This is a genomic window from Georgenia sp. Z2081, from assembly GCF_055326445.1.
On the sequence record NZ_JBUZNK010000013.1, the window covers coordinates 57,672 to 104,356 of the forward strand.

The 46,685-nt window shown below is 72.0% G+C and carries 40 protein-coding genes and 1 pseudogene (1 of these 41 only partly in view); 18 read left to right on the top strand and 23 right to left on the bottom strand.

Annotated features, from left to right (window positions below; genetic code table 11):
• Positions 1-549, bottom strand: the 5' portion of a protein-coding gene (locus tag ACZLKG_RS14805; protein ID WP_463649138.1) for an NAD(P)H-binding protein. Its footprint begins 318 nt before the window's first position; 549 of the gene's 867 nt are visible here — the first part of the coding sequence; the start codon lies at positions 547-549; its stop codon lies off the left edge, out of view.
• 161 nt (positions 550-710) lie between these two features.
• Here ACZLKG_RS14805 and ACZLKG_RS14810 point away from each other — a divergent pair, with 161 nt between their 5' ends.
• Positions 711-1,673, top strand: coding sequence for an AraC family transcriptional regulator (locus ACZLKG_RS14810; protein ID WP_463649139.1), 963 nt, complete (start codon positions 711-713; stop codon positions 1,671-1,673).
• Positions 1,674-1,707: 34 nt separating this feature from the next.
• Here the strand turns inward: ACZLKG_RS14810 and ACZLKG_RS14815 are convergent, their stop codons facing one another.
• Positions 1,708-2,847 carry an acyltransferase family protein gene (locus ACZLKG_RS14815; RefSeq protein WP_463649140.1) on the bottom strand — a complete coding sequence of 380 codons (1,140 nt, stop codon included), beginning with the start codon at positions 2,845-2,847 and terminating at the stop codon, positions 1,708-1,710.
• Positions 2,848-3,215: 368 nt separating this feature from the next.
• Between ACZLKG_RS14815 and ACZLKG_RS14820 the strand changes: the two genes are divergently transcribed.
• The gene (locus ACZLKG_RS14820) at positions 3,216-4,025 is read left to right on the top strand and encodes a hypothetical protein (protein WP_463649141.1); all 810 of its coding nucleotides are present in this window, start codon (positions 3,216-3,218) and stop codon (positions 4,023-4,025) included.
• A 107-nt stretch (positions 4,026-4,132) separates the two neighbouring features.
• Here the strand turns inward: ACZLKG_RS14820 and gcl are convergent, their stop codons facing one another.
• The 5 genes from gcl to ACZLKG_RS14845 all read right to left on the bottom strand — a co-directional run bounded on the left by gcl (position 4,133) and on the right by ACZLKG_RS14845 (position 9,790).
• The gene (gcl, locus tag ACZLKG_RS14825; protein WP_463649142.1) at positions 4,133-5,908 is read right to left on the bottom strand and encodes a glyoxylate carboligase; all 1,776 of its coding nucleotides are present in this window, start codon (positions 5,906-5,908) and stop codon (positions 4,133-4,135) included.
• Positions 5,909-5,933: 25 nt separating this feature from the next.
• Complete coding sequence (locus tag ACZLKG_RS14830) at positions 5,934-6,812, bottom strand: 2-hydroxy-3-oxopropionate reductase (RefSeq protein ID WP_463649143.1); 879 nt, start codon at positions 6,810-6,812, stop codon at positions 5,934-5,936.
• Between the two features lie 32 nt (positions 6,813-6,844).
• Complete coding sequence (locus ACZLKG_RS14835; protein WP_425709229.1) at positions 6,845-7,657, bottom strand: hydroxypyruvate isomerase family protein; 813 nt, start codon at positions 7,655-7,657, stop codon at positions 6,845-6,847.
• A gap of 78 nt (positions 7,658-7,735) precedes the next feature.
• Complete coding sequence (locus ACZLKG_RS14840) at positions 7,736-8,506, bottom strand: IclR family transcriptional regulator (protein ID WP_463649144.1); 771 nt, start codon at positions 8,504-8,506, stop codon at positions 7,736-7,738.
• Between the two features lie 12 nt (positions 8,507-8,518).
• Complete coding sequence (locus ACZLKG_RS14845; protein ID WP_463649145.1) at positions 8,519-9,790, bottom strand: DUF6986 family protein; 1,272 nt, start codon at positions 9,788-9,790, stop codon at positions 8,519-8,521.
• 119 nt (positions 9,791-9,909) lie between these two features.
• Here ACZLKG_RS14845 and ACZLKG_RS14850 point away from each other — a divergent pair, with 119 nt between their 5' ends.
• Together ACZLKG_RS14850 and ACZLKG_RS14855 are read left to right on the top strand one after the other, a co-directional pair.
• The gene (locus tag ACZLKG_RS14850; RefSeq protein WP_425709232.1) at positions 9,910-10,662 is read left to right on the top strand and encodes an IclR family transcriptional regulator; all 753 of its coding nucleotides are present in this window, start codon (positions 9,910-9,912) and stop codon (positions 10,660-10,662) included.
• A gap of 12 nt (positions 10,663-10,674) precedes the next feature.
• On the top strand, positions 10,675-11,160 hold the full coding sequence (locus ACZLKG_RS14855) for a SufE family protein (RefSeq protein ID WP_425709233.1): 486 nt from the start codon (positions 10,675-10,677) through the stop codon (positions 11,158-11,160).
• Between the two features lie 29 nt (positions 11,161-11,189).
• Here the strand turns inward: ACZLKG_RS14855 and ACZLKG_RS14860 are convergent, their stop codons facing one another.
• Together ACZLKG_RS14860 and pucL are read right to left on the bottom strand one after the other, a co-directional pair.
• Positions 11,190-12,785, bottom strand: coding sequence for a nucleobase:cation symporter-2 family protein (locus tag ACZLKG_RS14860; protein ID WP_463649146.1), 1,596 nt, complete (start codon positions 12,783-12,785; stop codon positions 11,190-11,192).
• A 50-nt stretch (positions 12,786-12,835) separates the two neighbouring features.
• Positions 12,836-13,777 (bottom strand): factor-independent urate hydroxylase, encoded by a 942-nt coding sequence (gene pucL / locus ACZLKG_RS14865; RefSeq protein ID WP_463649147.1) that lies wholly within the window; start codon positions 13,775-13,777, stop codon positions 12,836-12,838.
• A 269-nt stretch (positions 13,778-14,046) separates the two neighbouring features.
• Here pucL and ACZLKG_RS14870 point away from each other — a divergent pair, with 269 nt between their 5' ends.
• The 4 genes from ACZLKG_RS14870 to ACZLKG_RS14885 all read left to right on the top strand — a co-directional run bounded on the left by ACZLKG_RS14870 (position 14,047) and on the right by ACZLKG_RS14885 (position 19,109).
• Positions 14,047-14,550 carry a nucleoside deaminase gene (locus tag ACZLKG_RS14870; RefSeq protein WP_425709236.1) on the top strand — a complete coding sequence of 168 codons (504 nt, stop codon included), beginning with the start codon at positions 14,047-14,049 and terminating at the stop codon, positions 14,548-14,550.
• 264 nt (positions 14,551-14,814) lie between these two features.
• Entirely contained in the window at positions 14,815-16,113 is a 1,299-nt protein-coding gene (gene guaD / locus ACZLKG_RS14875) for a guanine deaminase (protein ID WP_425709237.1), read from the top strand.
• Positions 16,114-16,183: 70 nt separating this feature from the next.
• Positions 16,184-17,647: an NCS2 family permease gene (locus ACZLKG_RS14880; protein ID WP_425709238.1), complete on the top strand. Its 1,464-nt coding sequence runs from the start codon at positions 16,184-16,186 to the stop codon at positions 17,645-17,647.
• Between the two features lie 109 nt (positions 17,648-17,756).
• The gene (locus ACZLKG_RS14885; protein WP_463649148.1) at positions 17,757-19,109 is read left to right on the top strand and encodes an 8-oxoguanine deaminase; all 1,353 of its coding nucleotides are present in this window, start codon (positions 17,757-17,759) and stop codon (positions 19,107-19,109) included.
• Between the two features lie 10 nt (positions 19,110-19,119).
• On the opposite strand, the gene ACZLKG_RS14890 is transcribed toward ACZLKG_RS14885, so the two are convergent.
• The 7 genes from ACZLKG_RS14890 to uraD all read right to left on the bottom strand — a co-directional run bounded on the left by ACZLKG_RS14890 (position 19,120) and on the right by uraD (position 27,647).
• A complete protein-coding gene (locus tag ACZLKG_RS14890; RefSeq protein WP_463649149.1) occupies positions 19,120-19,875 on the bottom strand; it encodes an aspartate/glutamate racemase family protein in 756 nt (251 codons plus the stop codon).
• Positions 19,875-21,290 (bottom strand): NCS1 family transporter, encoded by a 1,416-nt coding sequence (locus tag ACZLKG_RS14895; RefSeq protein WP_463649150.1) that lies wholly within the window; start codon positions 21,288-21,290, stop codon positions 19,875-19,877. The genes ACZLKG_RS14890 and ACZLKG_RS14895 overlap by 1 nt, the downstream gene beginning before the upstream one ends.
• Positions 21,291-21,621: 331 nt before the next feature.
• Positions 21,622-22,500, bottom strand: coding sequence for a xanthine dehydrogenase accessory protein XdhC (gene xdhC, locus ACZLKG_RS14900; RefSeq protein WP_463649151.1), 879 nt, complete (start codon positions 22,498-22,500; stop codon positions 21,622-21,624).
• Positions 22,500-24,992, bottom strand: a complete 2,493-nt coding sequence (xdhB, locus tag ACZLKG_RS14905) for a xanthine dehydrogenase molybdopterin binding subunit (RefSeq protein WP_463649152.1) — start codon at positions 24,990-24,992, stop codon at positions 22,500-22,502. Before xdhB ends, xdhC begins: the two co-directional genes overlap by 1 nt.
• Positions 24,989-26,584, bottom strand: coding sequence for a xanthine dehydrogenase small subunit (locus tag ACZLKG_RS14910; RefSeq protein WP_463649153.1), 1,596 nt, complete (start codon positions 26,582-26,584; stop codon positions 24,989-24,991). Before ACZLKG_RS14910 ends, xdhB begins: the two co-directional genes overlap by 4 nt.
• 230 nt (positions 26,585-26,814) lie before the next feature.
• The gene (gene uraH, locus ACZLKG_RS14915; RefSeq protein ID WP_425709246.1) at positions 26,815-27,153 is read right to left on the bottom strand and encodes a hydroxyisourate hydrolase; all 339 of its coding nucleotides are present in this window, start codon (positions 27,151-27,153) and stop codon (positions 26,815-26,817) included.
• Complete coding sequence (gene uraD / locus ACZLKG_RS14920) at positions 27,150-27,647, bottom strand: 2-oxo-4-hydroxy-4-carboxy-5-ureidoimidazoline decarboxylase (RefSeq protein WP_463649154.1); 498 nt, start codon at positions 27,645-27,647, stop codon at positions 27,150-27,152. Before uraD ends, uraH begins: the two co-directional genes overlap by 4 nt.
• Positions 27,648-27,811: 164 nt before the next feature.
• On the opposite strand from uraD, the gene ACZLKG_RS14925 reads away from it, so the two are divergent.
• The gene (locus ACZLKG_RS14925; protein WP_463649155.1) at positions 27,812-28,669 is read left to right on the top strand and encodes a bifunctional allantoicase/(S)-ureidoglycine aminohydrolase; all 858 of its coding nucleotides are present in this window, start codon (positions 27,812-27,814) and stop codon (positions 28,667-28,669) included.
• Between the two features lie 3 nt (positions 28,670-28,672).
• On the opposite strand, the gene allB is transcribed toward ACZLKG_RS14925, so the two are convergent.
• The gene (gene allB, locus ACZLKG_RS14930) at positions 28,673-30,157 is read right to left on the bottom strand and encodes an allantoinase AllB (RefSeq protein WP_463649156.1); all 1,485 of its coding nucleotides are present in this window, start codon (positions 30,155-30,157) and stop codon (positions 28,673-28,675) included.
• A 200-nt stretch (positions 30,158-30,357) separates the two neighbouring features.
• Between allB and ACZLKG_RS14935 the strand changes: the two genes are divergently transcribed.
• Together ACZLKG_RS14935 and ACZLKG_RS14940 are read left to right on the top strand one after the other, a co-directional pair.
• Positions 30,358-30,948 (top strand): hypothetical protein, encoded by a 591-nt coding sequence (locus ACZLKG_RS14935; protein WP_425709250.1) that lies wholly within the window; start codon positions 30,358-30,360, stop codon positions 30,946-30,948.
• Positions 30,949-30,998: 50 nt separating this feature from the next.
• Positions 30,999-32,087 (top strand): acyltransferase family protein, encoded by a 1,089-nt coding sequence (locus ACZLKG_RS14940; protein WP_425709251.1) that lies wholly within the window; start codon positions 30,999-31,001, stop codon positions 32,085-32,087.
• Here ACZLKG_RS14940 and ACZLKG_RS14945 read toward each other — a convergent pair.
• Positions 32,068-33,225: a glycosyltransferase family protein gene (locus tag ACZLKG_RS14945; protein WP_425709252.1), complete on the bottom strand. Its 1,158-nt coding sequence runs from the start codon at positions 33,223-33,225 to the stop codon at positions 32,068-32,070. The genes ACZLKG_RS14940 and ACZLKG_RS14945 overlap by 20 nt on opposite strands.
• A gap of 49 nt (positions 33,226-33,274) precedes the next feature.
• Here ACZLKG_RS14945 and ACZLKG_RS14950 point away from each other — a divergent pair, with 49 nt between their 5' ends.
• Genes ACZLKG_RS14950 through ACZLKG_RS14960 form a run of 3 tightly spaced genes read left to right on the top strand, consistent with a single transcriptional unit; the run spans position 33,275 to position 35,208 of the window.
• Positions 33,275-34,471, top strand: a complete 1,197-nt coding sequence (locus ACZLKG_RS14950) for a hypothetical protein (RefSeq protein WP_463649157.1) — start codon at positions 33,275-33,277, stop codon at positions 34,469-34,471.
• A gap of 30 nt (positions 34,472-34,501) precedes the next feature.
• On the top strand, positions 34,502-34,768 hold the full coding sequence (locus tag ACZLKG_RS14955) for a hypothetical protein (RefSeq protein ID WP_425709254.1): 267 nt from the start codon (positions 34,502-34,504) through the stop codon (positions 34,766-34,768).
• Positions 34,765-35,208 (top strand): type II toxin-antitoxin system VapC family toxin, encoded by a 444-nt coding sequence (locus ACZLKG_RS14960; protein ID WP_425709255.1) that lies wholly within the window; start codon positions 34,765-34,767, stop codon positions 35,206-35,208. Before ACZLKG_RS14955 ends, ACZLKG_RS14960 begins: the two co-directional genes overlap by 4 nt.
• Here the strand turns inward: ACZLKG_RS14960 and ACZLKG_RS14965 are convergent.
• Together ACZLKG_RS14965 and ACZLKG_RS14970 are read right to left on the bottom strand one after the other, a co-directional pair.
• Positions 35,205-36,329 carry a glycosyltransferase family protein gene (locus ACZLKG_RS14965; protein ID WP_463649158.1) on the bottom strand — a complete coding sequence of 375 codons (1,125 nt, stop codon included), beginning with the start codon at positions 36,327-36,329 and terminating at the stop codon, positions 35,205-35,207. The genes ACZLKG_RS14960 and ACZLKG_RS14965 overlap by 4 nt on opposite strands.
• Before the next feature lie 46 nt (positions 36,330-36,375).
• The gene (locus tag ACZLKG_RS14970) at positions 36,376-38,151 is read right to left on the bottom strand and encodes an ABC transporter ATP-binding protein (RefSeq protein WP_463649159.1); all 1,776 of its coding nucleotides are present in this window, start codon (positions 38,149-38,151) and stop codon (positions 36,376-36,378) included.
• A 157-nt stretch (positions 38,152-38,308) separates the two neighbouring features.
• Between ACZLKG_RS14970 and ACZLKG_RS14975 the strand changes: the two genes are divergently transcribed.
• The 3 genes from ACZLKG_RS14975 to ACZLKG_RS14985 all read left to right on the top strand — a co-directional run bounded on the left by ACZLKG_RS14975 (position 38,309) and on the right by ACZLKG_RS14985 (position 42,703).
• On the top strand, positions 38,309-40,276 hold the full coding sequence (locus ACZLKG_RS14975) for a glycosyltransferase (RefSeq protein WP_463649160.1): 1,968 nt from the start codon (positions 38,309-38,311) through the stop codon (positions 40,274-40,276).
• On the top strand, positions 40,273-41,514 hold the full coding sequence (locus ACZLKG_RS14980) for an acyltransferase family protein (RefSeq protein ID WP_463649161.1): 1,242 nt from the start codon (positions 40,273-40,275) through the stop codon (positions 41,512-41,514). Before ACZLKG_RS14975 ends, ACZLKG_RS14980 begins: the two co-directional genes overlap by 4 nt.
• 154 nt (positions 41,515-41,668) lie before the next feature.
• The gene (locus ACZLKG_RS14985; protein ID WP_463649162.1) at positions 41,669-42,703 is read left to right on the top strand and encodes a hypothetical protein; all 1,035 of its coding nucleotides are present in this window, start codon (positions 41,669-41,671) and stop codon (positions 42,701-42,703) included.
• Between the two features lie 25 nt (positions 42,704-42,728).
• On the opposite strand, the gene ACZLKG_RS14990 is transcribed toward ACZLKG_RS14985, so the two are convergent.
• The gene (locus ACZLKG_RS14990) at positions 42,729-43,922 is read right to left on the bottom strand and encodes a glycosyltransferase (protein ID WP_463649163.1); all 1,194 of its coding nucleotides are present in this window, start codon (positions 43,920-43,922) and stop codon (positions 42,729-42,731) included.
• 468 nt (positions 43,923-44,390) lie between these two features.
• Between ACZLKG_RS14990 and ACZLKG_RS14995 the strand changes: the two genes are divergently transcribed.
• On the top strand, positions 44,391-45,269 hold the full coding sequence (locus tag ACZLKG_RS14995) for a type IV toxin-antitoxin system AbiEi family antitoxin (protein WP_463649164.1): 879 nt from the start codon (positions 44,391-44,393) through the stop codon (positions 45,267-45,269).
• 123 nt (positions 45,270-45,392) lie between these two features.
• Here ACZLKG_RS14995 and ACZLKG_RS15000 read toward each other — a convergent pair whose 3' ends face one another.
• Positions 45,393-46,370: a transposase gene (locus ACZLKG_RS15000; protein ID WP_463649110.1), complete on the bottom strand. Its 978-nt coding sequence runs from the start codon at positions 46,368-46,370 to the stop codon at positions 45,393-45,395.
• Positions 46,371-46,405: 35 nt separating this feature from the next.
• Positions 46,406-46,685: pseudogene (locus tag ACZLKG_RS15005) on the bottom strand (hypothetical protein); the annotation flags it as partial.

Below are 46,685 nucleotides of genomic sequence, written 5' to 3' on the forward strand. Positions count from 1 at the left end.
GACCTCGCCGAGATCCGCGGTCGCGCCCATCGCGACGGGCACGTCCGCCGAGCGCGCGAGGACCGGACAGACACCCTCGGCGCGCGCGACCTCGAGGACGTCGGCGACCTTCTCCTGGAAGTGCCCGGAGCGCATCGCCGTGAGGATCGTCGCCCCGCGCAGCGCCTCCTCCAGGCGGTGCAGCCCGGCGATCGGCCCGGTCCCCGAGGGGAGGTCGGCGCCGCCGGAGGAGAGCATGACGACGCGCGGCACGTCGGCGTCGGTGACGGCCCCGGCGATCGAGCGGACGAGCGCGTCGGCGTGACTCTCGAGGTCGTCGGCCCCCAGGTCGAACGGCAGCAGGACGAACATCGCGTCCGCGCCGCGCAGGGCGTCGGTCAGGCCGGCGCGGTCCGCGAGGTCGACGAGCCGGACGTCGGCGCCCGCCGCGCGCCAGCGCGCAGCATCGGGCTCGCGGCGAACGAGCACCCGTACCTCCTCCCCCGCCTCGAGCAGGCGGCGCGCGGCCGCTCCTCCGACGCGTCCGGTCACTCCGGCGATGACATACATGGCGTGCTCCCTCGTGGTGGTCGGCGCCCCGGCGCTCCCGGGACGGCGACCTCGACGCTAGGAGCCGACACATGGCGTTCCCAGCCCCGTTCCGCCCGTTTCCTTGCCCGATCGTCCGGATGCGCCCACAGCCCCGGGCGGAATGCGCAAGGATCGACGCCATGACGACGCGGCCCTGGGAGACGCACGACCGGCTGGCGCGCGCCCTGCAGACGCTGCGGATGCGCGGCCTGCTCCACACGCGCTCCGACCTGACCGCACCCTGGGCGCTACGGATGCCGACGGTCCCTGACTCGCTCAGCTTCCACGTGGTCACCTCGGGGGCGTGCCGGCTCGAGCTCGAGGGCGGCGAGACGGTCGAGCTCGCGGCCGGGGACCTGGCGCTCGTCCCGCACGGTCGGGGGCACGTGGTGGCCGGCGTCGATGGCGCCGGCACGCCGCGGCCCGTCGAGGACCTCCCGCAGCGCTGGTTCGGCGAGCACTACTCGGTGCTCGAGCACGGTGGCGGCGGCGCGCGCACACAGCTGGTCTGCGGCGTCGTCGCGTTCGACGAGCCGGCGGCGCGCGAGCTGACGACCAGGCTGCCGGCCGTACTGGTCGCCGAGGGGGACGGCTCGCCGATCGGATCGGCGATCCGGGACACGCTGCGGCTCATGGTCGACGAGCTCACCCGCCCGCGCCCGGGTGGCGAGGCGGTCGCGACGCGCCTCGCCGACATCCTCGTGGTCCAGGTCATCCGGGACTGGCTGGCCCGCGACGACGCCGTGCGTGACGGCTGGCTCACCGCCCTGCAGGACGAGCGGATCGGGCGGGCCCTCGACGCCGTCCACGCCGACCCCGGGGGGCACTGGAGCGTGGAACGGCTCGCGCGCACGGCGACGATGTCCCGGTCGACGTTCGCCGCACGGTTCGCCGAGCTCGTGGGCGAGACCCCGAACGGCTACGTCACGCGGTGGCGGATGCGGATCGCGCAGGAGCGCCTGGCCTCGGGCACGGCGACGGCCTCGCAGGTCGCCACCGAGCTCGGCTACCGCTCCGACGCGGCGTTCAGCCGGGCGTTCGTCCGGACGGTCGGGCAGACACCAGGTTCGGTCCGGTCCGCCGCGCGAACGTCCTCGTCCTGAGGCTCGCAGCGGCGCTCACCGCGGCCCGGGGGCGTCAACCGGACGGGGGGCCCCGTCGCTCGCGAGTTGCCCGGTCGGCCGCGTCGGGCGAGCTGGCCGCGTCGGGCGTGTCCGCCACGTCGGGCGGGTCCGCCGGTGCGGACGCGACGACGCGAGTCGACCGGGCGGACGCCCCACTGCCCCCGTCACCGAGCACCAGGCGGCGCAGCCACCGCGGCTCGGCCAGGATCCCGTCGAACGGCAGCCTGTCGCACACGACGTGAAGCAGCACAGAGAGGCCGACCGCGTATACGACGAGGACGACGAAGACGAGTCCGGGGCGCGGCTCGGCGAGGGGGTACGCCGGCCCGACCAGCAGCCACATCGCCACAAGAAGCAGCGGCATGTGAGCCACGTAGATCGCCAGGGTGCGCCGCCCCAGCCAGCTCCACATCCCGCCCCCGGGGAGTCGGGACAGCACGATCCCCAGGAGCGCGACCGCCGGAAGTCCCAGGACCACCAGCAGGAGGCCGTCAATCTGGACGGTAGTGAGCACGAGACCGAACTCGTTGCGGGCGACGGCGAGCGGGACGAAACAGAGCACGGAGAGGGCACCCGCCAAAGCGAGCCACCGCTGCCGAACACGCAGGACAGGCGCAACGAGGAAGCCGACGAAGAAGAAGGGCGCCTGCGTGAAGAACGGCTCCGTCTGCCTGCCGAGGTCCGGGTAGACCGGGATCAGCACCATCGCCACAGCTACGGCCCCGAGGAGCACCGGGTGGGAGCGCAGGAGGCGCGCCACCAACGTCATGACGGCGAGCGACCAGATGAACCACAGGTAGTCCTCGGGAAGCAGGACCTGGTCGGCCATCCAACGCACGGGCCCGTACGGCATCGCCACGTCGGCCGAGAAGCGCGAGCTTCGAACCAGGAGCTCGACGAGCAGCCACACGCCCAGCACCCACACCATCGGAACGATCCGGGTACCGAGAACCGTCCGCCACGAGCGCGTGGCGGCGTGACGGAAGAGGACCCCGGAGAGGAGGAACAGGGCGGGGATGCGGATCACCTGCGCCACTCGCACCGCAGGCTCGAGCTCGGGGACCGCCATGTCGTATCGGCCAATGAAGAAGAGCGCGTGTCCCACGACGACGAGGATGACGAGAAAGCCTCGCGCGGAGTCGAGCCACTGCACCCGGGGGCGAGCAGGCTGGACGGATCCGGGGGGCCAGGGCCGAGTCGGCTCTGTCGCCGCGCCCTCCTCGGCCGTCGGTGCGGGAGACTGTGAGTGTTCTGCCCGCGAGGATCGGCCGGATGAGTCGTCGTGAGTCACGCGGCCAAGAACTCTCGCGGCAATCGCACCGGGGTCGGGCCTACCGCCCGCACGCCTCCGATAACGATGCTCATCGTGCGAGCCTAACGAACGCGACCGGCTGTCGGCCGTGGGAGCGATGATGCCGACCCGGGCCGAACTCCCCGTCCGGACGGCGCCGCGGAGGACGACGATCCACGACGATCGTGGCGTCCACCCGCCCGAACGCCGTCCCTGAGAGCCGGAGCGCCATGGCCCCCTCCCCGCCCCCGCACGCCGGTCCCCCCGCGCACGAGCGAGACGGGCTCCGTGAGCCGTGCCCGGCGTCGCCACCGGGCCGCGGGCACGTCATCGCGGGGCTGGGCCCGGACCGGGAGGCGACCACCGGCCGCATCGTCCTCTACGCCATGCTCCTGGTCCCCGCGCTGGTGCTCACCGCGCTGCTCATCGGCGCCCTCGTCGACGCGATCGACCCGCCGCCCGTCGGCCCCCTGCAGGTCGAGATGCCCTGGTCCCCCGTACCGGTGCTGGTCATCGGGACCGTGCTCCTCCACGTCGTCGGCGCGATCGGGGTCCTCGGCGTGGGGATCGTCCAGCAGGCCCGTCGACGCACGCTCGGCGAGGAGGCGATCCAGCTGCTCGTCACCACCGCCGGCGTGACCGGTCCGGGTGGGATCGACATCCCCTGGGAGGAGATCAGGGGTGTGCGCGTGGGCGCGCTCCCGGTCGCGCACGGTGCCGACGTCGTCGAGGTCGCCGGCATCTGGCTCCTCCGGAACATGGGCCGGTCCGGGCGCCAGGGGCGGCACCTCGCGGAGCGCGCGGTGACGGGCTCGGTCCGTCGACGCCCGCCGGTGGTGGTCCTCGTCGACCTCGTCACGCCCGGCGGCGTCGTCGAGCGTGCCCGCACGGACCGACAGCGCCGGGCGGTCGACGTCCTCGGACCGTCGCCGCACGTGCGGATCGAGCTCGTCGACCACCCCGCCGAGCGTCTCGGCATCGTCGTCCGCGTCCTCGCCGAGGAGCTGGGTCGGCGCGGGCTCGGTCTCTACGAGATGTGACGACGAGTGAGCGGCAATCTGTCTCGACATAGAGACAGATTGCCGCTCACTCGTCAGGTTGATCGGCACCTCACCCGCCGGGCCGGAGCCGGCAGGCAGCGTGGACGTCAGTCGAGCAGGGCGGTCGCCGTGGGCGAGTCCGTGGCCGACAGCGAGAGCTCCTCGAACTCGTTGACACCGTCGAGCTCGGCCCCCATGGAGATGTTGGTGACCCGCTCGAGGATGACCTCGACGACGACGGGCACGCGGGACTCCTCCGCCATCGCCTGCGCCTTGGTGAACGCGGACTCGAGGTCGTCGGGGTCCGAGACCCGGATCGCCTTGCAGCCCAGCCCCTCGGCCACCTTGACGTGGTCGACGCCGTAGCCGCCGTGCTCGGTCGAGTTGATGTTCTCGAAGGCCAGGGACACGTGGTAGTCCATGTCGAACGCGCGCTGCGACTGGCGGATGAGCCCCAGGTAGGCGTTGTTGACGACCACGTGGACGTACGGCAGGTGGTGCTGCGCGCCCACCGCGAGCTCCTCGAGCATGAACTGGAAGTCGTAGTCGCCCGACAGCGCGACGACCTTCTTGTCCGGCACTCCGGTCGCGACCCCGAGGGCGGCGGGACCGGTCCAGCCCAGCGGGCCGGCCTGTCCGGCGTTGATCCAGTGCCGCGAGGCGTAGGTGTGGAGGAACTGGGCGCCGGCGATCTGCGACAGGCCGATCGTCGTCACGTAGACGGTGTCCCGGTCGAACGCCCGGTTCATCTCCTGGTAGACGCGCTGCGGCTTGATGGGCGTCTCGGGGAAGTTCGTCTTGCGCTGCAGCGTGCTCTTGCGCTGCTGCGAGTCGGCGACCCACGCCGCGTAGTCCGGCAGCGAGCCGGCGGCCCTGCGCTCCTTGGCGATCTCGACCGCGCTGCGCAGGAAGGCCCCGGCGTCGGACGTGATGCCGTAGTCGGGCGCGAAGACGCGGCCGATCTGCGTCGGCTCGATGTCGACGTGGACGAACGTGCGACCGCGGCGGTAGACCTCGAGGCCGCCGGTGTGCCGGTTGGCCCACCGGTTGCCGACCCCGAGGACGAAGTCGGACTCGAGGAAGGTCGCGTTGGCGTAGCGGTGCGACGTCTGGATGCCCGCCATGCCCGCGGACAGCGGGTGGTCGTCCGCGATGGCGCCCCACCCCATGAGGGTGGAGACGACCGGGATGTTCAGCGTCTCGGCGAGCTCGACGAGCTCCGCCTCGGCGCCGGCGTTGACGATGCCCCCGCCCGCGACCACGAGCGGCCGCTCGGCGGCCTGCAGCATGTCCAGCGCCTTGGCCACCTGGCGGCGGGTGGCGGCGGGCTGCTGCACGGGCAGCGGCTCGTAGGTGTCCGGGTCGAACTCGATCTCGGCGAGCTGGACGTCGAGCGGGAGGTCGATGAGCACCGGGCCCGGACGACCGGAGCGCATGAGCTGGAACGCCTTGGCGAACACGCCGGGGACCTGTGCGGCCTCGAGGACGGTCTTCGCCATCTTCGTCACCGGTGCGGCGATCGAGGCGATGTCGACCGCCTGGAAGTCCTCCTTGTCGAGCTTCGCGACGGGCGCCTGGCCGGTGAGGCACAGGATCGGCACCGAGTCGGCCCACGCGGCGTACAGGCCGGTGATCATGTCGGTGCCGGCCGGGCCGGAGGTGCCGATGCAGACGCCGATGTTGCCGCGCTCGGCGCGGGTGTAGCCGTCGGCCATGTGCGAGGCGCCCTCGACGTGGCGGGCCAGGACGTGGTGGATGCCGCCGTGCTTGCGCATGGCGTCGTACAGCGGGTTGATGGCGGCGCCCGGGAGGCCGAAGGCCTGGGTGGCGTTCTCCTTCTCGAGGATGGCCACCGCGGCGTCGACCGCTCTCATTCGAGGCATGACGTTCTCCTTGTGGTTCGGTGGGTCACTCGCGCCCGGACAGGCGGGCGATGGTCTGGAACAGGCCGGAGTGGTCGAGCTGGCCGTCCCCGGCGGCCCGGGCGGCGGCCATGAGCTGGCCGACGAGCGCGCCGACGGGGGCGACGACGCCCTCCTCGCGCGCGGCGGACGTGAAGATGCCCAGGTCCTTGTGGTGCAGGTCGATCCGGAAGCCGGGATCGAAGGAGCGGTCGAGGATCTTCTGCGCCTTCTGGTCGAGCACGGCCGAGCCGGCGAGCCCGCCGCCCAGCACCTCGATCGCGGCCGTCGTGTCGACGCCGTAGGCCTCGAGGAAGACGACGGCCTCGGCCAGCAGCGCGATGTTGCCGGCGACGATGAGCTGGTTGGCCGCCTTGACGGTCTGGCCGGAACCGGACGGTCCGACGTGGACGATCGTCTTGCCCACGACGTCGAAGATCTCCTTGGCGGCGGCGAAGTCCTCGTCCGCACCGCCCACCATGATCGACAGCGCCGCGTTCTTCGCGCCGGCCTCGCCGCCGGACACCGGGGCGTCGAGGAGGCGGATGCCCTTCTCGCGGGCCGCCTCGGCGAGCTCGACGGTGACGTCGGGGCGGATCGAGGAGAAGTCGATGACGAGAGTGCCCTGCGCGGCGTTGGCGTACACGCCGTCCTCGCCGGTGAGGACGTCCGTCACGTCGGGCGAGTCCGGGACCATGACGGCGACGACGTCGGCACCGGTCACGGCCTCTGCCACCGAGGAGGCGGCGGTGCCGCCGGCCTCGACGAGGGGGGCGGTCTTGTCGGGGGTGCGGTTGTAGCCCCGCACGTCGTGCCCGGCGTTCTGCAGGTGGACGGCCATCGGGCTGCCCATGATGCCGAGGCCGATGAAGGCGATGGTGCTCATTGGTCTCTCCCCTTGTCGGAGGTGGTGGGTGGTCAGGCGGAGCGCTGCTCGCGCGGGAGCCAGGCGAACGGGTCGGCGTCGGAGGTCTTGTACTCCAGCCCGACCGGGCCGGCGTAGCCGGTGGCGCGGATGTCGTCGATCCAGCGCGTGATCGGCAGCTCGCCGCTGCCGGGGGCGCCGCGCCCGGGGGCGTCGGCGATCTGGACGTGGGCGACGCGGTCCGCGTACCGGGCGATCTCGGCGTCCACGTCGGCCCCGTTGACGGCCAGGTGGTACACGTCGAGGAGGAGGCCGAGGTTGGTCGCGCCGTGCTCGTCGCGCACCCGGTCGAGGACGCCCACGACGTCGGCGGACGTCTTCAGCGGGTAGGCGTCCGCGCCGGAGACGGGCTCGAGGAGGACGGTGCCGCCGATGCGGTCGACGGCCCGGGCGGCCAGGGCGAGGTTCTCGGCACCGAGGTCGTCCTGGGCCGCCGGGTCCTCGCCATCGACCCGGTTGCCGTACAGCGCGTTGAAGGCGCGGCAGCCGGTGCGCTCGCCGATCGTGGTGACGACGTCGAGGTTCGCGCGCAGCTCGTCCGAGCGCGCGGGCCAGGAGATCAGGCCACGGTCGCCGCCGGGCATGTCGCCGGCGTTGAAGTTGAGGCCCGTCAGCTGCACGCCGGCGTCGGCGAGCGCGCGGACGAGCTCGTCGACCTCGGCCTGGTCGGGGGTCGAGGTGGGGAACGGCCACCACAGCTCGACGCCGGTGAAGCCGGCGGCCCGCGCGGCGGCCGGACGCTCGAGGAGCGGCAGGTCGGTGAGCAGGATCGAGCAGTTGACGGTGTACAGGACGTCGTCGGCCATCAGGTTCCTTTTCCGCTTTGTGGATGTTTACTTCCTGATGTCGAAAACGCTAGCAGGGTGCCCGAGGGTGGTCAACCGTCAGTGCACGGCTCCGGTGAGCTCGGGGCTCAGCGCGCGCGCCAGCTGCTCGGCCGCGTCGTGGAGCAGCGGCACGGCCCGCCGCCCGAAGGCGTCGTCGACCCGGGAGGTGGGACCCGAGACCGAGATTCCGCAGCGCACGTGGTCCCCCGGCACGGCCACGGCGTAGCAGCGCACGCCGATCTCCTGCTCCTCGTCGTCGACGGAGTAGCCCTGCGCCCGCACCACGTCGAGGCGCTCGACGAGCTCCTCGAGCGTCGCGGATGCCCGTTCCGTCGGCCGGTCGATCTGCCGGCCGACCACGCGCTCGACCTCGTCGTCCGGCATCGTCGCCAGGATGGCCTTCCCGACCCCGGTCGCGTGGGCGAGCGCGCGGCGCCCGACCTCGGTGAACATCCGCATCGACCGGGTGGACTGCACCTGGCCGACGTACACGATCGTCTGGCCGTCGAGCGTGGCCATGTTCGCGCTCTCCCCCAGCTCCTCGGCGATCCGTTGGAGCACCGGCCGCCCGACCGCGCCGAGCCGCCGGTTCGCCGCCTCGCCGAGCGGGACCAGCCGGGCACCGAGCGTGTACCGGCGGTCCGGCGACTGGCGCACGTAGCCGAGCCCGACCATGGTGCGCAGGAACCGGTGGATCGTCGGGAGCGGCAGGTCGGCGGCGGCCGAGAGCTCGCTGATCGTCGCCTCGCCGCCCGCCGCCGCGATGAGCTCCAGCACGTGGAAGGCGCGCTCGACGGACTGCACGCCCCCGCTCCTGGTCGTCGCCATCGAGCGCCTCCCTCAGTGCCGCCGGCCGGGGGGCCGGCCGGCGAGCGCGTCGACCTCGTCCGCACCGGCGCCGACGGACCCCTCGACCTCGGCGGCGGAGATCGCGCCGCAGTCGAGGCCGCGGGCGAGGAACCACGCCAGCGCGCGCGCCGTCGCGGGCTCGTCCATCACGGCGCCCTCCTCCTTCGAGAGGTAGGCGCGCAGGCGCTGCGCCGCGGACAGGAATCCCTCGCGGTAGTAGGCGTAGGTCACGGCGAACCGTCCCGGCAGGTGCCCGGGGTGCATGTCCCAGCCCTGGTGGTAGCCGCGCTCGAGCGAGCGGCGCACGAGCCGGCCGTGCAGGGACCACGCCGCGCGCACCTGGTCCGCGTCGCCGACGGGCAGGACGTTGGTCGAGCCGTCCGAGAGCCGCACGCCGGTGCCGGCCGCGGCCAGCTGCATGACCGCCTTCGCGTGGTCCGCCGCCGGGTGCTCCATCGACTGGTAGCGGGCGGCGATGCCGAGCGAGGCGGAGTAGTCGTACGTCCCATAGTGCAGCCCGGTCACGCGCGGCGCACCGGCGTGGATCATCCGCGCCACCAGCGCCGTGCCGTCCGCGCCGAGGACCGCCTGCGGCGTCTCGACCTGGATCTCGAACCGCAGCCGGCCGGCGGGCAGGCCGTGGACCGCCTCGAGCCGCTCGCACAGCACCACCATCGCCTCGACCTGCTCGACCGACGTGACCTTCGGCAGCGTGAGGACAAACCCGTCCGGGAGCGGGCCGGACGACGCGAGCTCGCCGACCACGAGATCGAGGGTGCGCACGCCGCGCGCCCTCGTCGCGCGCTCGAGGCACTTGAAGCGGATGCCGACGAACGGGGTGGACGTCCCGGCGTCGATCTCGGCGCGCACCGCGCGGGCGGCCGCGAGCGCGTCGTCGTCCTCGGCGTCGCCGTGATCCCCGTACCCGTCCTCGAGGTCGATGCGCAGGTCCTCGACCGGCTCGGTGGCCAGCTTGTCCGTCACCAGGGCGCCGACGCTCTCGCGCAGCTCGTCGGGCACGCCGACGGCCTCGAGCAGCGCGGACGTCCCGCCGCCGCGCTCGATCACCTCGAGCGACTGGGTGCCCCATTCGCGCGCGAGCCCGGCGCGGAAGCGGTGCGCCGGCACGTACACGGTGTGCACCGGCTGGCGCGTGCCGTCGTCGCCCGGGTAGTCCGCCTCGAGGCGCTCGTCGGCTCCGGCGAGCATCGCGTCGACCTCGGCGAGGGTCTCCGGCGCCAGGGAGGGGCTCGAGCTGGTCATGGTTGCACTCCGATCGTTCGGACGGTGAGTTCCGTCATATGGAAGTATGGAGAGGTCGACGGGCGGTGCGGCAGCCCCGGCCCGTCCTCGGCAGCACCCTCACAGACCAGGAAGAGATGATGGCCTCCAGCTCCGGCGTCCAGTCCGTGGACCGCGCGATCGACCTCCTCGAGCTCCTCACGGACCTGGGGGGTGACGCGGCGCTGAGCGAGCTCGCCGAGGCCTCCGAGCTGCCCCTGCCCACCATCCACCGCATCCTGCGCACGATGGTCGACCGTGGGTACGCCCGGCAGCTTGCCTCGCGGCGCTACACGCTGGGCCCGCGCCTCATCCGGCTCGGCGAGAGCGCAGGCCGGCAGTTCGGCGTCGGCGCCCGCCCCCACCTCGAGCGGGTGGCGCGCGAGCTCGGCGAGAGCGCCAACCTCGCGATGATCGACCGGGACATGGCCGTGTACGTCGCCCAGGCGGCCTCCTCGCGCTCGATGCGGACGTTCACGGAGGTGGGCCGCCGCGTGTACTGCCACTGCACGGGCGTGGGGAAGATGGTCCTCTCGGAGCTCCCCGAGGTGACGGTGCGCGAGATCGTCGGCCGCGTGGGCATGCCCTCGCACACGGAACGCTCGATCGAGTCGCTCGAGGATCTGCTCGTCGAGCTCGACACGATCCGCGACCGCGGCTACTCGATCGACGACGAGGAGCAGGAGGCCGGCGTGCGCTGCTACGCCGTCTCCGTACCAGGGGCACCGACGCCGACCGCGCTGTCCGTCTCGGGTCCGGCACCCCGGGTGACCGACGACTTCGGCCGCCGGGCGGTACCGATCCTGCACGAGGTCGCCGCGGCGATCGCCACCGACCTGCTCCCGTCGGCCTGACGGAGGGGCACGATGACCGACGACGACCTGCACGACCTGCGTCCGGCACTCGCGGACATCGCCCGCGACCTGGGTGCGCTCCCCGCACCCGAACGGGTCCAGCTGCTCGTCGAGCTGGGCGACGACCTCCCGGAGCTCCCCCAGCGGCTCCGCGACCACCCCGAGCTGCTCGAGGCCGTCCGCGAGTGCCAGGCCCCGGTCTTCGTGCGCGCCGAGGTGGCAGGCACCGGGACGGACGCCCCGGTGACGATCCACGTCTCCGCCGCGCCGCAGGCCCCGGTGACGCGGGGCTTCGCTGGCATCGTCACCGCGGGGCTCGCCGGTGCGACCGCGGGCGAGGTGCTGGCCGTGCCCGCGGACCTGCCCTCCCGGCTGGCGCTGGCCGACGTCGTCAGCCCGCTCCGGCTCCAGGGGATGGCGGGACTGCTCACCCGGGTCCGCCGGCAGGTGGCCGAGGCGGCCGGGCTGCACCGGCCGGCCGACGGCACCGACGGGTGACCCCCGGCCCGTGACCGACCGGCGCCCGGTCATCGTCGCGGTTCGTCCCGCAGGTGCGGCCACGCGAGCTCAGCGTCGCTCGCCCGGTCGGCCTCGCGGTCGATCGCCGAGGCGGAGCCGGAACGCCGCCCGTGCCCGGACCGCCGGCGTACGGTCCGTTCCGCCTGCTCCCGCGCCTCATGCTCGGCCTTCCTGCGCCGGTCGAGCTGCGCGAAGTAGGCCGAGCGCCGCTCCTGGACGTCGCCGGCGACGTTGGCTCGGGCGGTCGAGCCGGCCGTGAACACCGAGGGGTCCTCGCGCCGGCCCCAGCGGAACTCGTTGAAGAACAGGTTGAGGATGACCGCGACGATCGCGGCCGCGCTGATGCCCGAGTGGAAGATCATGCCCACCCAGGTGGGGAAGTCGTCGTAGAAGCTGGGCATCGCGATCGGGATGACACCGAAGGCGAGCGCCGTCGCGACGAGGGTGAGGTTGAGGTTGCCGTCGTACTTCACCTTCGACAGCGTCCGGATGCCCGCGACCGCGACCGAGCCGAAGAGCACGACCCCGGCGCCTCCCAGGACCGGGTTGGGGATGGCGGCGACGACTCGGCCGAGCAGCGGCACGAGCCCGAACAGCACGAGCACGCCACCACCGGCGGCGACGGCGAACCGGCTCTTGATGCCCGTGATCGCGACGAGCCCGACGTTCTGGGAGAAGGTCGTCACCGGGAAGGTGTTGAGCACCGGCGCGACGACGGTCGTGATCATGTCCGAGCGCAGGCCGTCACCGACGCGGCGTGAGTCGGCCTTGGTGTCGATGATCTCGCCGACCGCGAGGATGTCCGCCACGGTCTCGGTCATCGCGATGAAGATGACGACGGTCATCGAGATGATGGCCCCGACCTCGAACGTCGGCATGCCGAAGTGGAACAGCGAGGGCAGCGCGAAGGTGTCGCCGTCCCCGACCGCCGAGAAGTCAGCCATCCCGATGGCGGCGGCGAAGGCCGTACCGATGACGAGCCCGAGCAGGATCGACAGTCGGGAAAGGGTGCCCGAGGCGAACCTGCTGAGCACGAGGATGACGATGAGCGTGAACATCGCCAGCCCGATGTTGCCCGCGGAGCCCCAGTCCGGGTCTGCGTCGCTGCTGCCCATCATCCAGCCGGCCGCCACCGGGAGCAGCGAGATGCCGATGGTCGTGATGATGGTGCCCGTGACGACGGGCGGGAAGAAGCGGACGACCTGGGAGAAGAACGGGGAGACGATGAGCCCGATCGCCCCCGCCACGAGGACGGAACCGAAGATCGTGGTGATGCTGCCCCCGCCGGAGACGACGGCGACCATCGTGGAGACGGAGACGAACGAGATCCCCTGCACCACCGGCAGCTGCGAGCCGAAGAACGGCAGCCCGAGCGTCTGCAGCAGCGTGCCGAGACCGCTGACGAGCAGTCCTGCGGAGATGAGGATCCCCATGTCGGTGGCGCTCAGCCCGGCGGCCTGGCCGACGATGATGGGCGGCGCGACGATCCCGCCGAGCATCGTCAGGACGTGCTGCAACCCGTACAGCAGTGTCCGTCCGGGCGGGTAGGTCTCGTCCTCGGGGCGCTGGCCCTTCACGACGTCGTCGGACGTGGTCGTATTCATCCTGGCTCCCTTGCTCAGGTGGGTGGGTCGCTGCGTGACGCTCGCAGGTTTCAGCAGAAGCCCGCAGAGGTGGCCCAGGCGCGCGGCTCGGGGGCGACCCCGTCGCGGCGGACCTCGGCCTCGATGAGGCCGTAGGGGCGGTCGGCGGCATAGAAGACCTCGTTCGGGTTGTCGAGCCCGTACTGGTCCAGGTCCACGAGGAAGTGGTGGAGGTTCGGCATGGAGAAGCGGAACTCCGCGATCTCCGGGTGCGCCTCGAGCGCACGCCTGCCCATCTCGAACAGGGTCTGCTGGAGCGCGAGCGAGTGGACGTCGGCGAAGGTCTCGAGCAGGATGCGGCGCACGTCGTCGTAGACGGCGTTGAAGTCGATCGCGGTGTCGAGGTAGCGCCACTTCGCGGTCACCGAGGTCGCGAGCACGCGGTCGGTCGTCTCGACGAGCGAGGTGAAGCGGTCGCGCGGGAAGCCGTGGAACTCCGACCCGGTCGACTTCAGCACCGCCAGGTCCTCCAGGCCGGCCACGACGAACGTGTCCGCGCCGTGGCGCTGGACGAGGGCGGTCCGGGTCTCGACGTCGGTGCGGACGAAGGAGTGGTTGTGCTCACCGTCGGTGGAGTTCCGGTCCAGCGAGGTGGGGATGTGCTCCCACGTGTGCTCCTTGACGAGCCAGCGCCCGCCGGAGACCCAGTCGAAGGAGCTGGTGAAGTGCTCGGCCAGGCGCAGGCCGAACGCCTCGGGCGAGCCGATGCCGTCGCGGGCCAGGCCGAAGACCGTGTTCTTCTGGGTGTCGGTGGCCACGACGGGGCTGTTGTCGCCCTCGGTGTGGGCCACGGTGAAGTCGCCGCGGAGCTGGGAGGTCACCGACAGGTCGGTGATGCAGTGGCGCGCCTCCTGGCGGTCGACCTTGACGAGGCGGACCTCGGCCTTGCCGTACTGGTTCTCACCCAGGACGATCCGACCGGTGTCCGTGGTGGCGGTGGTGCTCTCGGTCATGCCCAGCTCCCTCGATGGTGCGTGCGGTGCCGTCCGGGCGGCGGTCGACCGGACGCGATCCACCCGCGCGTCGCGTCCGGGCGAAGATCGTCGGTGTCGGGCGGCCCCGCTGACGACAATGTCATTTTCATGTGGCGGAATAACTAGTCCACCATGCGGCATCAACCTACGGGGGTGCCGGGGGCGTGTCAAGACCGCGGGCAAGGGCTCCTCGAGGGCCGTTACGGTGGCGGACGACGCCCCTACCGACCGCCGCGAAGGAGCCAGACATGACGTCGCCCAGGGCGAACGCCCCGGCCACCCCCGAGGACCTGCGCCGGCTGCGCGAGGCCGTCGACCGGTCCGCCGCGGCCCGCGCGGACGGCCGGCACCCGTTCGCCGCGACCGTCGTCGCCGCCGACGGCCGGCCCCTCGCCGAGGCCGCGAACCGCTCGACCGGCCCGGACGGGGACCCGACGCAGCACGCCGAGCTGCTCGCCGTCGCCTCGGCCGCCCGCGCGGTGGGCCCCGAGGGCATGCGCGGCAGCACGCTGTACACGAGCGCCGAGCCGTGCGCCATGTGCGCCGGGGCGGCCTACTGGACCGGGATCGACCGCGTGGTCTACGCGCTGAGCGAGTCCCGCCTGCTCGAGCTGACCGGGTCCCATCCGGAGAACCCGACGCTCGACCTGCCCTGCCGCGAGGTCTTCGCGCGCGGCCAGCGGGAGGTCGCCGTCTCGGGCCCCCACCTCGAGGACGAGGCCGCCCGGGCGCACGCGGGATTCTGGTCCTGACAAGACGCGGACGCGACCACCGATCGCTTCCGCGTTCCGAAAGTTCCCTTCCATAACCTCTTGCGTGTCGAGCGCCGCCCCGCTAACGTCCCTGCACGACGCGTCGTTGTTCCCGGCATGGATAACCATCGGCGCGGTGCAGACCTCAACCGTGCCGCTGCTGCAGCCTCCGCCCTCGGGTGACGCCGGCTGCGTACAGGAGCGAATGGCGATGGCGCCGACACGACACTCCCCTGCCTGCCTCGACCACGAGGCGGTGCGCACGTGACGATCTACCGCGCACTGGTCCTCGACACCCCGGGCGACCCGACCGCGACCGACCGACCCGCCGAGCTGCGCTCCCACGAGGACTGCGCGCTCGTCGTCGAGGGCGGCACGATCGTCGCCCGCACCGACTACGCGACCGCGCGGGCCGAGCACCCCGAGCACGACGTCGTCGACATCCGTGACGGCGTGCTGCTGCCCGGACTGGTCGACACCCACGTCCACTACCCGCAGGTACGGGCCATCGGCGGCCTCGGGATGCCGCTGCTCGACTGGCTCGATGCCTGCGCGCTGCCCGAGGAGGCCCGGCTCTCCGACCCGACGTACGCCCGCGGGGTCGCCCGGGACTTCGTCGACGGCCTGCTCGGTGCGGGCACGACGACGGCGCTCGTGTTCGGCTCCCACTTCGAGGGCGCGGTGGACGCCCTGTTCACCGAGGCCGAGGCGACGGGGCTGCGCGTCACCTCCGGGCTCGTCGTGTCGGACCGGACGCTGCCGGGCGAGCTCCTGACGACCCCCGAGGAGTCGCTCGCGGCCGGGCGGCGCCTCGCGGAGCGCTGGCACGGACGGGGACGTCTGCGGTACGCGGTCACGCCCAGGTTCGCCCTCTCGACGACGGACGAGATGCTCGCCGCGTGCGGGGAGCTCCTCGGTGACGACACGTGGTTCACGACGCACGTCAACGAGAACGTCCAGGAGATCGCCGACGTCCGCGAGCTGTTCCCCGACGCCCGGCACTACGTGGACACCTACGACCAGCACGGTCTCATCGGCGAGCGCTCGGTGTTCGCCCACAACGTCCACCCGACGCCGCACGGCCTCGAGGTGCTCGGCGCGGCGGGAGCCGCAGTGGCCCACTGCCCCACCTCCAACGCGGCGCTCGGCAGCGGGCTCTTCCCGCTGCGCGCGCACCTCGCGGCGGGCGTGCGCGTGGCGCTGGGCTCCGACGTCGGGGCCGGGACCGGTTTCAGCCTCCTCAAGGAGGGGCTGCAGGCCTACTTCGCGCAGCAGCTGCTCGGGGCGGACGGCGTGCCGCTCGCGGCCCCGGACCTGCTGCACCTCGCCACGCGCTCGGGAGCCACCGCGCTCGGCCTGGACGAGAGCGTCGGCGACCTGTCGGTCGGCAAGCAGCTCGACGCCGTGCTGCTGCGGCCCGGCCCGCGTGGCGCCCTGCGCACCGCGCTGCGCCACGCGAGCGACCCGACCGATGCGCTGGCGAAGATCTTCGCCCTCGGCACCCCTGCCGACATCGACACCGTGTGGATCGGCGGCGACGTCGCCGACGGTCCCCGCGCCTGACCCGCACGTCACCGCAGCAGCCACCCCGTCCGCAGTCCTCAGCGCGACACGTACGCCCATGGAGGCCCGCATGACCAGCAAGAAGGACGCGAGGTCCGACCGGACCCGCAGCGCCACACGCGACCACGCCGACGCGACGACGCGTCCGGCCGACGTCGCGGACAGTCCCGAGAAGCCCGCACCCAAGGGATGGCTCGACCGGTGGTTCGGCATCACCGCCTCGGGTTCGACGATCCCGCGCGAGCTGCGCGCGGGCCTCGTCACGTTCCTCACGATGAGCTACATCCTCTTCGTCAACCCCGAGGTGCTCGGGGCGGCGATCGACATCCCGAACGGGCAGGTCCAGCTCCTCATGACCACGGCGATGGCCGCCGCCATCGGCTGTCTGCTCATGGGGGTGATCGCGCGGTACCCGTTCGCTCAGGCACCCGGCATGGGTCTCAACGCCTTCTTCTCCTTCACCGTGGTGCTGGGGATGGGCGTGGAGTGGCAGACCGCGCTCGGTGCAGTGTTCATCTCCGGCATCCTCTTCGTGGTGCTCAGCGTCGTCGGCGCCCGCAAGGCGATCGTCATGGCGATCCCCATGAGCCTCAAGCTCGCCATCATGGCCGGCATCGGCTGCTTCCTCGCGTTCCTCGGGCTGCGCAACGCCGGCCTCGTCATCACCGACGAGGCCACGCTCGTCACCCTCGGCGACCTCACCGCGCCGGACGCCTGGATCGCCGTCGTCGGGCTGCTCATCACCGCCGTCCTGCTGCAGCTGCGGATCAAGGGCGCGCTCCTGTGGGGCATCATCGCCTCCGCGATCATCGCGATCATCTCCCGCGCCGAGGTCTACTCGTCCGCCGACGGCACGCCGCAGGCGTTCCAGGGCTTCACCGACGGCATCGTCGCCGCTCCGGTGTGGCCCTCCGACCTCGTCGGACAGCTCGACATCGCCGGCGCCATCGGGATCGGGCTGTTCAGCGTCGTGTTCACGTTCTTCTTCGTCGACTTCTTCGACGCGACCGGGACCCTGACCGGTCTCGCGCAGAAGTCCGGCCACCTCTCGGAGACCGGCGACATGCCGCGGGCGAAGACGGCCTTCTCGATGGACGGACTGGCCACGATGGTCGGCGCGACGCTCGGCACGTCGACCGTGAGTGCCTACGTCGAGAGCGCGTCCGGCATCCAGGACGGCGGGCGCACCGGCGTCAGCTCGTCGTTCACCGGAATCCTGTTCGCCGCCTCGATGCTGCTGTGGCCGGTCATGGGCGCCGTCCCCGGCGCCGCCACCGCACCGATCCTCGTCCTCGTCGGCGCGATGATGATGGACGGGATCCGGCACATCGACTGGGACGAGATCGCCGAGGGCGTGCCCTCCTTCCTCACGATCATCGTCATGCCGCTGACGTTCTCGATCGCCAACGGCGTGAGCATCGGCGTCATCAGCTACTGCGCGATCCAGATGTTCACCGGCGGCATCCGCAAGGTGCACCCGGTGCTCTACGTCGTCGCCATCCTGCTCGCCGTGAGATACGTCTTCTTCGTCTAGGCACCAGCGCACCGACCGTCCAGGTGCCGAGCTCGGCACCTGGACGGTCGAGGCGTTCCAGCCGCACCACCCGCAACGAGCACCCCCCGCATCGAGACTGGAGCACCACGTGAGCATCTGGATCAAGAACCCGCTCGCCACCCACACCGGCACGCCGGACGATGCCGGGGGCGGCCTCGTCGTCGACCCCACCACCGGCACGGTCCTCGAGCTCGTCCCGTCCGGCGGGGCACCGACGATCGAGCCGCAGCAGGTGGTGGACGCGAGCGAGCACGTCGTCGTGCCCGGTCTGATCAACACGCACCACCACTTCTACCAGACGCTCACGCGGGCCTGGGGGCCGGTCGCCGACGTCCCGCTGTTCCCCTGGCTCGTCAACCTCTACCCCGTCTGGGCCCGGCTGCACCCCCGGGCGCTCGAGCTGGCGACGACGGTCGCCATGGCCGAGCTCCTGCGCTCGGGATGCACGACGGCGGCCGACCACCACTACATCTTCCCCGGCGGGCTCGAGGACGCCGTCGACATCCAGGCGGAGGTGACGCGGCGGCTCGGCATGCGCGCGATGCTCACGCGCGGCTCGATGACGCTCGGCGAGCGGGACGGTGGCCTCCCGCCGCAGTCCGTCGTCGAGGACCCGGACACGATCCTCGCCGACTCGCAGCGGCTCATCGACACCCACCACGAGCGCGGCGACGGCGCGCAGGTGCAGATCGCCCTCGCGCCGTGCTCGCCGTTCTCCGTGACAACGTCGATCATGCGCGACAGCGCCGATCTCGCGGAGCGCAACGACGTCCGGCTGCACACGCATCTCGCCGAGACCGACGACGAGCAGGACTTCTGCCTCGAGCGGTTCGGGATGCGCACGGTCGACTACCTCGAGTCCGTCGGGTGGCTGACGGACCGCACGTGGCTCGCGCACGGCATCCATTTCGACGACGACGAGATCGCCCGCCTCGGGTCTGCCGGCACCGCGGTGGCGCACTGCCCGTCGTCCAACATGCGGCTCGCCTCCGGCGTGTGCCGGGGAGTCGAGCTCGAGGACGCCGGCGCGCCGCTCGGCGTCGGGGTCGACGGGTCCGCGTCGAACGACGGGTCGAACATGATCACCGAGGTGCGGCAGGCGATGTACCTGCAGCGGCTCCACTACGGCGCCGACCGGGTGACCGTGCGCCGTGCCCTGGACTGGGCGACGCAGGGGTCGGCGCGTGCGCTGGGCCGCACCGACATCGGCGTGCTCGCGCCGGGAAAGCAGGCGGACCTGGCGATGTTCCGGCAGGACGACCTGCAGTTCTCCGGCAGCCATGACCCGCTCTCCGCACTCCTGCTGTGCGGGACCGAGCGTGCGGACCGCGTGATGGTCGGCGGGCAGTGGCGGGTCGAGGGCGGCCAGGTCGTGGGGCTCGACGTGGCCGAGCTCGTCGCCGAGCACTCGGCGGCCGCCCGGGCGCTCGTGGCCGGCTGACGTCAGCCCGTCACGAGCCCAGCGACTCCTCGTCGGAGCGGAGGTGACGGTGAAGCGGCCACCGACGGATCGTCTTCTCCCGGGGAGGCGCGTAGGTGCGTGTCTTGCTCGTGGTAAGCCCAAGAGCCACCAGCGCCTCGGCCAGCTTGACTGCGGCAGCGACACCGTCGACCACAGGGGCCCCGGTCTCGCGCTTGACAGCCGCCTCCAGGCCGACCATCCCACCGCAGCCCAGCACGATCACCTCGGCTCGGTCGTGCTCGACCGCCGCTCGAGCCTGTTGCGCGATCGCCTCGACGGCCGCTTCCGGAGAACGCTCGAGCTCGAGCACCGAGAGCCCGCTGGCCCGAACCGATGCACACGTGTGGTGCAGGCCTGCCAGCAGCAACCGATCCTCGATGAGCGGCACGGTTCGGTCGAGGGTGGTGACGACGCTGTACCGATGCCCAAGGAGACTCGCAAGGTGGGCGCTGGCCTCGGTAATGTCCACGACCGGCACCGTCAGCAGCTCCTGGAGGCCCTCCCGGCCGTGTTCGCCGAAGCCGGCCTGGATGACGGCGTCGTAGGGCTCCGAGTACGCCAGGACGCGGTCCATGACGGCGACGGCCGCCAGGTAGCTCTCGACGTTTCCCTCGACGGAGTCCGCTCCGATGGTGGGCGTCAGCGGGACGATCTCGGTCGTGGCAGCCGCCACGCTGCGAGCCTGCTCCCCGATGGCGGCGGTCATGGACTCCGTCGTGTTGACGTTGACGACGAGGATCCGCATCAACGTTCTCCTCCCTCGTGAGTCGGTCGTGGCGCCGGGCCCGTCACCTCGATGGCGGTGGGAAGGAATCTCTTGCTGTGCGACCAGGTACGCATGAGCACGTAGTACACGATGCCGGCCGGGACCAGACTCGCGTACCACCCGACCTCGGACAACGGCAGCGCGATGGCCACACCCACCACGACGGCGATGATCGCCGAGTAGTTGATCCCCCGGAACGGCCCGCTCTTGTCGTACAGCTTGTCGAGGTCGAGCCGGCGGCGACGAATGACGTAGTAGTCGACGACCATGACCGCGAATATGGGACCGAGGAACGCCGAGTACGTCTGGACGAACACTTGCAGCCCACCCGCCGACTCGTCACGTACGAGCAACCACGGGAAGGTAGCCGGCGCGAGGACACCGACAAGGACGGCGGCGGTCTTGAACTTCATGCCGAACATGTCCATCAGCACGTAGGTGGGAGGCACCACGTTGTTGAGCACGTTCGTGGTCACCTGCGCAAAGGCGATGAACAAGAGCGTGATGACGAGGAGCGGCGGGTTGTCGACCGCGTTGGCAAACACGTCGATCGGGTCCACGACCCCCGTGGCCTCGGAGACCATGAGTCCGATCATTCCCATGAAGAGGGTCACTGGGAGGATCGCCATGGTGTAGATCGTCAGCAACAGCCCTGGACCGCTGCCCTTCGTGTGCTCCCGGGAGTAGTCGCTGACGTTGAGCATCATCGTGGCGTAGATGCCGAGGAACAGCACGGTAGCGCCCCAGAACGACGCGCCCCATGTCCACTCGGCCCCGGAGATCCCGACGCTGAGCTCGGCTCCGTAGCGGTCGATCACACTGATGAACATGTAGACGAGCGCAGCCAGGATAAAGACGGCGCCGACGTTCTCGAGCCACTTGATGCCTTGGAAGCCCAGGACCGAGAGTGCGATCTGCAGCCCCTGGAAAACAATGAACCACACCACGATGTTGTCGAACCCGAACATGGTCGAGGTGACCGCATTGAGTGCGCCGGCGCCGATCCAGCTCTGGAACCCGTACCACACCAGGGCAGGCAGGGCACGGACCAGGCCGGGGATCTTCGTTCCCGCATATCCGAACGCACTGCGGAGCTGAACAACGAACGGGATGCCGTACTTGTATCCGCTGGCGCCGTTGAAGGTCAGACCGATGGTGATGACGAGACAGCCAATGGCCATCGCGAGGACCGACTGGACGAGATTGAGCGACCCGACGAGGCTCGAGCCCATGGTGAAGGTTCCGATGGAGACGCATCCGCCCATCCAGGCGAACAGATACGAGGTTCGACCCATGATGCGGGTCTGCTGAGGGGCCATCGTCTCCTGGCCCGGGGCCTTTGTTCCGGTTCCAGAGTCGGAAGGGTCTGCCGGGTGACCGTCATGGTTGGACATCGTGAGCTCCCTTGCTCAGCGAGAAGTAGAGTATCGATGACGAGATTTCCGTATGGTGAGAGCTGTACTTCGACTGCCGATAGTATGCCTGCTACCTGGTCGACGTCAAAGATCTTCGTCGAGGTGGACGTTCCCACGTTTGTCGCGAGATCACCTGAAACCCCCGAGCGAATAGCTCACGCCCGGCCCAGCCGAACCAATCACACACATGCCGAGGCGATCGCTTTCCGGAGTTGCCTCGATGGATCGGGGCTTGTTTCAGGGAGAGGGCTCAACAGTCCGTCGCGGCGCCGCCAGCGCGAGGCGTCGATGCACGCACAACACATCCCCCTCAGGTCGCCGAGGTCACCGGTCCGACGTCGGACGAGGTCCATTCCTGCGGGACGACGGTCCCGCTCCCCCAGCCGCGCGCGATCTCGCCGCCCTCGAGGACCTGCACGAGGGACGCGGCCACGCTGATGGCGATGACCTCGGGAGTCTTGCCCGAGATGCCGGGGCTCCCGATGGGGCTGTGGATCGACTCGATCGCGGCGGCGTCGTGGCCGGCCTCGCCCAGCCGCTTCCGGAAGCGCAGCCACTTGGCGCGCGACCCGATGAGGCCGACGCTGCCCAGGTCGCCGCGCGTGATGGCAGCGTCGCAGAGGAACAGGTCCTCGGAGTGGTCGTGACTCATGATCATCACGTGGGTGCCCGCGGGCAGCCCGCGCAGGACGACCTCGGGCGCCGGCGCGTGGTGACGGTGGACGGTGGCGCTCCCGACGACGTCGGCGAGCCGCTCGGCGTCGACCATCTCCGCCCGGCTGTCCACGAGGTGGAGCGAGACGGGCAGACGTGCGAGGATCCGTCCGAGCTCCAGGCCGACGTGCCCGAGGCCGAACACGGCGATCGAGGGTCGGGTGACGAACGGCTCGAGCAGCACGGTGACGTCGCCGCCGCAGCACTGGGTGCCGTGCGCGTTGTCGGCGTGCTCGTTGAGCCCGAACGACATCTGCTCGGGCGCGGTCAGGCCCTCGACGATGACCTCGCGGCCACGCTCGACGACGCTCGCCTCGAGGTTGCCCCCGCCGACGCTGCCCCAGGTCCCGTCGACGCCGACCACCATCTTGGCGCCCGACTCGCGCGGGGCGTGCCCGCGCACCGTGAGCACGGTGGCGAGCACGCCGGGCCGCCCCTCCTCGCGGAGGAGCTGCAGCGCGGCGAGCCAGTCCATCAGGCCCCCGCGACCGGGACCGGTGTCGCGGCCGGGCGAGAGGTGTCGCTCCGGGTCGCGGCGCCGTTGGTCTCGGCACCGTTCGTCTCGGCACCGTTCGCGTCGGCGCCGTGGTGCACCCCGGCCGTGGCCGGGGATCCCGGGACGCCGTCGACGTCGTCGCCGGGTGCTCGGGCGGCCTCGATCGCCCAGTAGACGGCCTCGGGGGTCGCGGGGCTCGCGAGCCGCACCTCGCGGCCGCCCGGGCCGAATGCGGCCACCGCCTCGCGCAGCGCCTCGCGCACCGCGAACGCGAGCAGCAGCGGCGGCTCGCCGACGGCCTTGGAGCCGTAGACCACCCCGGTCTCCTCCGCGCGCTCGAGGAAGTGCACGTTGAGCTCCTCGGGCATCTCGGAGAAGCTCGGCAGCTTGTACGTGCTCGCGGCCTGGGTGGCGAGCCGGCCCCGCTTGTCGGAGTCCGACTGGTCCCAGACCAGCTCCTCCTGCGTGAGCCAGCCGACGCCCTGGACGTAGCCGCCCTCGACCTGCCCGACGTCGACGAGCGGGGAGAGGCTGTCCCCGACGTCGTGCACGATGTCGGTGCGCAGGAAGCGGTAGGCGCCGTCGAAGCCGTCGACCTCGACCTCGGAGACGGCCACGCCGTAGGCGAAGTACCGGAAGGGCTCACCCTGGAACGTCTTGGCGTCCCAGTGCAGGCCGGGCGTGCGGAAGTAGCCGGCCGCGAACAGCGGCACGCGCTGGAAGTACGCCTTGTGGGCCAGCTCGGCGAACGTCAGCTCGGCGTCGCCCACGCCCAGCGCGGTGACCCGGCTGCCGGAGAACCGCACGTCCTCGGGGTGGCAGTTGAACTGCCGGGCGGCGACCTCGGCCATGTTGCCGCGGATCTGCTCACAGGCGTTCTTCACCGCACCGCCGTTGAGGTCGGCGCCAGTGCTGGCCGCCGTCGCAGAGGTGTTGGGCACCTTGTCGGTGCGGGTCGGTGCGAGCCGCACGTCCTCGAGGTTGACACCCAGGGCGGTGGCGGCGACCTGCCGCATCTTCGTGTGCAGCCCCTGCCCCATCTCGGTGCCGCCGTGGTTGATGAGCACCGAGCCGTCCTTGTACACGTGCACGAGCGCCCCGGCCTGGTTGAAGGCCGTGAGGTTGAACGAGATGCCGAACTTCACCGGAGTCATCGCGATCGCCCGCTTGGTGAACCGGTGGCTCGCGTTGAACTCGGCCACGCGGGCCGTCCGCTCGGCGTGGTCGGAGGAGTCGAGCGCCTGCTGCCACAGGGCCTCGAGCCGCTCGGCGTGCCGCACGGGCGTCCCGTAGGGCGTGGACTGGCCGGGCGCGTAGAAGTTCCGGCGGCGCAGCTCGCCCGGCTCGATGCCCAGCAGCGGGGCGCACCGGCCGAGGATGTCCTCCATGACGAGCGCGCCCTGCGGGCCGCCGAAGCCGCGGAACGCGGTGTTCGACTGCTTGTGGGTCTGCGCGATGCGCCCGTGGATGCGGGCGTCGGGGATGAAGTAGGCGTTGTCGATGTGACACAGCGCCCGGGCGAGGACCGGCTCGGACAGGTCGAGGGACCATCCGCCGTCGGCCGTGAGGGTGGCGTCCAGCCCCACGATCCTGCCGTCCTCGTCGAACCCGATGTCCCACGTGGCGTGGAAGCCGTGCCGCTTGCCGGTCATCGTCAGGTCCTGCGTGCGGGTGTAGCGCACGCGCACCGGACGGCCCGTGAGCACGGCGCCGAGGGCGGCGACGGCGGCCGGCCCGTTGGCCTGGGCCTCCTTGCCGCCGAAACCGCCGCCCATCCGCAAGCTCTGGACGGTCACGGCGTGGTTGTGCAGGCCGAGGACGTGGGCGATGATCTCCTGCGTCTCCGAGGGGTGCTGGGTGGAGGACTGGACGAAGACCTGCCCGCCCTCGTCGACCTTGGCGAGCGCGGCCTGCGTCTCGAGGTAGAAGTGCTCCTGGCCGGCGAACTCGAACTCGCCGGAGAAGCGGTGGGCCGCGGTCGCGAGGGCCGACTCGGCGTCGCCTCGGACGATCGTCGGCCGCGAGCCCTGGAACGACTCCGTGGCGATGGCCTCCGTCAGGCTGAGCGTGGAGGGCAGCGGCTCGTAGTCGACCTCGACGGCCTCGGCGCCGAGCCGGGCGGCCTCGAGGGTCTCGCCGAGCACCCAGCACACGGCGTGCCCGTGGTGCATGACCTCCGGCGGGAACAGGGGCTCGTCGGCCTTCGTACCGGCGTCGTTGGTGCCGGGGACGTCGTCCGCCGTGAGCACCCGCACGACGCCGGGGACGTCGTAGGCGGGCTCGGGCCGCAGGGACGTGATGCGCGCGTGTGCGTGCGGTGCCTGTACCGGCCAGGCGTGCAGGACCCCGCGCGTGGAGACCGTGAGGTCGTCCGTGTACAGGGCGGTGCCGGTGACGTGCAGCGACGCGCTCTCGTGCGGGACGCTCCGGCCGACCACCGGGTTGACGGGACGCTCTGACAGGGCGCTCATCGGGCCACCTCCAGGACCTCGGACGGGCTGTTCTCGACATAGAAGCGGCACAGGGCCTGACCGAGCATCGCGCTGCGGTAGCGCGAGCTCGCACGGTGGTCGTCCATCGGGGTGCCCTCGCCGGACATGACCTGGGCCGCCGCCGAGACGGTCTCCTCGGTCCACGGGCGGCCCCGCAGGGCGTCCTCGGTGGCGAGCGCCCGGACGGGGGTGGCGGCGATGCCGCCGACGCCGATCCGGATGTCCGACACGAGGCCGTCCTCGATCCGGGCGGCGATCGCGACGGCGACGCTCGAGATGTCGTCGAAGCGTCGCTTGGCGATCTTGTAGAACGCGGTCGTCGGCGCGAGCGGCAGCGGGATCCGCACCGCCTTGATGATCTCGCCGGGCTCGCGCACGGTCTGGCGGTAGCCGGTGAAGTACTTGGCCAGGTCGACCACGCGCTCGCCGCCGCGGGAGGCCAGCACGAGGGAGGCCCCGAGCGCGAGCAGCGCCGGCGGCGCGTCGCCGATGGGCGAGCCGGTGCCGAGGTTGCCGCCGAACGTGGCGCCGTTGCGGATGAGGCGCGAGGCGAACAGCGGGAAGAGCTCGGCGAGGATCGGGATCTCGCCGTCGAGGTCTCGCTCGACCTCCGAGAGCGTGAGGGCCGCGCCGATCTCGACGTGGTCCGGGGTCCGGGTGAGGCCGCGCAGCTCGGCGAGCCGGTCGACCGCGAGCAGCACCGGCGGACGCGTGTGGCGGATGTTGAGCTCGACGCCGACGTCGGTCGACCCGGCCACGATCTGCGCGTCCGGCTGCTCGGCGAGCCGGTCGAGGAGGTCGGCGAGGGTCGCGGGCCGGACGAACTCGGCCTCGCCCGCGGCGTAGACCGTGGGGCGCGCGGCCGGCCCGGCGGAGTCGAGCCGCTGCACGAGCGGGTCCTGCGCCTCCGGGGAGCCCAGCGCGTAGGCAGCGTCGCGGATGGGCCGGTAGCCGGTGCAGCGGCAGAGGTTGCCGGACAGGGAGTGGATGTCGAAGCCGTTGGGGCCCACCTCGTGGGCGTGGGCGTCGCTGGTGTCCGCGGGAACCGCGCCGGTCTCCACGACCGTCGTCGTGCCCTCGGGGGTGGACCCGGTGACGGTGCCGACGCTCCCGTCGGCGCCGCCGGAACCCGCGGCGACGTTGACCTCGACGTCGGCGGGGGCGCCGGTGCGCTCGGGGCGGTAGTACTCCGCGGCCATCGAGCAGATGAAGCCGGGCGTGCAGTAGCCGCACTGCGACCCGCCGCGGTCGGCCATCTCGCGCTGGACGGGGTGCAGGTCCTCGACGGCGCAGGCGCCCTCGGCGGTGCCCAGGCCCTCGCTCGTGACGATCTCCTGGCCGTCGAAGGCCAGCGCCGGCGGGAGGCAGGCGTTGACGGAGGTCCACCGGGTGCGGTCCTCGCCGTCGGGGCGGGCCACGAGTACCGCGCACGCGCCGCACTCACCCTCGGCGCACCCCTCCTTCGCCCCGGTCAGGCCGAGCGAGCGCAGCCAGTCGAGGAGGTTCGTGTGCACGGGGGCGCCGTCGATCTCGCGGTCCTCACCGTTGACGTTCACCGTGATGCGGGCCATTGCTCACTTCCTTGTCGAGCTGCAGCGTCGTGCGTGGGGAGTGCGCATCCCCGGCCGAACGGCCGTCGCGTCCGCGTACGGGGCCTCACGACATCCCCGGCGCGTGCGGTCGAGACTACTCTCGCGACACCCGGTCGGCAATATTCTGGAAGACCAATTTCGTATCGTGAAGTTCCACGCGGTGGTTGAAAACGCGCGGGCGAGGCGCGCGCGGGGGCCCGTCGGACCGCTCAGCTGCCGCGGTAGGTCGAGTAGGCGAACGGGCTGAGCAGGCAGGGCACGTGGTAGTGGTCGCGACCGGCCTCGACGAAGAAGTCGATCGTCACCGACGGGAAGAACGTCTCCCGACCCTGGGCTCGGAAGTAGTCGCCCGAGGCGAACGAGATGCGGTAGGTGCCCGCCTCGAGCGCCTCGGGGCCGAGGTCGCCGATGCGGCCGTCCTCGTTCGTCGTGCCGCTCGCCACGTCGGTGGCGGCGTCGCCGTCGAGGCGCTGCAGGCGAACGGCGATGCCGGCGGCCGGGACCCCGGTGACGGCGTCGAGGACGTGGGTGGTGACGTGCGAGGTCATGACAGTTCTCCCTGGAGTCGAAGGACGGCGATCTCGCGCAGCTGCTCGGCGGCGACGCGACGTTCGGTGGCGGGGTCGTTGGTCAGGCGCTGCTCGAGGGCGGCGAGGATCTCCTCGGCGTCCCGGCCGGCGGCACGGATGAGGAAGACGTGGCCGAACCGCTCCTCGTAGGCGAGGTTGCCGGCGCGGAGCCGCTCGGCGACGGAGGCGTCCCCGGCGTCGACCCCGGACTGCTCGCGCGCGGAGTGGGCCGCGTCGGCGTCGTCGCCGCTCGCCCGCTCGCCGATGCGCGGGTGGCGGGCCAGGGCGCCGTCGACCTCGTCGTCGGTCCACGGCTCGGCGGCGGTCCGGGCGGCGTGCAGCACGTCGTCGACACCCGCGTACGGGCGGCCGGCGACGATCTCGTCGGCCCAGCGCGGTACGCGCACGCAGGCCAGGAGCGTCTCGCGGGCGGCGTCCGCGTCGTCGTTGAAGGTGCTCAGGGTGGTCGTCATGCGTCTACCTCGTGATAGTTTCGGATAGCGGAATATAACTTCCGTCTATTGCAACGTATGGGCACCGGATCGGCGCTGTCAACAACGATCCTCGCCGATCCGGGGGGCGGACGCCCGCGGGCCCGTGGCAGCATGCCGAGAGAGCCGACCCGGAAGGATCACCGATGACCGAGCCGACGTACTGGGCCACCCACGGCGGCCACCCGCCGCAGACCGACCTGCTCACCGACCGCGCCATGTTCCGCGAGGCGTACGCCGTCATCCCGCGCGGCACCCAGCGGGACATCGTCACCTCGAACCTGCCGCACTGGAGCGGCACCCGGCTGTGGGTGCTCGCGCGCCCGCTGACCGGGTTCGCCGAGACGTTCTCGCAGTACCTCATGGAGGTCTCCCCCGGCGGCGGGTCGCAGCGCCCCGAGGAGGACCCGGACGCCGAGGGTGTCCTGTTCGTCATGGAGGGCGAGCTCGCGCTCACCCTGGGCGAGTCCGCGGGCGAGGCAGCCGGAGAGCACCGCATGACGCCGGGCGGCTACGCGTTCCTCGCTCCCGGGGAGACCTGGACGGTGGCCAACGACGCCGCGGAGCCCGTGCGGTTCATGTGGATCCGCAAGTCCTACCAGCGGGTCGACGGCGTCGACGTGCCCGAGTCGTTCGTGACCAACGAGCGCGACATCGAGCCCACCCCGATGCCGGACACCGAGGGCAGGTGGGCCACGACGCGCTTCGTCGACCCGACCGACGTCCGCCACGACATGCACGTGACGATCGTGACGTTCCTGCCGGGCGGCATCATCCCGTTCGCCGAGACCCACGTGATGGAGCACGGGCTCTACGTGCTCCAGGGGCAGGCCGTGTACCGGCTCAACGAGGACTGGGTCGAGGTCCAGGAGGGCGACTTCATGTGGCTGCGCGCCTTCTGCCCGCAGGCCTGCTACGCGGGCGGTCCCGCCCCGTTCCGCTACCTGCTCTACAAGGACGTCAACCGGCACGCCCCGCTCGGCCTGGGCGGCATCCACCGGTAGGCGTCAGTCGGCCCCGCGGCGCAGGAGCCGGCCCCGCGGGGTCTCGGCGTCGACCTCGGCGCCGCGCACGAACGTGCGTCGCACCCGGCCGGCGAGCTCCTTGCCGTCGTAGGCGGAGATCGGGTTGCGGTGGCGCAGCTCCGTGGCGACGACGACGAACTCCTCGTCCGGTGCGAGCACCGCGAGGTCGGCGTCCTGCCCGGGGGCGATGCGCCCCTTGCGCACCAGGCCCAGCCGGTCCGCGGGGCGGGAGGACATCCACTCGACGACCCGCTCGAGGGCGATGCCCCGGCGGCGGGCCTCGGTCCACACGATCGGCAGCCCGAGCTGGACCGAGGAGATCCCGCCCCACGCGACGGCGAAGTCGCCGCGCTCGAGATCCTTGAGCTCGACGGTCGAGGGCGAGTGGTCGCTGGCCACGTAGTCGATCGTGCCGTCGAGCAGCCCCTCCCAGAGGAGCTCCCGGTTGCTCTCCTCGCGGATCGGCGGGCAGCACTTGTGCGTGGTGGCGCCGTCCGCGACCTCCTCGGCGCTCAGGGCCAGGTAGTGCGGGCAGGTCTCGGCGGTGATGTCGACGCCGTCGGCCTTCGCGCTGCGCAGCATCGGCAGGGCGTCGGAGGAGGACAGGTGCAGGACGTGGCTGCGGCCGCCGGTCCAGCGGGTGCGCTCGACGAGCTGGGCGATCGCCAGGTTCTCGGCGCCGCGCGGGCGGGACGCGAGGAAGCTGCCGTAGCCGGCGCCCGCGGCGGCGGGTGCCCGGCCGATCGAGCGGTCGTCCTCGGCGTGGACGATCATCATCGCGCCGAGGCGGGTCAGCTCGGTGAGGTGCTCCTCGAGCTCGTCGGCCTCGAGGTGGGGGAACTCGTCCACGCCCGAGCCGGACAGGAAGCACTTGAAGCCGAACACGCCGTCCTCGTGCAGGTCCGCGAGGTCCGGCACGTTGCCGGGGACGGCGCCGCCCCAGAAGCCGACGTCGACGAAGACCTGCGGCGCCGCGACGAGGCGCTTGTACTCCAGCGCCGGCCGGTTGACGGTCGACGGGATCGAGTTCAGCGGCATGTCGACGATCGTGGTGACGCCGCCGGCGGCAGCGGCGCGGGTCGCGCTCGCGAAGCCCTCCCACTCGGTGCGGCCGGGCTCGTTGACGTGGACGTGGGCGTCCACGAGGCCGGGCAGGAGGACCTCGTCGTCCGCCAGCTCGATCACGGTGTCGCCGACCAGGCCGGCGCCGAGGGGCTCGACGGCCACGATGCGCCCGTCCCGCACCGCGACCTCGCGCGAGGCGAACCCGTCCGGGCCGTGCACGCGGCGCCCGCGCACGACGAGGTCCGCCGTGCCGTCCTCGCGCCTGCCGGCCGGGCCGTCCTCGCGCGCAGCCGCCTGGCCGTGCTCGGCGAGGTACTCGCGGATCTGGGCGCGGACCCGCTCCGGGTCGTTGACGTCGGCGATGCCGCGCCGGGGCGGGGCGGAGGTCGTCTCGTCGGTCATCTGATCTCCCTCGATCGCTCGGCGGGGCCGTCAACCGACCGCTCCGCGGCTTCCTGCCGGTCCGCCATCATCGCACGCATGGATTCCACTTCGTGAGATCCACCTTCTGCACAACGGAAGCGTAGGCCGACGCAGGAGCGCCGGTCAATCGCCGCGCGACTACCCTCGCACTGCAAGCCCGACGCAGCCCGAGGAGCAGCATGTCGATCGACCCCACCACCCCGGACGCCGGACGGGCCACGGACGTCCTCGCCCGGTTCGTCGCCGACGACGGCGAGCGCCGCAGGAAGGTGCGCCGCCAGCTCCTCGTCCTGCTCGGCTTCACGGCGCTGGCCGTCGTGTGCATCGCCGGCCTCGTCTCCGGGGAGGTCACGCGCCGACTGTTCGCGATCCTCCTGCTCGGCGCGGTCGGCGTGATCGGCGCGGGCGGGACGCTGGTGGCCCTCGTGCGGCTGCGCAACGACCGGCGCACCGGCGAGGACGCGATCGACCTCCTCGTGGAGGACTCCGGCCTCGTCGGTCCGGGCGGCCTGGCGGTCCCGTGGTCCGAGGTGGCCGGCGTCGAGATGTCCGCCGCCGGCGTCGTGCGGATCCTGCTCACCGATCCGCGCACCACCCTGGAACGGACGACGACGCCGCGCCAGGCGGCGGCGGTGCGCACCTCCGACGGCGCGCCGCACGTCCTCGTCGAGCTCGGTGCGCGCGACGCGGACGAGCTCGCCCACCTCCGGGCGGTGCTCGACGCCGAGCTGGCCCCGCGCGGTCAGCGGGTCGGGGAGATCGCCGGCTGACGACCGGAACGACCGAGGCGGCCCCGAGCGACCCTCTACCCTCGGGGACGATGCCGGACCGACCGCCCTCCCCCACCACACCCCGCACGGGCGCCCCGACCCAGGAACGGCTGCACTGGGTCGACGCCGCCAAGGCCGCGGCGATCATCCTCGTCGTCGCCTACCACCTCGGGGGCGCGGGCATGGACCGGCTGCTCCCGAACCCGGACGGCTTCGGCTCGGTGTTCTGGACCCGGGCGAACGACGTGCTCCTGCCGATGCGCATGCCGCTCTTCTTCCTCACCGCAGGCCTCCTCGCGCACCGCGCCGTCCGACGGCCCTGGCCGGTGGTCGCCCGCAGCCGGGTCCTCGTGCTGCTGTGGCCCTACGTGCTGTGGAGCCTGGCGTTCGCCTCCTTCGCCGGCTTCGCCTACCAGCCCGCCGCGCCCGAGGCCTACGCGCTCGACCGGCTCAAGGCGATCCCGTTCGCCGGCACCGCCTACTGGTTCCTCGCCGTGCTCGTCGTGTTCTTCGTGACGGCCAAGCTCCTGCGCCGGTGGCCGGCCGTGGTGCTCGGCCTCACGCTCGTGCTCGCCGCCACGGCCCCCTACCTGGAGCCGGTCATCGAGGAGTCGGTGCCGTCGCTGGCCACCTACGCGGTCGTACGGGTGGCCCGGTACGCGTTCTGGTACTTCCTCGGCTGCTACGCGTTCTCTGCCGTCAAGCGGCTCTCCGAGCTCCCGCCGTGGCCCGTGCTGCTGATCGGCGGGTCCGCCTTCACCGGGCTGACCGCCGTCGCCCTCCTCGCCGGCCTCGACCGGCCGCTGGCGTTCCCGCTGTCCGTCGCCGGGCTGGCCGCGGCGGTCGGCGGCTCGGTCCTGGCCGTGCGCAGCGGCCGGGTGCGGACCGTCTCGCGCTACATCGCCGGGAGAACGCTGCCGATCTACCTCGTGCACCCGGTACTCATCAACCTCGTGGTGCTGGCGGCGTTGCTCCTCGGCGGCCCGCTCCCCCCGAACGACGCGTTGGCGACCTGGCTGACGCCCGTGCTGGTGGCCGTGAGCGTCGCCGTGTCCGTCGTCGTCTACGACGCGGCGATGCGCACGCCCCTGCGGGTCCTCTTCCAGCCGCCGGAGCGGCTCACGGCCGTCCGCGCGTGACGAGCGCGGCGACGGCGTCCGACCACGCGGTCATCTGGTTCTCGGCCCCCAGCTCCCGCGCGGCAGCGGCGGAGCCGGCCTTCCAGCGGGCCACCTCGTCCGCGTCGAGCCGGTCGAGCAGGGCGGTGAGGTCGGCCTCGGTGTACCCCTCGGTCACCGCGCCCAGGCCGTGGCCGTGTACGAGGGCGGCCATCTCGGGGTTCGGCCCCACGACGATGCCGAGACGGGCCTGGACGAAGTCGAAGAACTTGTTCGGCAGCGTCCACTCGAGGTTGAAGGTCACCGGTGGGACGAGGAACAGCCCGACGTCGTAGCCCGCGAGGGTCTCGACGAGCCCGTCGGCCGGGACGGCGTCGTGCAGGGTGACGCGGTCCGAGGTCTCGGCGAGGGCCGCGAGCTCGGCGAGGTAGGTGGGATCGGACGGCATGAGGTAGAGGTCGAGCGTGGCCCCGGAGGTCGAGGCCGTCACGGCGCGCATCATCACCTCGATGGCCCGCACCCGCGTCGCCCCGCCGGAGTGGACGAGGCGCACCGGGGTACCGACCGGCGTCGGGCTCGCGTCCCGGAAGGGGGCGGCGTTGACGACGACGCCGGCGTCGACGCCGTACTCCCGCGCGTACTCCTCGGCCAGGCCGCGACCGACCGTGGTGACGGAGTCGCACAGGGGCAGGAAGGTCCGGATCAGCCACCGGTAGTAGGGCGCGACGAACAGCTTCCAGCGCGGGGACGCCTCGTGCTGGCGCGGCGCGTACTCGTGGAGGTCGGCGTGGACGCCGGCGTTCGGCCGCAGCGCGAGCGCGAGCGGCACGGTGTCGGCGTCGTTGGCGACGACGACGTCGAAGAACCCGGCCGGCAGCTGGTCCCGCAGGTAGGAATTGACCGAGTTCCGTCGGTAGACGGCGGCGAACCGCCGCTGCATGAGCAGCGCCCGGTCCTTGTGCCAGGCGACGAGATCGTCGGGGATGCGGACGTGGGCCGCCACCCCGTCCGGCTCCGGGCCGTAGCCGCACGACGTGACGTCGTAGGTCCGCGCGAGCAGCCGGATCTGCCGCAGCAGCCGGGCGTCGGAGACCAGGGTCGAGTACGAGATCACGAGCACCGACGGTCGCGGGTCCGGCGCGGGGGCGGCATGCGTCATGGCGCCCATGTTCCCACCCGTGGCCCGGGTCGACCGGCACACTGTCGGCATGAGCCCCAGCCTGCGTGACGTCGTGGCCGCCGGCGTGCGGCGCCTCCCGACCGACCGGCGCGAGGCGGTGGAGCGACGCCTGTTCGTCCGTGAGCTCCGCGCGGCCGGCGACCTCGTCCCCTTCCTCCCGGAGGAGCGCCAGGCCGGCCTGCTCGTCGGGCCGACGAACACGGCGGGCCAGGGCTTCCTGTGGGCGCGCGCGGTCGAGGCGCACCTCGCGGGCGTCGCCGCGCGGTCGGTGACGCTGCAGCGGCCCGGCGGAGTCGACCGGTTCTCCTACCCGGCCGACGTCCGGCTGCCGCTCGCGCTGCGCCCGGGACGGGCGGCCTGGCGCGACGGGGTGCTCGCGCGCTTCAGCCACGTCCTGCTCGAGACCGGTTACTCCCCCACCGCGATGACGACGGCGGTGGCGGACGGGGCGGAGATCGCCGCCTACCGGGCGGCCGGCATGGCACCTGCCGTGGTCCTCCACGGCTCCGAGATCCGGGACCCGGTCCGCCACGCCGAGCTCTACCCGACGAGCCCCTACCGGTCGGCGGTCACGGTCGACGACGACGCGCTGGACCGGATCCGTGCCGCGCAACGGCTCCTCGAGGTCGAGGACCTGCCGATCTTCGTCTCGACGCCGGACCTGCTCGACCTCGCCCCCGGCGCCACGCTGCTGCCGGTCGTCGTCGACGTCGAGGGGTTCGGCGCCCCGCACACGGTGCCGGCGCTCGGCCACCAGCGGCCGATCGTGGTGCACGCGCCGTCGAACCCGGCGCTCAAGGGGACGGCCGTCATCGAGCCGGAGCTCGAGCGGCTCGACGCCGCCGGTCGGATCACCTACCGGCGGCTCGAGGGGGTGCCGCACGAGCAGATGCCGGAGTTCGTCGCCGGCGCGGACATCGTGGTCGACCAGATCCTCCTCGGGGCGGTCGGCGCGCTCGCAGCGGAGGCGATGGCGGCGGGGCGTCTCGTCGTCGGGCACGTGCACGAGCGGGTCCGGTCCCGGCTCGACGGCGAGCTGCCGGTCATCGACGCCACCCCGGAGACCTTCGCGGAGGTGATGGAGGAGATCCTGCGGGATCGCGACCGGTTCACCGAGGTCGCGGCGACCGGCCCGTCATGGGCTCGGACGCACCACGACGGGCGGGCGTCAGCGGCCGCGCTGGCGCCGTTCCTCGGGGTCGCGGAGACCTGGTCCGGTCGATAGCATCAAACCCAAGACTGCTATCATCATGGCATGAAGCAGATCATCACCCGGCTCGACGAGCCGCTGGCCGATGCGGTCAAGGCACACGCCGCCATGACCGGTGAGTCCGTCAACGCATTCGTCACCCGGCTGCTTCGGGCTGCCGTCGACGGCCGACAGGCGTGGAAGGACGAGGCGATCGCTGCCGGACGGTTGACGTCCCGCGCCGCACGACCCGCACCGCACCCCCAACTGGAGGTCTCCACGCCTCCCGGGTACGCGTCGGATCTCGTGTCCGCGGAACGCGACGAGCGGTGATCATCTACATCGACACCAGCGCGCTCGCCCGGGTCTATCTGGGCGACCAGTCCGACTCCGCCCGACTGACACAGGTCGTGTATGAGCACGAGGACCCGGTGATCACCAGCGAGCTGACGGACGTCGAGATCGCGAGCGCGTTCGCACGGGCGACTCGGCAAGGCACGATCGACGCATCCACGGCAGCCACCCTGATGGATCGATATGCCGCCGACACATCCGACATCGGACCCGTCGGTGTCGTCGCCCTGGATGGCGCCACGCTCGCCCTCGCGCAGCGGTATGTCCTCAGCACACCGGTGCGTTCCCTGGATGCGATCCACTTGGCCGCATGTGCGCAGTTCCGCGAGTCAACGCCGGACGAGGTGCGTCTGCTCTCACGCGACCGCCGGCAGAACGACGCGGCCCAAGCGATCGGCATCGCCCTGGCCGACGTCTAGCCTGCCAGCAGCTTCTCGATCGCGGCACCCCACTTCTCGACCTCGGCCTCCGCGGCGAGGTCCTGCGCCACGGCGTGGCTCGCGGCCTTGAATCGCGCGACCTCGTCCCGGTCGAGCCCGGCGAGCGTCGCCTCGATGTCGTCGACCGCGAACCCGCCGGTGACGACGCCGAGGCCGTGCGTCCGGGTGAGCTCCGCCATCTCCGGGCTCGGGCCGGTGACGATGCCGAGCCGCGCCTGCACGAAGTCGAAGAACTTGTTCGGCAACGTCCACTCGAGGTTGAACGTCACGGGAGGCACGACAAAGATACCGGCGTCGTAGCGGTTGAGAGTCTCGACGAGCTCCGCGTACGGGACCGGATCGAGGATGCGGACGTTGCTCGTGGCGGCCGCGAGCTCCTCTAGCTCGGCCAGGTGCGTGGGGTCGGACTTCATGAGGTACATGTCGAGCTCGACGACGTCGGAGGCCCGACCCGCTGCCTCGATCGTCAGTTCGAGGTGCCTGCGCCGCAGCGAGACTCCCGAGTGCACCAGGCGGATCCGCTCACCGACGGTCCCGGGCTCCAGGTCGTAGTAGGGCGTCGCGTTCGTCACCACCTCGACGTCCATCCCGGTGATCCGCTGGTACTCCCGCGCGAGACCGCCGGAGACGGTAGAGAGCGAACGGCACCGGGGCAGGTACCGCTTGCAGAGCGAGAGGTAGTACGGCCCGATCCGGCGGCGCCAGGCCTCCTGCTCCTCGCGCCAGCGCGGGAAGTACTCGTGCATGTCGGCGTGGACCCCGAACCGCGGGCGCGTGCCGAGCGCGACCGGAACGGCCTCGAAGTCGTTGGCGAGGGCGATGTCGAACTCCCTGCCCTTGAGCAGCTCGCGCGCCTTGCGCATACCGCGCTGCGCCCACAGCGCGAGCCGGTAGATGCGCGAGGTGATGAGGCGGCCGTCGAGCTTGTTCGTGTGGGTGAGCGGTAACTCGATGTGCTCGGCCACGCCCTCGGGCGCCGGCCCGAACCCGCACGTCGTCACCTCGTATCGGTCCGCGAAGTAGCTGACCTGTTTGAGGACGCGGGGGTCGGTCGCGATCTTCGAGAACGAGATGATGAGCATCCGCGTCGGCTGGGTCATGGGCGCGATTGTTCCATCCGGCGCAGCCCGGTCGCGCCGCGCCCGACTACGCCAGGCCCGCGAGGTTGGCCTGGTGCGCGAACTCGGGGTGCGCGGCGACGACCTCCTCGAACGTGCCGCGCGCGGCGATCGTGCCCCCGGTCATGAAGCAGACCTCATCGGCGTGCCGGATGGTCGACAGCCGGTGGGCGACGGTGACGACCGTGACCTCGCCGTGCAGCTCGCGCAGGGCGTGGGTGACGGCCTCCTCCGTGGCGGTGTCGAGCGCGGAGGTGGCCTCGTCCATGACGAGCACGAGCGGGTCGGTGTAGAGGGCGCGGGCGATGCCCAGGCGCTGGCGCTGGCCCCCGGAGAAGGCGAGCCCGCGCTCGCCGACCAGCGTGTCGAGGCCGCCGCGCTCCTCGACGGCGTCGAGCAGCTGGGCGCGACGCAGGCACTCGCGCACGCGATCCTCGTCGATCGTCGAGCCCCAGGCCAGCGCGACGTTCTGCGCGATCGACCCGTTGAACAGGGAGACGTCCTGGGGGACGTAGCCCACGCGGGAGCGCCAGTCCGCGAGCACGTCGTCGAGATCCTGGTCGCCGATGAGCATCGTTCCCTCCTGCGGGACGAGCAGCCCGAGCAGGATGTCGACGAGCGTGGACTTGCCCGCGCCGGACGAGCCTGCGAGCGCCACGTGCGTGCCCATGCGGATCGTCAGGTCGATGTCGTGGACCGCCGGCGCCTGCGAGGTCGGGTAGGTGAAGCCGACGCCGTCGAGCACCAGCTGGCGCGGCTCCCCGACGATCGGCTCGCGGCCCACCGTCTCGGCGTCGCGGATGAACTTCTCCGAGGCCCGGATGTCGTAGATGACCCGCTTCGCGTGCGGGAGCGTCGTCGAGGTCTGGGTGAGGATCGCCTGCATGCGCGTGATCGCGGGGATCATCCGGAACCCGGCGACACCGAACATCGCCACGGCCGCGAACGCCTCGGTCGCGCCGCCCTGCCAGTAGCCCACGCCGCCGACGAGCACGAACCCGCCGACGAGGGCGACCTCGAGGACGTACTTCGGCGCCTGGCCGAGGAACTGGCTGTTGGACCGCGCGCGTACGGCGTGCTTCCGGTTGTCCCACACGACGTCGGCGACCTCGGAGGTCTTGTCCCGCAGGACGATCTCCTTGAGCGTGGCCACCATCTCGGTCATCAGGCGGGCAGTCTTCAGCGAGTAGTCACGGTTGACCCGCCCCGCTACGAGGGCCTTCGGGTTGACCACGAGGTAGAGCAGCGCGGCGAGCGCCCCGAGGTAGACGACCGTGATCGCCGCGATCATCGGTTCGGCGACGACGAGAACGAGCAGCACGGCCGCCGTGGTGGCGAGCTCGGTGGGCAGGCTGGCCACCGGCAGGAGCAGGCCGGAGGTCGTGTTGGCGATCCCGACGTCGGCCATGCGCACGAGCTCGGCGGAGTTGCGGGAGAGCCGGTCCGTCCAGGGCGAGTGGAGGTAGGCACGGAAGAGCCGGTCGCCGATCTCCATCTCGTACTCGGCGAACTTGCGGGTGGCGACCCAGCGCATGGCCAGGGAGGCGATGGACTTGGCCGAGATGAGCAGGCATACCGCGAGGAGCACCCAGATGTAGTCGTCGGTGCTGATCTCGCCGATGAGCGGCAGGCTCACCGGCTGGCCGGAGACCATCGGCGCCATCACGAGGGCGAGGATGCCGAGCGCGACGACGTCGAGGAGCGCGAGCAGGGCCGTGACGACCGAGTACATGAGCAGGTAGCGCCGGGCGCCGGACGGAAGCATCGGCAGCAGCGTCCGCGTCGTCCTCAGTAGATCCTTCACCCGTGCTCCTGCTGCTCGTCGTCCGGGCGCCGTGGGCGGCCGCGGGTCGCACCGGCCGGCGCGTGCCGTTCATCGTGCCACGCGGCGCCTCGCACCGGCCGAGGACCCCCCGGTGCCCTCCACCACGGTCCGGCGTCGTCGTCCCTATCCTTGCCGGGTGCGTCCACACCTGCTCTACGTCGCCTGGGGCTTCCCGCCCTGCCGGGGGTCCGGCGTCTACCGGGCGCTGGCCACCGCCAACGCGTTCGCCGACGCCGGATGGGACGTCACCGTCCTCACCGCGCCGCGCGAGCTGTTCACCGAGCTGTTCGGGGCGGACACCTCGCTGGAGGACCGCGTGCACCCGGCGATCCGCGTGCTGCGCGTGCGCCAGGAGCTGGCCCACATCGAGACCGACCTCGCCAGGTACTCGCGGGGACGGGTGGCCTCGGAGCCGGCGTGGTTCTCCGCGTTCATGCGGGCCTCGGAGGCCGGCTTCCCCGAGCGCGTCTACGGTGGCTGGGCGGGCAACCTGCGCGCCGCCGCCGAGCAGGTGCACGAACGCCACCCGGTCGACCTCGTGCTCGGCACGTCCAATCCCCACGTCGACTTCGTGCCGGGTGACCACCTCGCGCGCCGGTTCGACGTGCCCTACGTGCTCGACTACCGCGACGGCTGGGCCCTCGACGTCACGACCGGCCGGCGCGTGTCCGGGGAGCGGTCGCGGGCCTGGCGCACCGAGCGCGACCTCCTCCTGGGCGCGGAGGAGGCGTGGTTCGTCAACGCCCCGATCCGTCACTGGTACGACGACGCGGTGCCGGAGGTCGCCGACCGCACGCACGTCGTCGCGAACGGGTACGACGGCGACCTCGGCGAGGAGATCGACGCGCTGCGCGTGACCTCCGCCCCCGACGACGACGCACCCCTGACGTTCGGCTACCTCGGGACGCTCTACGGGTCGGTGCCCGTGCGCGAGCTCCTCGAGGGGTGGCGGGCGGCGCGGGCGAAGGACGAGGACGTGGCGCGGGCCCGGCTCGTGCTGCGCGGGCACGTCGGCCACCAGGGCGCCCCGGACGAACGGACCCTGGCGATGCTCGCCGAGTTCGCCGGGGACGGGGTCGAGCACGGCGGGCCCGTGCCGCGCGCCGAGGTCGCGCAGGTCTACGCGGGCTTCGACGTGCTCGCGCTCCCGCTCATCCCGGGTCGGTACGTCACCAGCGGGAAAGTCTTCGAGTACGCGGCCACCGGCCTGCCGGTCGTGTCCGTGCACGGACCGGAGTCGGCGGCATCCTCCGTGCTCGAGGGACATCCGGCGTGGGTGCTGACGGAATCGATGTCCGCCGACGACGTCGCGGACGCCCTCGTGGCGGGCGCTGCGCTCGCGCGCGCCGCGACCCCGGCCTCCGTGGCGGCGACGCGGGAGTGGGCGCGGCGGTACGCGCGCGAGGAGCAGCTCGCGCCGCGCGTGACAGAGCTCGGTGAGTTCGTCGCGCGACGCGCGGCCGAGCTCGGCATGCCCGTGCCGGAGGTGGCTGCGCACGAGCTGCCCGATGACACCGGGGCCGTGGTCTCGGCTGCGGCGCCGGGCGCCGACGATGGCGGCGTCGGCGATACCGGCGCCGCGGGACCGCGGCGGTTCGTCCTCGTCGTGGGCTCCGAGGATCCGGCCGACGATGTGCTGGCTCGTTCCGCCGGCACCGGCGACCTTGCCGACCGACTGGGGAGCCCGGAGTCGCCGGCACACGTCACGCTCGTGTGCCGCACGGCGCCACGCACGCCGGTGGCGGGTGTCGCCGTCGTGCACGTCATCGCCGAGGACCGATCGCCGCTCGCGGCGATCGCGCGCTCCGGGAGGTACCGGGCGATCGATGCGGCCGCCAGACGCTCGGTGCCCGGTCGGCTGCTCGCGACGCTCAGCCCGCTGGACGACACCCGTACCGTGTGGCGCGCCGCCCGGTCCGACGCCACGGCGGAGGCGCTGGCCGGCCAGGCGGGCGTGGCCGTCGCCGTCGACCTGCCCGCCGTGCGGACGGCCTGGTCGTGGCTGAGGCGCGGGGTCGTCCCCGCCGCCGTGCACGGCGTCGCGGCGGCCGAGCGGCTGGTCCGGCGCGAGCCGCCGGCGGGAGACGCGGGGTCACGGGGGTGAGTGACCGCCGCGGGGCGGGCGGCGATGGCACGATGCCCGGCGAGGGCCCGGGGTCCGGCGCGGTGCCCACTGCTCGACGGAGCGGGGCACCACGCGGGCGGTGGACCGAGCCCGGCGTACCCGGCACGCTCCCCCGCCTCGACTCGCTCACCGCGCTGCGCTGGTGGGCCGCGCTGGCCGTGTTCGCGCACCACATGACGAATTTCGCGCCGCTCCCGATCGCCGGTCCGCTCAGCCTCGGCGCCCAGGGCGTGGCGTTCTTCTTCGTGCTGTCGGGCTTCGTGCTCACGTGGTCGGCGCGCCCCGGCACCCGCGTCTCGACCTTCTACTGGCGCAGGTTCGCCCGGATCTGGCCGGCGCACATGGTGGCGCTCCTGCTCGCGGTGCCGGTGTTCGTCGGGCCACCCGCGGACGTCGAGGAGAGCTGGGTCCGGCCCCTGTCGGCGGTGCTGCTGCTCTCGGTGGTGCTGCTGCACGGCTGGTCGGCGAACAACGAGGTGGTGTTCTCGGGCAACCCGGCGTCGTGGACGCTGTCGCTCGAGGCGTTCTTCTACGCCACGCACCCGTGGCTCGACCGCCTGCTCGGCCGGACCGGGCGCCGTGCGGCCCTGGCGGTGCTGCTCGTGATCCCGGTGACCGCCGCCGTGCTGTACATCGCGCGCTCCGAGATCGACGCGCTCACCCATCTGCCGCGTCCGGTGCTGCGGCTGTGGGAGTTCTGCCTCGGGATGGCGCTCGCGCACGCCGTGCGGCTCGGCTGGCGGCCGCGGCTCCCGGTGCCGGTGGCGCTCGGGCTGCTGCTCGTGGTCTGCGCGGGGGTGTTCCTCGGCCCGCTGCGCACGCCGGGCGTGTGGGAGGCGCTGCGCCTCGGTCCGTTGTCGCCGGTGATGATCCCCGCGGCGTGCGGGATCGTCATCCTCGCCTTCGCGGTGCGGGAGCTGCGCGGTCGCGCGGACGGGTCGGGGCGCGGTGCGCCCGCCGGCTGGCTCGTGCGGCTCGGCGAGTGGAGCTTCGCCTTCTACCTCCTGCACGCGACGCTGATCTACGCGTGCCGCGGATGGTTCGGGCTGCAGCCGATGGGGTGGGCGAACCTCGGTGTGTACGCGGCCGTGCTCGTGCCCGCGATCGCCGGCGCGTGGGCGCTGCACGCCTGGGTCGAGAAGCCGATCGAGCGGCGGATGCGGCGGTGGAAGGACCGGCGGGACCGTGAGCGTGAGGCGCGGGCCCGGGAGCGATAGGCACGCGCGCACGAGCTCGTCACGGTTCGCTCTCAGGTCGGCCCCGGTCGCTGTGCTCCCTGCGCGGGTTCCGTACAGTGGCCGTCACGACGATTCCCGGCTTGAGGGGCTGGCACGCGCGATGAGGCGAACCGGACAGACACTTGCTGCGACCGTGCTTGCGGTCGGAGCCGCCACCGCGGTGCTGACGAGCTCGGCCGCCGCCGTGCCCGACCGGCCCGACGGCATCTCCGACGCCGCCTGGGAGGACATCCAGGCTCAGATCGCGCGCGGCGAGATCGAGCCCGGTGAGCTCGACGACCGGATCGCGATGCAGGAGCGTGCCGCACCCGTGATCACCTCGATCGCCGCCCGCCACGCGGACACCTTCGCCGTCTCCGAGCTCCGGGACGACGCCACCGCCCACCTGTACTTCACCGGGGACATCCCCGACGACGTCGTCGAGGAGCTCGCCGCCGAGCCAGGGATGTTCGCCCACGGCGCGGCTGCGTACGACGCCGAGGCCGCCGAGTCGGTCACCGTCGCCGTGCACATGGCGCTGTCCGAGCACCTCGCCCCCGGGATCGGTATATCGACAGTGGCGGACCCGGTCTCGGGCGAGATCAGCGTCGAGGTCTCGACCCAGGAGGCGGCCGACGCGATCGAGGAGCTCCTGACGTCCGGGGCTCTCGACCTCGACGAGTCGCTGCTCGGGGCCGCGAGCGTCGACGAGGCCGAGGTCCTCGACTCGATCGTCGTCGAGGTCGGTGCGTCCGGCGGCGGGGACGACCTCGTCCTCCAGAGAGAGGACGACCGCTTCCGGTCCGACGCCGGCGACGTCTGGGGCGAGACCGACCAGTTCTCGATCGCGACGCTGCCGGAGACCGTGACCCTGGCCCTCACGGGGACCGACGACATGTTCTACGGCACGCTCGAGGTCGAGGACGGGTGCCTCGTCGTCGTCAGCACCGGCAGCACCGATCTCACGCGCCTGGCGGTCCTCGCTGAAGGAGCTGAACCCGTGAGCGATGACGAGGGGAACCTCGCTGTTCGCCTGGACGACGGCTCCATCGCTGTACTCGGCACCGAGTACGCGGTGGACAAGGGCCAGATCGGCGCGGTCCCCGCCCTGTTCGGCGACTCGGCACCGGCCTGCGACGGTGGCCAGACCGAGGCGATGTACATCAACGGCGGCGACCTGCCCGACTGACCGGCGCACAGGGACGGCAGCGCACCTACGAGTGGATCGCTCCGAGCACGACGTCGGCCGCCGCCCGCCCCGCCGCAGCCGCCGATGCGTTCTCGGCGACCCAGCCGGCCAGCCGTTCGGCGTCCCGCGGCTCCCGTTCGCCGGTCAGGGCGGCGACCATCGCCCGTGCGACGTCGTCGGCGTCGTGCTCGACCGCCCAGCCCAGCCGGCTCCCGGCGATGTCCGCCCGGGCCGGCCCCGGGCCTGCGTAGACGACCGGGACACCGGACGCCCACGCCGCGTAGGCCTTCGTCGGGTAGGCGAGGTCGTAGCCGATGCCGGGCCGGATGGACACAAGTGCCGCCGTCGCGCCCCGCTGCCACCGCGCGGCCTCCGCCTGCCCTACCAGTCCGCGCAGCTCGACCGCCCCGCGCGGAAGCCGGGCGGCCAGCCGCTCGAGCTCCGGCCACGCGCTGCCCTGGCCGAGCAGCACCACGCGCGCGTCCGGCACCTGCTCAAGGACCCGTGGCAGCGCGCGCAGGAACACGTCCGCGCCCTGCCACTCCGAGGCGGTGCCCGCGTAGAGCAGGTAGGGGCGGGGATCGGCGTCGTCGGGCATCGGTCCGGTCGGCGTGAACGTCTCCGTGTCCGCTCCCCCGCGCACGACGACGACGCCGCGGGCGCCCAGCTCCTCCGCCCGGGCGGCGACGTCGTCGGACACCGCGATGGTCGCCGCCGCGCCGGCCAATACGGCCGACTCCGCGCACCGCAGCACCTCGACGACCGCGCCTGGGGCTCCGGTGGAGGTGGCGGCGTCGGACCAGATGTCGGGGACATAGGCCACGTACGGCCTCCTGCGTAGCGCGGCGACCGCCCGGACCACGAGCCCGGTAGTGGGCGGCGGCTCGACGACGTAGACGTCCGGTGCGGGGTCCGCGAGGAGGCGGGCAGCGAGCGGGACGTCGAAGGACATGTATGGCACGTAGCCACGGAGGTAGCCGTCGGCGTCGCGCAGGACCGGGGCGCGGGAGACGCGGGTGCCGGGGTGGTCATCGATCGTGGCGCCCGCCGGCGGGGTGGCGGTGAGGACGCGGGTGGCGGCGCCGGCGTCGCGCAGGCCACGGGCGAGGGCGGCCAGGCGGAACGACGCGGCCGCCGGCTCGGGGTCCCAGATGCGGGACGCGACGGTCACGCGCGGGCGTCGGGCGTGGCTCTCCGAGGGACGGCGCGCGGCTGGCATGGGATCCATTGTGGCGGAGGGCCGGGCCTGACCACGCCGAGCTCGACTGTTCCGGACCGAGACTGACCTCAGCGCAGTCCCGCTCGACGGGCAACGGTCCAGCTCGACAAGGGTCCCGCACGGGGCGTTCCCCGGCCGCCGCTGCAGCCCTCCCTCGCGCGGTATCCACACGGTCGTGCGTGGCGCTCCTGTCCACAGCCGCCCTCCGCGATCCGGCCGCCGTGCCGATACCTGCGCCAGGGTCGCCCTGTGTCAAACGCCGCCGAGAGCAGAGCCGCATACGTCCCACCCATCGCACTGGGCGAGGTCAGAGCCCTGTCCCAGGCTCTGACCCCTCGGGCTCGTACGGAGGGGGCGTCGTTGGAGCGCCTCCGACGCGGCGCGGTCGCCTTATTGCCGCCCTCGAGCAGTCGGGCTGCGGCCGATCGCGCACGGCACCTCGCTCGTGCCGGAGCAGTCGCGCGACGCATGACCGCGCCCCACCACCTCGTCCTCGAGTCCGCGGCGCTGCTGCACGGACTGTATGTCTGGCAGGTTCCCGAGCAGGTCCAGGTCGGGTCGCCATCACTGAGGAGCGGGACCTCGACGGCCCAGGACATCCGCCGCTTCAGCTTCGCCGTCCCTGTCGACGACATCGACGTCGTTGCCGGCATCCACGCGACCGACCCGGAACGAACGGTGCTCGACTGCGCTCGACTGCTCCGGCCGCACGACGCCCTCGTCGTCGCTGACCACCTACTCTCGCGCCTCACCCACGCGGACGCACGGGACCGTGACCGTGTGGAGCTGGCGGCGGCCGAGGCCAGGAACGAGCTGGTCACTCGGCTTCGCACCGAGTTCGTCGGTGCGCGCGGGGTACGTCGAGCCCTCGACGTGCTGCGCTGGTCGTCACCGTGGGCGGAGTCCCCATGGGAGACCCACGTGCGCTGGATCCTCCTCACCTGGGGCGCGCGGGAGGTTGTCGCCCAGCAGGAGGTCCACGCCGGTGGTCACCGCTGGTTCATCGATCTCGCGATACGCATCGGTAGCAAGGCCGACGGCAGCCCGATCTGGTTCCTCATCGAGTTCGATGGACGGGAGAAGTACGGCGACGACCCGGATCGGACCTCCGACGCTCTGGTCCGCGAACGGCAACGCGACCACGAGCTCGAGCGCGCCGGCCACACGATCATCCACCTCAACGCGTCCGCCGCAGGTGACCCAGCCACCGTCGTGCGACGCATCCGGGAGAAGCTGCCGGAGTGGGCAACGCTCAGGCTGGAACCGGTCGCCGAGCTCATGCCGCCGAAGCGGCAACGCGCATCAGCACGCGCTGGGGCGGAGGGCTCGGTCCGTCGGACGGGCTGAGCCGCGCGACTGCCCACGTGGCCCCTCCCACCGGTAGTTGTCCCGCCTCATCGCATCGGTCGGCGTGGCCGCTTTCGCCCAGCTCGACTGTTCCCGTCCGAGACTGACCTCAGCCGGTAGTTGTCAACCTGTGTGAGACAGGGTGGTGGTGGGTTTTCCGTTGATGTGTGCGTGTGGGGGTAGGCGTGGTGGTCGGGGTCGGTGGGTGAATCGTTCGGGGTGCGTGCGGTAGGCGGTGTCCAGGGCGTGCTGCCTGATCTGATCGATGCGGGTGGTGCGCGCGTGGTGGACATCGAACGGGGTGTGGAATCCGATCCCGGAATGACGGTGGGTGGTGTTGTAAGCGGTGAAGAACTGCTCGCAGTACCGGGTCGCGGTCTCGATCGAGTCGAACTCGATGGGAAAGGCGAGGTCGTACTTCACGGTCTTGAACAAGGCCTCGGAGTAGGGGTTGTCGTTGGAGACCTTCGGGCGGGAGAACGACAGATCGACCCCGAGCAGACGGGCCAGGCCGGACACCGGCGTGGAGACCATCGGGTGACCGTTGTCGGAGTGAAGGAAGTCCGGCGGGCCGCCGTTGTCCTGGCAGGCCTTCTGGATGAGGTCTCGTGCCAGGTCCCCGCTCTCGACGGGGTGGATCGACCAGCCGGTGACGTACCGGGAGTAGATGTCGACGATGACGTAGAGGTTCCACCACTGCCCCCGGCGGGGTCCTTTGAGCTTGGTGATGTCCCAGGACCAGACCTGACCGACCGCGCTCGCGCTCAGCTCAGGGATCGTCTTCGGGTTGGCCCGGGCGACCCGGCGCCGGTCCCCGACCAGAGCATGATCCCGCGCGATCCGGTACCACGACGAACGTGAGGCGATGTAGCGGCCGGTATCGAGGTGGCGGTAGAACACCTGGGAGACCGACAGGTCCGCGTACTCCTGGCTGCCCAGGACCTCTCGCACCTGGTCGCGTTCGTCCTCGCTGAGCGCTGCGGGCTGGGGCCGGTCACGCTGCGGGATGCGTGCCCGCATCGGCCGCGGCGGGCTGATGTGGTGCCGGTAGTACGACGCCCTGGGGTATCCCGCGAGATAGCAGGCCCGGTTGATCTTCACCTTGATCTTGCGCAGCTCGGCGACCAGATCGGTTCTTATGCGTTGTACCGCTGCTGCGAATCCGTCTCCTCCTGCTTGGGCTCCTGGCTCGGTGGCTGGGCGCTGTCCACGTTCCCCGGTGCCGCGCTCTTGGCCAGGGACTCCAAGAGCGCGGATGCTTTTCCCAGGACCTCGACCGTGTTCTCGGCCTGCTCGAGATCAGCTTTGAGCTGGGCGTTCTCCTGCTGCAGACGGATCAGTTCCGCCCGGTCGTTACGCGTCATATAGAGCCTGCTCGCCTTCTTCTCGCTGTTGGGCTCCAGCAGGCCAGCATTA

Bases quoted from the DNA above. Each gene is read 5' to 3' on its own strand.
- ACZLKG_RS14840 (WP_463649144.1), bottom strand. From the start codon at position 8,506: ATGGCGACGACCAGGAGCGGGGGCGTGCAGTCCGTCGAGCGCGCCTTC.
- ACZLKG_RS14880 (WP_425709238.1), top strand. From the start codon at position 16,184: ATGACCAGCAAGAAGGACGCGAGGTCCGACCGGACCCGCAGCGCCACA.
- uraD (WP_463649154.1), bottom strand. From the start codon at position 27,647: ATGACGACCACCCTGAGCACCTTCAACGACGACGCGGACGCCGCCCGC.
- ACZLKG_RS14950 (WP_463649157.1), top strand. From the start codon at position 33,275: ATGAGCCCCAGCCTGCGTGACGTCGTGGCCGCCGGCGTGCGGCGCCTC.
- gcl (WP_463649142.1), bottom strand. From the start codon at position 5,908: ATGCCTCGAATGAGAGCGGTCGACGCCGCGGTGGCCATCCTCGAGAAG.
- ACZLKG_RS14955 (WP_425709254.1), top strand. From the start codon at position 34,502: ATGAAGCAGATCATCACCCGGCTCGACGAGCCGCTGGCCGATGCGGTC.
- ACZLKG_RS14860 (WP_463649146.1), bottom strand. From the start codon at position 12,785: ATGAATACGACCACGTCCGACGACGTCGTGAAGGGCCAGCGCCCCGAG.
- ACZLKG_RS14830 (WP_463649143.1), bottom strand. From the start codon at position 6,812: ATGAGCACCATCGCCTTCATCGGCCTCGGCATCATGGGCAGCCCGATG.
- xdhC (WP_463649151.1), bottom strand. From the start codon at position 22,500: ATGGACTGGCTCGCCGCGCTGCAGCTCCTCCGCGAGGAGGGGCGGCCC.
- ACZLKG_RS14910 (WP_463649153.1), bottom strand. From the start codon at position 26,584: ATGGCCCGCATCACGGTGAACGTCAACGGTGAGGACCGCGAGATCGAC.
- pucL (WP_463649147.1), bottom strand. From the start codon at position 13,777: ATGACCGAGAGCACCACCGCCACCACGGACACCGGTCGGATCGTCCTG.
- uraH (WP_425709246.1), bottom strand. From the start codon at position 27,153: ATGACCTCGCACGTCACCACCCACGTCCTCGACGCCGTCACCGGGGTC.
- ACZLKG_RS14895 (WP_463649150.1), bottom strand. From the start codon at position 21,290: ATGTCCAACCATGACGGTCACCCGGCAGACCCTTCCGACTCTGGAACC.
- ACZLKG_RS14945 (WP_425709252.1), bottom strand. From the start codon at position 33,225: ATGACGCATGCCGCCCCCGCGCCGGACCCGCGACCGTCGGTGCTCGTG.
- xdhB (WP_463649152.1), bottom strand. From the start codon at position 24,992: ATGAGCGCCCTGTCAGAGCGTCCCGTCAACCCGGTGGTCGGCCGGAGC.
- ACZLKG_RS14855 (WP_425709233.1), top strand. From the start codon at position 10,675: ATGACCGACGACGACCTGCACGACCTGCGTCCGGCACTCGCGGACATC.
- ACZLKG_RS14965 (WP_463649158.1), bottom strand. From the start codon at position 36,329: ATGACCCAGCCGACGCGGATGCTCATCATCTCGTTCTCGAAGATCGCG.
- ACZLKG_RS14935 (WP_425709250.1), top strand. From the start codon at position 30,358: ATGTCGATCGACCCCACCACCCCGGACGCCGGACGGGCCACGGACGTC.
- ACZLKG_RS14835 (WP_425709229.1), bottom strand. From the start codon at position 7,657: ATGGCCGACGACGTCCTGTACACCGTCAACTGCTCGATCCTGCTCACC.
- ACZLKG_RS14870 (WP_425709236.1), top strand. From the start codon at position 14,047: ATGACGTCGCCCAGGGCGAACGCCCCGGCCACCCCCGAGGACCTGCGC.
- allB (WP_463649156.1), bottom strand. From the start codon at position 30,157: ATGACCGACGAGACGACCTCCGCCCCGCCCCGGCGCGGCATCGCCGAC.
- ACZLKG_RS14925 (WP_463649155.1), top strand. From the start codon at position 27,812: ATGACCGAGCCGACGTACTGGGCCACCCACGGCGGCCACCCGCCGCAG.
- ACZLKG_RS14995 (WP_463649164.1), top strand. From the start codon at position 44,391: ATGACCGCGCCCCACCACCTCGTCCTCGAGTCCGCGGCGCTGCTGCAC.
- ACZLKG_RS14820 (WP_463649141.1), top strand. From the start codon at position 3,216: ATGGCCCCCTCCCCGCCCCCGCACGCCGGTCCCCCCGCGCACGAGCGA.
- ACZLKG_RS14845 (WP_463649145.1), bottom strand. From the start codon at position 9,790: ATGACCAGCTCGAGCCCCTCCCTGGCGCCGGAGACCCTCGCCGAGGTC.
- ACZLKG_RS14850 (WP_425709232.1), top strand. From the start codon at position 9,910: ATGGCCTCCAGCTCCGGCGTCCAGTCCGTGGACCGCGCGATCGACCTC.
- ACZLKG_RS14810 (WP_463649139.1), top strand. From the start codon at position 711: ATGACGACGCGGCCCTGGGAGACGCACGACCGGCTGGCGCGCGCCCTG.
- ACZLKG_RS14990 (WP_463649163.1), bottom strand. From the start codon at position 43,922: ATGCCAGCCGCGCGCCGTCCCTCGGAGAGCCACGCCCGACGCCCGCGC.
- ACZLKG_RS14940 (WP_425709251.1), top strand. From the start codon at position 30,999: ATGCCGGACCGACCGCCCTCCCCCACCACACCCCGCACGGGCGCCCCG.
- ACZLKG_RS14890 (WP_463649149.1), bottom strand. From the start codon at position 19,875: ATGCGGATCCTCGTCGTCAACGTCAACACGACGGAGTCCATGACCGCC.